Origin of the sequence: Streptomyces sp. NPDC048751, from assembly GCF_043198595.1 — a bacterium.
GTDB lineage: Bacteria > Actinomycetota > Actinomycetes > Streptomycetales > Streptomycetaceae > Streptomyces.
In genome coordinates this window covers 1-57,671 of sequence record NZ_JBICUX010000023.1, presented here as the reverse complement: position 1 = coordinate 57,671, position 57,671 = coordinate 1, and the positions used below count along the sequence as shown (strand labels likewise).

Annotated in this window: 42 protein-coding genes (1 of these 42 running past the window's edge); 26 read left to right on the top strand and 16 right to left on the bottom strand. The window is 71.0% G+C overall.

Features of this window, described 5'->3' with window-relative positions:
- The 9 genes from ACGFNV_RS42840 to ACGFNV_RS42800 all read left to right on the top strand — a co-directional run.
- Positions 1-888, top strand: partial view of an FHA domain-containing protein gene (locus tag ACGFNV_RS42840; protein ID WP_393630642.1) — the final stretch only. It extends 2,868 nt beyond the left edge of the window; 888 of the gene's 3,756 nt are visible here — the last part of the coding sequence; its start codon lies off the left edge, out of view; the stop codon is at positions 886-888.
- Between the two features lie 181 nt (positions 889-1,069).
- Complete coding sequence (locus ACGFNV_RS42835; protein ID WP_393630709.1) at positions 1,070-2,455, top strand: ABC transporter substrate-binding protein; 1,386 nt, start codon at positions 1,070-1,072, stop codon at positions 2,453-2,455.
- A 70-nt stretch (positions 2,456-2,525) separates the two neighbouring features.
- Positions 2,526-3,806, top strand: a complete 1,281-nt coding sequence (locus ACGFNV_RS42830) for a carbohydrate ABC transporter permease (RefSeq protein WP_393630641.1) — start codon at positions 2,526-2,528, stop codon at positions 3,804-3,806.
- Positions 3,803-4,645 carry a carbohydrate ABC transporter permease gene (locus tag ACGFNV_RS42825; protein ID WP_393630639.1) on the top strand — a complete coding sequence of 281 codons (843 nt, stop codon included), beginning with the start codon at positions 3,803-3,805 and terminating at the stop codon, positions 4,643-4,645. The genes ACGFNV_RS42830 and ACGFNV_RS42825 overlap by 4 nt, the downstream gene beginning before the upstream one ends.
- 150 nt (positions 4,646-4,795) lie before the next feature.
- A complete protein-coding gene (locus ACGFNV_RS42820; RefSeq protein WP_393630637.1) occupies positions 4,796-7,051 on the top strand; it encodes a CDP-glycerol glycerophosphotransferase family protein in 2,256 nt (751 codons plus the stop codon).
- Positions 7,052-7,168: 117 nt separating this feature from the next.
- Positions 7,169-9,373: a CDP-glycerol glycerophosphotransferase family protein gene (locus ACGFNV_RS42815; RefSeq protein ID WP_393630635.1), complete on the top strand. Its 2,205-nt coding sequence runs from the start codon at positions 7,169-7,171 to the stop codon at positions 9,371-9,373.
- 8 nt (positions 9,374-9,381) lie between these two features.
- Positions 9,382-11,604: a CDP-glycerol glycerophosphotransferase family protein gene (locus ACGFNV_RS42810; protein WP_393630634.1), complete on the top strand. Its 2,223-nt coding sequence runs from the start codon at positions 9,382-9,384 to the stop codon at positions 11,602-11,604.
- Positions 11,601-12,866, top strand: a complete 1,266-nt coding sequence (locus ACGFNV_RS42805) for a hypothetical protein (protein WP_393630632.1) — start codon at positions 11,601-11,603, stop codon at positions 12,864-12,866. Before ACGFNV_RS42810 ends, ACGFNV_RS42805 begins: the two co-directional genes overlap by 4 nt.
- Positions 12,867-12,938: 72 nt before the next feature.
- Positions 12,939-14,492, top strand: a complete 1,554-nt coding sequence (locus tag ACGFNV_RS42800; RefSeq protein ID WP_393630630.1) for a hypothetical protein — start codon at positions 12,939-12,941, stop codon at positions 14,490-14,492.
- A gap of 91 nt (positions 14,493-14,583) precedes the next feature.
- Here the strand turns inward: ACGFNV_RS42800 and ACGFNV_RS42795 are convergent, their stop codons facing one another.
- Positions 14,584-14,997 carry an organic hydroperoxide resistance protein gene (locus ACGFNV_RS42795; RefSeq protein WP_393630628.1) on the bottom strand — a complete coding sequence of 138 codons (414 nt, stop codon included), beginning with the start codon at positions 14,995-14,997 and terminating at the stop codon, positions 14,584-14,586.
- Positions 14,998-15,117: 120 nt separating this feature from the next.
- On the opposite strand from ACGFNV_RS42795, the gene ACGFNV_RS42790 reads away from it, so the two are divergent.
- The 3 genes from ACGFNV_RS42790 to ACGFNV_RS42780 all read left to right on the top strand — a co-directional run bounded on the left by ACGFNV_RS42790 (position 15,118) and on the right by ACGFNV_RS42780 (position 17,632).
- Positions 15,118-15,606: a MarR family winged helix-turn-helix transcriptional regulator gene (locus ACGFNV_RS42790; protein ID WP_393630627.1), complete on the top strand. Its 489-nt coding sequence runs from the start codon at positions 15,118-15,120 to the stop codon at positions 15,604-15,606.
- An 84-nt stretch (positions 15,607-15,690) separates the two neighbouring features.
- Positions 15,691-16,671 carry a UDP-glucose 4-epimerase GalE gene (gene galE / locus ACGFNV_RS42785; protein WP_393630625.1) on the top strand — a complete coding sequence of 327 codons (981 nt, stop codon included), beginning with the start codon at positions 15,691-15,693 and terminating at the stop codon, positions 16,669-16,671.
- A 22-nt stretch (positions 16,672-16,693) separates the two neighbouring features.
- The gene (locus ACGFNV_RS42780; RefSeq protein WP_393630624.1) at positions 16,694-17,632 is read left to right on the top strand and encodes an ADP-ribosylglycohydrolase family protein; all 939 of its coding nucleotides are present in this window, start codon (positions 16,694-16,696) and stop codon (positions 17,630-17,632) included.
- A 36-nt stretch (positions 17,633-17,668) separates the two neighbouring features.
- Here ACGFNV_RS42780 and ACGFNV_RS42775 read toward each other — a convergent pair whose 3' ends face one another.
- Both ACGFNV_RS42775 and ACGFNV_RS42770 read right to left on the bottom strand, forming a co-directional pair.
- Positions 17,669-18,313: a response regulator gene (locus tag ACGFNV_RS42775; RefSeq protein ID WP_393630623.1), complete on the bottom strand. Its 645-nt coding sequence runs from the start codon at positions 18,311-18,313 to the stop codon at positions 17,669-17,671.
- Positions 18,314-18,416: 103 nt separating this feature from the next.
- Positions 18,417-19,055, bottom strand: a complete 639-nt coding sequence (locus ACGFNV_RS42770; protein ID WP_393630621.1) for a TetR/AcrR family transcriptional regulator — start codon at positions 19,053-19,055, stop codon at positions 18,417-18,419.
- Between the two features lie 196 nt (positions 19,056-19,251).
- On the opposite strand from ACGFNV_RS42770, the gene ACGFNV_RS42765 reads away from it, so the two are divergent.
- The 4 genes from ACGFNV_RS42765 to ACGFNV_RS42750 all read left to right on the top strand — a co-directional run bounded on the left by ACGFNV_RS42765 (position 19,252) and on the right by ACGFNV_RS42750 (position 25,009).
- Positions 19,252-20,163: an ABC transporter permease gene (locus ACGFNV_RS42765; protein ID WP_393630619.1), complete on the top strand. Its 912-nt coding sequence runs from the start codon at positions 19,252-19,254 to the stop codon at positions 20,161-20,163.
- Positions 20,156-20,965, top strand: a complete 810-nt coding sequence (locus ACGFNV_RS42760) for an ABC transporter ATP-binding protein (RefSeq protein ID WP_393630617.1) — start codon at positions 20,156-20,158, stop codon at positions 20,963-20,965. The genes ACGFNV_RS42765 and ACGFNV_RS42760 overlap by 8 nt, the downstream gene beginning before the upstream one ends.
- A 154-nt stretch (positions 20,966-21,119) precedes the next feature.
- Positions 21,120-23,327 (top strand): CDP-glycerol glycerophosphotransferase family protein, encoded by a 2,208-nt coding sequence (locus ACGFNV_RS42755; RefSeq protein WP_393630615.1) that lies wholly within the window; start codon positions 21,120-21,122, stop codon positions 23,325-23,327.
- Positions 23,324-25,009 carry a glycosyltransferase family 2 protein gene (locus ACGFNV_RS42750; RefSeq protein WP_393630613.1) on the top strand — a complete coding sequence of 562 codons (1,686 nt, stop codon included), beginning with the start codon at positions 23,324-23,326 and terminating at the stop codon, positions 25,007-25,009. The genes ACGFNV_RS42755 and ACGFNV_RS42750 overlap by 4 nt, the downstream gene beginning before the upstream one ends.
- Before the next feature lie 25 nt (positions 25,010-25,034).
- On the opposite strand, the gene ACGFNV_RS42745 is transcribed toward ACGFNV_RS42750, so the two are convergent.
- The 3 genes from ACGFNV_RS42745 to ACGFNV_RS42735 form a co-directional block, all read right to left on the bottom strand.
- Positions 25,035-25,754 (bottom strand): HAD family hydrolase, encoded by a 720-nt coding sequence (locus ACGFNV_RS42745; protein ID WP_393630611.1) that lies wholly within the window; start codon positions 25,752-25,754, stop codon positions 25,035-25,037.
- Between the two features lie 404 nt (positions 25,755-26,158).
- The gene (locus ACGFNV_RS42740; protein ID WP_393630707.1) at positions 26,159-27,616 is read right to left on the bottom strand and encodes a hypothetical protein; all 1,458 of its coding nucleotides are present in this window, start codon (positions 27,614-27,616) and stop codon (positions 26,159-26,161) included.
- Positions 27,617-27,748: 132 nt separating this feature from the next.
- Positions 27,749-32,689 (bottom strand): NAD-glutamate dehydrogenase, encoded by a 4,941-nt coding sequence (locus tag ACGFNV_RS42735; RefSeq protein WP_393630609.1) that lies wholly within the window; start codon positions 32,687-32,689, stop codon positions 27,749-27,751.
- A gap of 577 nt (positions 32,690-33,266) precedes the next feature.
- On the opposite strand from ACGFNV_RS42735, the gene ACGFNV_RS42730 reads away from it, so the two are divergent.
- Positions 33,267-33,833 carry a DJ-1/PfpI family protein gene (locus ACGFNV_RS42730; RefSeq protein WP_133931444.1) on the top strand — a complete coding sequence of 189 codons (567 nt, stop codon included), beginning with the start codon at positions 33,267-33,269 and terminating at the stop codon, positions 33,831-33,833.
- Between the two features lie 43 nt (positions 33,834-33,876).
- Here the strand turns inward: ACGFNV_RS42730 and ACGFNV_RS42725 are convergent, their stop codons facing one another.
- Complete coding sequence (locus ACGFNV_RS42725; protein WP_393630607.1) at positions 33,877-34,542, bottom strand: HAD family hydrolase; 666 nt, start codon at positions 34,540-34,542, stop codon at positions 33,877-33,879.
- A gap of 373 nt (positions 34,543-34,915) precedes the next feature.
- Positions 34,916-35,431 (bottom strand): DUF6912 family protein, encoded by a 516-nt coding sequence (locus ACGFNV_RS42720; RefSeq protein WP_393630606.1) that lies wholly within the window; start codon positions 35,429-35,431, stop codon positions 34,916-34,918.
- Positions 35,432-35,759: 328 nt separating this feature from the next.
- Between ACGFNV_RS42720 and ACGFNV_RS42715 the strand changes: the two genes are divergently transcribed.
- On the top strand, positions 35,760-36,512 hold the full coding sequence (locus ACGFNV_RS42715; RefSeq protein WP_393630604.1) for an Rv3235 family protein: 753 nt from the start codon (positions 35,760-35,762) through the stop codon (positions 36,510-36,512).
- A 131-nt stretch (positions 36,513-36,643) separates the two neighbouring features.
- Here ACGFNV_RS42715 and secA read toward each other — a convergent pair whose 3' ends face one another.
- On the bottom strand, positions 36,644-39,457 hold the full coding sequence (gene secA / locus ACGFNV_RS42710) for a preprotein translocase subunit SecA (protein WP_393630603.1): 2,814 nt from the start codon (positions 39,455-39,457) through the stop codon (positions 36,644-36,646).
- 243 nt (positions 39,458-39,700) lie between these two features.
- Here secA and ACGFNV_RS42705 point away from each other — a divergent pair, with 243 nt between their 5' ends.
- Together ACGFNV_RS42705 and ACGFNV_RS42700 are read left to right on the top strand one after the other, a co-directional pair.
- The gene (locus tag ACGFNV_RS42705; protein WP_393630601.1) at positions 39,701-40,276 is read left to right on the top strand and encodes a GNAT family N-acetyltransferase; all 576 of its coding nucleotides are present in this window, start codon (positions 39,701-39,703) and stop codon (positions 40,274-40,276) included.
- A 99-nt stretch (positions 40,277-40,375) separates the two neighbouring features.
- Complete coding sequence (locus ACGFNV_RS42700; protein ID WP_393630599.1) at positions 40,376-41,575, top strand: winged helix-turn-helix domain-containing protein; 1,200 nt, start codon at positions 40,376-40,378, stop codon at positions 41,573-41,575.
- Positions 41,576-41,609: 34 nt separating this feature from the next.
- Here ACGFNV_RS42700 and ACGFNV_RS42695 read toward each other — a convergent pair whose 3' ends face one another.
- The 6 genes from ACGFNV_RS42695 to mtrA form a co-directional block, all read right to left on the bottom strand.
- Positions 41,610-42,356: a response regulator transcription factor gene (locus tag ACGFNV_RS42695; RefSeq protein WP_133931451.1), complete on the bottom strand. Its 747-nt coding sequence runs from the start codon at positions 42,354-42,356 to the stop codon at positions 41,610-41,612.
- A 201-nt stretch (positions 42,357-42,557) separates the two neighbouring features.
- A complete protein-coding gene (gene hpf / locus ACGFNV_RS42690; protein WP_037675250.1) occupies positions 42,558-43,250 on the bottom strand; it encodes a ribosome hibernation-promoting factor, HPF/YfiA family in 693 nt (230 codons plus the stop codon).
- Positions 43,251-43,567: 317 nt separating this feature from the next.
- Positions 43,568-44,479 (bottom strand): ComF family protein, encoded by a 912-nt coding sequence (locus ACGFNV_RS42685; protein ID WP_393630705.1) that lies wholly within the window; start codon positions 44,477-44,479, stop codon positions 43,568-43,570.
- Between the two features lie 177 nt (positions 44,480-44,656).
- A complete protein-coding gene (locus tag ACGFNV_RS42680) occupies positions 44,657-46,489 on the bottom strand; it encodes an LpqB family beta-propeller domain-containing protein (RefSeq protein WP_393630597.1) in 1,833 nt (610 codons plus the stop codon).
- Positions 46,479-48,557, bottom strand: coding sequence for an MtrAB system histidine kinase MtrB (mtrB, locus tag ACGFNV_RS42675; RefSeq protein ID WP_393630595.1), 2,079 nt, complete (start codon positions 48,555-48,557; stop codon positions 46,479-46,481). Before mtrB ends, ACGFNV_RS42680 begins: the two co-directional genes overlap by 11 nt.
- Before the next feature lies 1 nt (position 48,558).
- Positions 48,559-49,248 (bottom strand): two-component system response regulator MtrA, encoded by a 690-nt coding sequence (mtrA, locus tag ACGFNV_RS42670; protein ID WP_187281934.1) that lies wholly within the window; start codon positions 49,246-49,248, stop codon positions 48,559-48,561.
- A 283-nt stretch (positions 49,249-49,531) separates the two neighbouring features.
- Here mtrA and ACGFNV_RS42665 point away from each other — a divergent pair, with 283 nt between their 5' ends.
- Entirely contained in the window at positions 49,532-50,479 is a 948-nt protein-coding gene (locus tag ACGFNV_RS42665; RefSeq protein WP_393630593.1) for an MIP/aquaporin family protein, read from the top strand.
- Between the two features lie 116 nt (positions 50,480-50,595).
- Here the strand turns inward: ACGFNV_RS42665 and mtnA are convergent, their stop codons facing one another.
- Positions 50,596-51,738 carry an S-methyl-5-thioribose-1-phosphate isomerase gene (mtnA, locus tag ACGFNV_RS42660; protein ID WP_393630592.1) on the bottom strand — a complete coding sequence of 381 codons (1,143 nt, stop codon included), beginning with the start codon at positions 51,736-51,738 and terminating at the stop codon, positions 50,596-50,598.
- Between the two features lie 140 nt (positions 51,739-51,878).
- On the opposite strand from mtnA, the gene ACGFNV_RS42655 reads away from it, so the two are divergent.
- Genes ACGFNV_RS42655 through ACGFNV_RS42635 form a run of 5 tightly spaced genes read left to right on the top strand, consistent with a single transcriptional unit; the run spans position 51,879 to position 57,552 of the window.
- On the top strand, positions 51,879-53,270 hold the full coding sequence (locus tag ACGFNV_RS42655) for a hypothetical protein (protein ID WP_393630590.1): 1,392 nt from the start codon (positions 51,879-51,881) through the stop codon (positions 53,268-53,270).
- A gap of 4 nt (positions 53,271-53,274) precedes the next feature.
- Positions 53,275-54,060, top strand: a complete 786-nt coding sequence (locus ACGFNV_RS42650; RefSeq protein WP_393630588.1) for a DUF4129 domain-containing protein — start codon at positions 53,275-53,277, stop codon at positions 54,058-54,060.
- Positions 54,057-55,253, top strand: coding sequence for a DUF4350 domain-containing protein (locus tag ACGFNV_RS42645; RefSeq protein WP_393630587.1), 1,197 nt, complete (start codon positions 54,057-54,059; stop codon positions 55,251-55,253). The genes ACGFNV_RS42650 and ACGFNV_RS42645 overlap by 4 nt, the downstream gene beginning before the upstream one ends.
- Entirely contained in the window at positions 55,250-56,242 is a 993-nt protein-coding gene (locus ACGFNV_RS42640) for an AAA family ATPase (protein WP_393630586.1), read from the top strand. Before ACGFNV_RS42645 ends, ACGFNV_RS42640 begins: the two co-directional genes overlap by 4 nt.
- A complete protein-coding gene (locus ACGFNV_RS42635; protein WP_393630584.1) occupies positions 56,242-57,552 on the top strand; it encodes a DUF58 domain-containing protein in 1,311 nt (436 codons plus the stop codon). The genes ACGFNV_RS42640 and ACGFNV_RS42635 overlap by 1 nt, the downstream gene beginning before the upstream one ends.
- The last annotated feature ends 119 nt before the right edge of the window (positions 57,553-57,671 follow it).

The window sequence follows — 57,671 nt, the reverse complement described above, 5'->3', positions numbered from 1 at the left end:
CGGCTCGGCATCGTCCTCGTCGACGGCCGGGACACCGTGAGCACGGGCGGCACCGGTCACGGCGAGGGCTTGCGCGTCTGTACGGACGTACCGCACGTCACCACGCATCTCACCGCGAACGACCCGGTCCGCATGCGGGAGTTCGCGCAGTCGCTGAGCGCCGAGCTGAAGCGGCGGGCCGAGTTGCTCGGGCGGTCCGACTTCGCCGAGTGGCACACCCACCGTGAGGTGTCGGGCCGGATCGTCGCCCAACGCGGCGCCGCGCGCGGCACAGCCCCGGCGGGGTCCGGTGCCGGGGATCTCGACACCCCGCCGAGTTCCACGCTGCGGCTGCGCCCCTCCGCGGCCGCGCGCCGGCAGGCGGAGGCTGCGCCGCCGCTGCCCCGGCTGGTGGTGGTCGTCGACGACCTGGACGCGCTGGTCTCGCCTCCGCTCGGATCGCCCGGGCGGCCCGCGGCCGGGTCCGTGGTGCGGGCGTTGGAGTCGGTGGCCCGGGACGGCGAGCGGCTCGGCGTGCACCTGGTGGCGGCGGCCGCGCTGGGAGGCCGTACGACCGAGTCGGAGACCGCCCGGCGGGCCTCGCTGCGGATCACCCTCGACGCGCCCGGGGCGGGCCCTGACGATCCGTCAGCGGGTCGCGGGCGCCTGGCCCACGGGGACGGGGGGCTCACACCGTTCCAGGGCGGTCGTGTCACGGGACGCATCCCGCGCACGGCGACCCTGCGCCCCACCGTGGTGCCCCTGGACTGGCAGCGCATGGGAGACCCGCCGACCCGGCGGCCCGTGCGGGAACTGGGCAACGGCCCCACCGACCTCGCCCTGCTGGCCAGCGCGTTGGAGCGGGCGGCCCGGCAGGTCTCGGCGGCGGAGGTGCCGTCGCTGCTCTGACCGGACCTGACGAACCGTCCGTCGTCGGCCGAACCGTGGGAACCGCCCGAAACACAGTCACGAGGCGGTCACGATCCCCCGGTTGACAAGGTAGGCGCTCTTGCCGACCCCTGGCTCCCGGCGTAGACCAGTGCCACGGGACACGCTCGAACGTTCGACGAGGACGAAGAACGGGGCAGTGATGGTCAGCAGGAGCAGCACTCACCGGACACGCAGGGCCGCGAAGACGGCAGCCGCGCTCCTCGCGGGAGCCCTCGCGCTCTCGCTCACCGCGTGCGGCGGCAGCGACGACGACAAGAGCAGCGACAAACCCTCGGGCAGCACCAGCAAGGAACCCGGCACCTCCCTCTCCCTCCCCAAGCTGGACGGCACGACCCTGGAGGTCGCCGCCGTGTGGACCGGAGCGGAGCAGAAGAACTTCAAGGCGGTCCTCGCCGAGTTCGAGAAACGCACCGGCGCGAAGATCACCTTTGTGCCCGCGCAGGACCCGATCATCAACTTCCTCGGCTCGAAGATCGCGGGCGGTAAGCCGCCGGACATCGCGATGCTTCCGCAGCCCGGCGCCATCAAGCAGGCCGTGGACAAGAACTGGGCCAAGCCGCTCGGCGCCGAGGCGCAGGCCGAGCTCGCCAAGAACTATTCGCAGGGCTGGCAGGACATCGGCAAGGTCGGCGGCAAGCAGTACGGCGTCTACTACAAGGCCGCCAACAAGTCGCTGATCTGGTACAACGCCAAGGTCTTCGAGAACGCGGGGGCGAGCGAGCCCAAGACGTGGAAGGACCTCGTCAGCACCGCGCAGAGCGTCTACGACTCGGGTGTGACGCCGTTCTCCATAGGCGGCGCGGACGGCTGGACGCTCACCGACTGGTTCGAGAACGTCTACCTCTCGCAGGCCGGTCCTGAGAAGTACGACCAGCTCGCCCAGCACAAGATCAAGTGGACGGACCCCTCCGTGAAGGAGGCGCTGACCACGCTGGCGCAGATCTGGGGCAAGAAGGACTTCATCGCGGGCGGCGCGAAGGGCGCGCTGCAGACGGAGTTCCCGGCCTCGGTGACGCAGACCTTCACCGGCGGCGACCAGCCGAAGGCGGGCATGGTCTTCGAGGGCGACTTCGTGCAGGTCAACATCGGTGAGACCAAGGCCAAGGTGGGCACGGACGCCAAGGTGTTCCCGTTCCCGGCGGTGGGCGACTCCGCGCCGGTGGTGTCCGGTGGTGACGCGGCCGTCATCCTGAAGGACTCCAAGGGCGCCCAGGCCCTGGCCACCTTCCTGGCGTCGCCGGACGCGGCCACCATCCAGGCCAAGCTGGGCGGCTATCTCTCACCCAACAAGAGCGTCGACCCGTCCTCGTACCCGAACGAGGTGCAGAAGAAGATGGCCGAGGCGCTGATCGCGGCCGGTGACGACTTCCGCTTCGACATGTCCGACCAGGCGCCGCAGGCCTTCGGTGGCACGCCCGGCAAGGGCGAGTGGAAGGATCTCCAGGACTTCCTGAAGAACCCGACGGATGTCGCGGGCACGCAGAAGAAGCTGGAGCAGGACGCGGCACAGGCGTACGGAAGCTGATCCGGCGATGACATCGCCACCGGCGGCAGGGGTCACCACGGCCCCTGCCGCTCCACGCAGTCGCAAGAGCGTGACCGGCACCCGCAGGACCGTGGCAGCCCTGTTCCTGCTGCCCGCCCTGGTGCTGCTGGGCGCGCTCGTGGTCTACCCGATCGGGTACTCGGTCGTCCGCAGCTTCTACGACCAGTCCGGCGACGGCTTCGCCGGTTTCGACAACTACGAGGCCCTGTTCACCGACGACGGCATCCGCACCGCGCTGAAGAACAACATCATCTGGGTGGTGTTCGCGCCGACCGTCGCGACCGCCCTCGGTCTGATCTTCGCGGTGCTGACCGAACGGGTGCGCTGGGGCACGGCGTTCAAGCTGGTCGTCTTCATGCCGATGGCGATCTCGATGCTGGCGGCCGGCATCATCTTCCGTCTCGTCTACGACCAGGACCCGGACAAGGGCGTCGCCAACGCCGTCTGGGTGGGTGTGCACGACACCTTCGCCCAGTCGTCGGCGTTCCCGAAGGCGCACCCCGGGCGGGACTCGCCGCTGCAGGCGCGGAGCGGCGGATTCCTCACCAAGGCCCCCGTCCGCGCCGGTGACACGGTCCTGCTCCCCCTGGTCGGCGTCGCCCCCGACCAGATGCCCGACAGCGCGAAGAAGGCCGTGGCGCCGAAGGCCGAGCCGGGGAAGATCACCGGAACGACCTGGCAGGACTTCACCCGCGGCAAGGGCGTCGGCACCCTCGGCAAGCCCGACCCCGCGGAACTGGGCTATGCGGGAATGCGGATCGAGGCCGTCAAGGACGGCAAGGTGGTCGCGTCGACGAAGGCATCCGACGACGGCACCTTCACCCTTCCGGACACGGCCGACGGGGCTCAGCTGCGGCTGCCCGCGAGCAACTTCGAGGAGCCGTACAACGGACTGGACTGGCTCGGCCCGTCGCTGGTCACCCCGGCGATCATCGGGTCGTACATCTGGATGTGGGCGGGCTTCGCGATGGTGCTGATCGCGGCGGGGCTCGCGGGGATGCCGCGGGAGCTGCTGGAGGCGGCCCGGGTCGACGGAGCGAGCGAGTGGCAGGTGTTCCGCAGGGTCACCGTGCCGCTCCTGGCGCCGGTCCTCGCGGTCGTCACCGTCACCCTGATGATCAACGTGCTGAAGGTCTTCGACCTGGTCTTCATCATCGCGCCGGGCTCCTCGCAGGACGACGCGAACGTGCTCGCCCTGGAGCTGTACCGGAAGGGCTTCTCCGAGGACCAGCCGGGCATTGCGAGCGCCATCGCGGTGTTCCTGCTGCTGCTCGTGATCCCGGTGATGTGGTTCAACGTCCGGCGGCTCAGGCGGGAGGTGCGGCGATGACGAAGTGGCTCGTGCAGAAGGTCAACGGTGGCCTGGTGCGCGTCTTCCTGCTCCTCGTCGGCCTGTTCTGGCTCGTGCCGACCTTCGGTCTGCTGCTGTCGTCGCTGCGCACCCCGCAGGACATGGCGGCGAGCGGCTGGTGGACGGTCTTCTCCAAGCCGTCCCAGCTCACCTTCGACGCCTACGACAAGCTCCTGCAGAACAGCGACATCACCGACTCCCTGGTCAACACCATGCTGATCACGGTCCCGGCGACGGTCCTGGTCGTGGTGATCGGCTCGCTCGCCGGCTACGCGTTCGCGTGGATGGAGTTCCCGGGCCGGGACTGGTGGTTCCTGGGCGTGGTGGGACTGCTGGTGGTGCCGGTGCAGGTGGCGCTGATCCCGATCGCCGAACTGTTCGGCAAGATCGGTCTGTTCGGTTCCGTCCTCGGGGTGGTCCTCTTCCATGTGGGCTTCGGTCTGCCCTTCGCGGTGTTCCTGCTGCGGAACTTCTTCGCGGAGATCCCGAAGGAGCTGCTGGAGGCGGCCCGCCTGGACGGCGCCGGTGAACTGCGTCTGTTCGCGCGCGTGGTGATGCCGCTCGGCGGGCCCGCGATCGCGAGCCTGGGCATCTTCCAGTTCCTGTGGGTGTGGAACGACATGCTGGTCGCGCTGGTGTTCACCGACTCCGGCAGCCAGCCGATCACGGTCGCCCTGCAGACGCAGGTACGGCAGTTCGGCAACAACATCGACGTCCTGGCGCCCGGCGCGTTCATCTCGATGGTGATCCCGCTGGCCGTGTTCTTCGCCTTCCAGCGGCAGTTCGTGTCCGGTGTGATGGCGGGCGCTGTCAAGTAGCCGCACACAGGGCGTTTCCCAGGGGCGGGCCGCCATCGGCCCGCCCCTTCGCGTTCACCCACGGTCCCCCGTATGCCGTACCGAACCGTAACCAATTCACTCCATTGGCCGTTCCCGGGCAGAACGCCCGCGCCGACCCATGGATGTCCCTTGCCCAGGTTCAGTGTCATCGTCCCCGCGTACAAGGTTCAGGCGTACCTGCACGAGTGCCTCGAATCGGTGCTCTCCCAGTCGTTCCCCGATCTGGAACTGATCGCGGTCGACGACTGCTCGCCGGACGCCTGCGGCGAGATCATCGACGAGTTCGCCGCCCGCGACCCGCGGGTGAAGGCGCTGCACCTGCCGGAGAACCGGGGCCTGGGCCGTGCCCGCAACGCCGGGATGGAGCAGGCGAGGGGCGACTACCTGCTCTTCCTGGACTCCGACGACACCCTCACCCCCGACGCGCTGTTCGCCATCTCCGACCGGCTGAAGGAGACCGGCGAACCGGACGTCCTGCTCTTCGACTACGCGCGCACGTATTGCTCCGGCGAGACGGTCCGCAACAAGGTCGCCCGGCAGCTCACCGAGGAGGGTCCGGCCCCGTTCCGTCTGGAGGACCGCCCGGGTCTGCTGCGGGTGCTGATGGTGGCCTGGAACAAGGCGTACCGGCGGGACTTCGTCGAGCGCGAGGGCCTCACCTTCCCGCCCGGCTACTACGAGGACACGCCCTGGACGTACCCGGCCCTGATGGCCGCGGAGTCCCTCGCCACCCTGGACCGGGTCTGCGTGCACTACCGCCAGCGCCGGCAGGGCAACATCCTCGGCACCACCAGCCGTCGGCACTTCGACGTGTTCGAGCAGTACGACCGGGTCTTCGCGTTCGTCGCCGAGCGCCCCGAACTCGCCCGCTGGCGGCCGGTGCTGTTCCGCCGGATGGTCGACCACTTCACGACGATCTTCACCCGGCGGGACCGGCTCCCGCGCGGCACCCGCGCCGAGTTCCTGCGCAAGGCCCGCGCCCACTACCGCCGTTACCGCGTCCCGGGCGCCCCCGTCCCCCTGCGCGCCCGGCTGCGCCACACCCTGGTCCGCCTGGGCCTGCACCGCACGTACCGCGCCCTGCAACTGGCCCTTGCGCTGCGCCGCCGCACCCGCCGGCGCGCCGCCGGGCTCGCCCGGTCCCTGAAGGCGGCCCTCCTCCAGCTCCACTACCGACTCCAGCTCCGCCTTCCCGTGCGCGCCGACCGCGCCGTCTTCGCCGCCTACTGGGGCCGCGGCCACGGCTGCAACCCGGGCGCCCTGGAGCAGGCACTGCGCATCCACGCCCCGCAGGTGCGCACGGCGTGGATCGCGCGTCCCGAGTACCAGGACACGGTCCCCGAGGGCACCCGCCGGCTGACCCCGGGCTCGGCCGCGTATTGGACGGCGCTCGCCCGCTCCAAGTACCTGGTGAACAACGTCAACTTCGACCGCAGGCTGGTCAAGCGCCCCGGCCAGGTCTTCGTCCAGACCCAGCACGGCACACCCCTCAAGCACATGGGTCTGGACCTGCGCGAACACCCGGCGGCCGCCCGTGACATGGACTTCGCGGAGCTGCTGCGGGGCGTCGACAAGTGGGACTACGTCCTGTCCGCCAACCGCCACACCACCCTGACCTGGGAGCGCGTCTATCCCGGCGGCTACACCACGCTCCCCTACGGCTGCCCGCGCAACGACGTCTTCCAGCGGGCCACCTCTGCGGACGTGACCCGGCTGCGCGCGTCGCTCGGCATCCCGCCGGACGCGATCGCGATCCTGTACGCGCCGACCCACCGCGACTACCGCCGCACCCAGCGCAGCCCCCTCGACCCGGAGCGGATCCTGCGCCGCCTCGGCCCGCGCTTCGTGATCCTGGCCCGCGCCCACTACTGGCACGGCGGCCCCCTCGGCCCGAGCGACCGCGTCATCGACGTCACCGACCACCCGAGCGTCGAGTCGCTCTGCCTGGCCTCGGACGCCCTGGTCACCGACTACTCGTCGATCATGTTCGACTACGCCAACCTCGACCGGCCGATCGTCCTGCACACCGAGGACTGGGAGGCGTACGACGCGGCCCGCGGCACCTACTTCGACCCGCGCTCCTTCCCGCCGGGCGCGATCGCGCGCAGCGAGGACGAGCTGATCGACATCTTCGCCACCGGTCACTGGCGCGGCTCCCGCTCGGCCCAGCTGCGGGCCGCGTTCCGGGAGCGGTTCTGCCCGTACGACGACGGACGCGCCGCCGAGCGGGTCGTACGGCGTGTCGTGCTGGGCGAGACGGAGGTGCTGCCCGTCGTGCCGCTCGCCGAGCGCCACCCGGTGCCGTCGGCGGCGGCCGCTGCCGCCTCCCGGCCCGCCGCCGTGCCGCAACCCGCGGGCTCCGTGCCCGTCACCGACCGCCGCTGAACGCCGTTCTCCCTCGGGGGAGTTCACCCCTCACGGCCTTCCGGGTGTGCACCCCCACCGGCCTGAGAGCACCGCACCCGGCCCGGGCGACACCGGGCCGACAACAGAAAGAGCAGAATGCCCCGCTTCAGCATCATCGTCCCGTCCCACGGGGTGGCAGGTCGGCTGTCCCTGGCGCTGGACTCCGTCCTCGCCCAGTCCTTCGGCGACTTCGAGCTGATCCCGGTGTGCGACGCGCCCGACTCCCCCGCGGCCGGCGTCGCCTCCGGGTGCGCGGAGCGGGACTCACGGGTGGCGCCGGTGCACTCACCGCCGTCGGCCGGTCTCGCCGGGGCGCGCAACACCGGGATGCGGGCGGCGACCGGTGCGTACCTGCTGTTCCTCGACGGCGACGACGTCCTCGCGCCGGGCGCGCTCGCGGCGCTGGACGCACGGCTGAGAGAGACCGACGGCGTGGACGTCCTGTACTTCGAGCACGAGCGCACCCCCTGGTGGGAGGGCGACCCCACCAACCCGGCCGCACCCCTGCTGGCCAAGGCGCCGAAGGACGCCTTCGCCCCCGACCGGGCCCCGCAGATCACCGGCGTGCGGCTCCCGGCCTGGAGCGCGGCCTACCGCAGGACGTTCCTCGCCGAGCGCGGACTGGTCTTCCCCGACGGGCACTTCACGGACGTCGGCTTCGGCGGCCTGGTCACCGTCGCGGCCGAGCGGGTGGCGGTGCTGCGCCGGGTCGTCGTACGGCATCTGCTGCGCAGGCAGGGCAGTCGGCTGAACCTGCCCGGCGAGCACCACGCGGAACTGCTCGACCAGATCGAGCTGGTGCTCACCAGCGCCGCCGAGGAGGGGCTGTCGGTGGAGCGCCTCGGCCCGCTGTTCGAGCAGCTGTTCGCCGCCGTGCTCAAGACGGCCGCCCACCCCCGGCGGCTGCCGCCGCGCCACCGCCGCGCCTTCTTCCGCCGGGCGGGCAAGCTGTACCGGCGTCACCGCCCCGCCGGTTTCCGGGCGCCCGGCGGCAGCCTGCGGGTGCAGCACCAGCTGCTGTCGACGGGGGCGTACGCGGCGTTCCGCGCGCTGCGCGGCGCCAACCAGGCGGCGACGCTGGCTGTCGAGCGGGTGCCCCGACCCCATCTGCTGCGCACCCGTCTGCACTACCGGCGCCACCTCGGCCGCCGCCTCGACGCGAACCTCGCCGTGTACTGCGCCTACTGGGGCCGCGGCTACGCCTGCAACCCGGCCGCGATCCACGCCAAGGCCCGCGAACTCGCCCCGCACATCCGCTCGGTGTTCCTGGTCGAGCCCGACCAGGCGCACACCGTGCCGAAGGACGTCGACCACGCGGTGATCGGCAGCCGCCGCTACTGGGAGGTCCTGGCCCGCGCCACGTACCTGGTGAACAACGCCAACTTCGCGGAGGGCGTGGTCAAGCGCGAGGGCAGCGTCCATGTGCAGACCCAGCACGGCACCCCGTTGAAGAAGATGGGCGTCGACCAGTCGACGTACCCGGTGGTGGCGGCCGCGACCGGCAGCTTCGCCAAGCTGCTCGGCCGGGTGGACCGCTGGGACTACAACCTCTCCTCCAACAGCCACTCCTCCCGCATGTGGGAGCGCGCCTTCCCCGGCTCCTACGAGCAGCTGGAGTACGGCTATCCACGCAACGACGTCTACTACACGGCGACCGCCGACGACGTGGCCCGCGTCCGCGAGGAGCTGGGCGTCCCCGAGGGCAAGACCGCCGTCCTGTACGCGCCCACCCACCGCGACCACCTCACCGGCTTCGACTCCGGCCTCGACCTGGAGGCGTTCTGCGAGGCGGCCGGCGAGGACGTCGTCGTCCTGCTGCGCGCCCACTACTTCTACGACCGGGGCGGCAGCACGAGCAGCGGCCGGGTCATCGACGTCACCGGGCACCGCTCGTCGGAGGACGTCTGCCTGGCCGCCGACGCGCTGGTCACCGACTACTCGTCGATCATGTTCGACTACGCCAACCTCGACCGGCCGATCGTCGTGTACGCCGACGACTGGGAGGTCTACCAGGAGACCCGGGGCGTCTACTTCGACCTCCTCCAGGCACCGCCGGGCCCGGTGGCCCGCACGCCCCAGGAGCTGGCCCGGGTGTTCCGCGACGGCTCGTACGCGGGGCCGGAGTCGGCATGCCTGCGGGCCGCGTTCCGTGAGCGGTTCTGCCAGTTCGACGACGGCCGGGCCGCCGAGCGCGTCGTGCGCCGGGTGCTGCTCGGCGAGCCGCCCGAGGCGATCGAGCCCGTGCTCCCGCTCGCGGAGCGCGTCCCGGCCCCCGCCGCCTGTCCCCTCGTAAGGAGCTGACGTCCGCAGTGCCCCGCTTCAGCATCATCGTCCCCTGTTTCAAGGTCCAGGGCTTCCTGGCCGAGTGCCTCGACTCGGTCCTGGAGCAGTCGTACCGGGACATCGAGGTGATCGCCGTCGACGACTGCTCGCCGGACGGCTGCGGCGCGATCCTCGACGAGTACGCGGCCCGCGACCCGCGCGTGAAGGCGCTGCACCTGCCGGAGAACGCCGGCCTCGGCCGCGCCCGCAACGCCGGGATGCCGCACGCGACCGGCGACTACCTCTTCTTCCTCGACAGCGACGACACCCTCACGCCGGGCGCGCTGCGCGCGATGGCCGACCGTCTCGACGAGACCTCGGACCCGGACGTGCTGGTCTTCGACTACGCGCGCACCTACTGGTGGGGCGGCACCCGGCGCAACGTGCTCGCACACGTGCTGGCCCAGGCCGGGGACGGCACCTTCACGGTGGACGAGCACCCCGAGATCCTCGACCTGCTGATGGTGGTGTGGAACAAGGTCTACCGCCGCGAGTTCGTGCGGGAGGGCGGCTTCGAGTTCCCGCCGGGCTACTACGAGGACACGCCCTGGACGTTCCCGGTCATGCTCAGTGCCGGGCGGATCGCGGCCCTGGACCGGATCTGCCTGAACTACCGGCAGCGCCGCCAGGGCAACATCCTGTCCACCACCAGCCGCAAGCACTTCGACATCCACGACCAGTACGAGCGGGTCTTCGCGTTCGTCGACTCCCGCCCGGAGCTGGCGAGCTGGCGGCCCTACCTGCACCGCAAGATGGGCGAGCACTGTCTCGACATCCTCGCCAAGCCGGACCGGCTGCCCCCGAAGGACAAGGGCGAGTTCTTCCGCCGTACGGCCGAGATGTTCCGCACCCACAAGCCGGCCGACGCGACCGTGGACGGCGAACTGCGACTGTTGGAGGGCGGTTACCCGGCCTATGTGCTGAGGCGGCAGGCCGGACGGGCCGCCGGGGAGGCGGAGCGCCGGGCGCTGCTGGTGCGCAAGGCGGCGGCCGGACGGGTCAAGCGCGGCTACGCGGCCGCGCACGCCCGCCGCTCCCTCGACCCGGACCTCGCCGTGTACTCGGCGTTCTCGCACCGCGGAGTGCTCGGCGATCCCGCGGCCGTCTACCGCAAGGCGCGGGAGATCGCGCCGCACCTCCGCGGGGTGTGGGTGGTCCGGAGCGAGGAGGAGGCGGCCGAGCTGCCCGACGGGGTCGAATACGTGCTCCTCGACTCGCTGCCCTACCGCCGGGTCACCGCGCGGGCCACGTTCTTCGTCAACAACGTCAACTGGCCGGGCACCCTGGTCAAGCGCCCCGGCAGTGTCCACATCCACACCCACCAGGGCACCCCGCTGAAGTACATGGCGGCCGACCTGCTGGCCAAGCCCGGCGCCCGGCACGGTGTCGACGTGCCGCAGATGCTGCGCCGCGCCGACCGCTGGGACTACAGCCTGGTCGCCAACCGCCACTCCGAGCTGGTGTGGGAGCGGGCCTACCCGTGCCACTTCACGTCCGCGCGGACCGGCAGCCCCCGCAACGACGTCCTGGTGGGCGCCCGCCCGGAGGACGGCGCCGCGTTCCGGGAGCGGCACGGCATCCCGGCGGACCACACGGTCGTGCTGTACGCGCCGACCCGCCGTGAGTACCGGCGCGGCGGTCATGTCGACCGCGTCGACCTGGCCCGGTTCGCGGCGGACCTCGGCGAGGACCACACCCTCGTCGTGCGTCTGCACCCCTCGCTCGCCACCGGCCCGGCGCGCGGCCTCGGGCTCGCCGATCTGCACCGGCGCGGGGTGCTGGTCGACGCGACGGACGAACTGCACGTCGAGGACGTCATGCTCGCCTCCGACGTGCTGGTCACCGACTACTCGGCCCTGATGTTCGACTACGCCAACCTGGACCGGCCGATCGTGGTCCACGCCGACGACTGGCCGGCGTACACGGCGAGCCGGGGCGCCTACTTCGACGTCACCGCCGAGCCGCCCGGCCATGTCTCCCGCTCCTACCGGGAGCTGGCGTGGCTGCTGGCCTCCGGGAGCTGGTGTGACGAGGAGTCGACGCGGCTGCGGGCCTCCTTCCGGACGCGGTTCTGCGAGTTCGACGACGGCCGGGCCGCCGAGCGGGTCGTACGGACGCTGATGCTGGGCGAGTCCATGCCGTCGCCGGCGCCCGTGGTGAGGGTGCCCGGCCCCGCCACCGGTCACGACGTGCTCACACGCTCGTCGTGAGACCCCGCGCCTGGGTGCTCGTCCTGGCCGGTGTGTTCGCGCTGCTCCAGCTCGCGAACGTCACCGGCCGGGACACTCCCGACACCAAGAACTACCTGTCGTACGCCCTCAGCCTGCGCGGCGAGAGCAAGCGGGAGGCGGCCGCCGCCACCATCGACTACGCCTGCGCGGGCAAGGCGGCGATCGCGGCCCGCAACCAGACAGTGGACGTGGTGCGTTTCCACCGTCCCGACCCCACCGAGCGGGTCATGGCGGAGTGCCGGGCCGCGGAGTGGCGGAACGTGCAGGCGCGGCTGCGGGCCGGGCAGACCGGCGGGCACACCGTGCCGTTCATGTCGGAGCGGTTCATGCGGATCTTCGAGGCGCGGCCGGGCTATCCGGTGTTCCTCGTGCCGTTCGTCACCATGTTCGGTGTGACGTGGGGGGTGTGGGCGGCGAGCGTGGTGGTCACGGTCGCGGGCGGGGTGCTGGCGTTCCTGGTGCTGCGCACCCTGCGGGCACCGCTGCCCCTGGCGCTGACCGGGCAGGCCCTGTTCTACGTCCTGCCGTGCGGGACGACCGCCATGCGCCCGATGACCGAGGGCCTGCTGCTGACGCTGACCCTGGCGGCGGTGTGGGGCTGTGCGCTGGCCCTGGACGGCCGGGTGCGGGTGGGGGTCTGGCTGGTGGGCGGCTCGCTGGCGGCGCTGTTCACCGTCAAGCACTCGCAGGCGCTGTTCCTCGGGGCGTGCCTGGCGGTGGCGGGCGCGGCGGTCGCCGTCCACCGGAGGCGGCGGTCCGCTGCCTGCCCCGGAGCGGTCGCGGTCGCGGTCTCGGGGTGCTGCGGCGTCCTCGGGACGCTGCTCCTGGCGAGGGCGCTGCACTACCCGTCCGAGTCGGAGAGCCTCCAGGACCTGCTCACCGCCCACTTCGCCCGCCCGGACCGATCCCGGCCGTGGCCTGAGTTCCTGCACCTCCAGGCCGACTTCTGGGTGGAGTGGCTGCGGCGGCAGGCGTGGGAGCCGCTGTTCGCCGCCCTGCTGGCGGCGGGGGGCTGGGGGGCGCTCAGGCGGCGGGCGTTCGGCGCGTTCCTGCTCGCGGCGGCGTTCACGGGGATCCTCACCCAGGCCGGGCACCCCGACATCAACATCTGGGGCGGGCGGCTGATCGTGCTGGCGTGGCTGCTGCCGGTGCTGGGGGTGCCGCTGCTGCTGGAGCCGGCGGTGGGCGGGCGGGTGCCGCTGCCGTCGCAGGACTCCGGGCGGGCTCACTCGATGAGGTGATGCGCGACAGAGCCGTTGACCCCGAGGGGATATACGGCCAATGCCCCCTACGCGCGCTTCTGTGCTCCTCCGATGAGCACCGGCGTCCTGACCCCACGGCCGGTGCGCGGTGCCACGGCGCTGCGCGGCGGGCGTGTCTGGCGTCCGACCCCGTACCAGATCGCCGGTTTCCTGTTCTGGCTGGTGCTGTCGCTGGCGTACTGGCGGGTGCCGCTGTGCTGCGACGCCGGCCAGCACGCGGCGGTCGTGGAGCGCCTCAAGGCGCATCTGCTCCGTCCGCGCCATCCGATGGCCGACCTGCCGGGCGCGGGCAGCCCGTACTACTCGCCGTACGCCGTCGCGCAGGGCGCGTTCGCCCGGCTGACCGGTCTGTCGGGCTGGGAGGTGGTGCGGCTCTCCGGTCCTTGCAACCTGCTGGTGCTGCTGACCGGCGTCAACCGTTTCGTGCGGGTGCTGACGCCCCGGCCGTGGGCGCCCGTCCTCGCACTGGCCGCGATGACGCTGCTGTGGGGCACCGAGCGGGCCTGGTGGAGCGGCTACCTCGGGCTGATGTCGATGACCGGCAACCTCGCCTACCCGTCGACCTTCGCGATCGGACTCGCCTTCTGGGCCTGGGCACTGACGGGGTCCCGGGCGCGGGACACGCGCCGGGTGCGGTACGTGGGACCGAGCGGCCTGCGTGGTCTCACCGGGTACGGGGTGCTGGGCGGCCTGTACGGGGTGGTGCTGCTGATCCACCCGATCACGGCGGTGGCGGCGGCGCTGGGCGGTGCGGCCTTCGTCGCCGGATGGCAGCGGGGGTGGTGCCCGGCACTGGTGGGCCGGTGGGCGCTGGCGGGGGCGGCGGCGCTGGCGGTCGCGTGGAGCTGGCCGTACTTCGACGTGTTCGAACTCGCCGGGGACGGCAGCGTCGACGCGATGCACCGGCGGCTGTACCGGGACCTCGCCGGGCACTTCTGGCTGGCGCTGCTCGGCCTGCCGGCGCTGTGGCTGCGGTGGCGCCGCGCGTCCCGCGACCCACTGGTGCTGATGTTCACCCTGGACTGCCTGGTCGTGGGGTACGGCTGGGTCAGCGGCCACTACACCTACGGCAGGATCCTCGGACTGACCCTGGTGCCGCCGCAGTTCGCGCTGGCCGTGGAGCTGGCGGCGCCCCGCCCCTGGGGGCTGGGCCGGAAGGCCCTGTGCGCGGTCGCGGCGGCGGGGGCCTGCCTGGGCTTCCTCACCGTGCAGGCGGGGGCGGTCGTACCGCGTTCACTCGATCCCGTCGGCTTCGAGCAGCCGCCGCGCTGGCCGACGTACGACTGGGCCGCGCGGTACATCGGGCCCGGCGAGGCCGTGATCACCGACGGCTACTACGCCGTCCACGCGATCGCGGGCCACGGCATCGACCTCGCCGCGCCCGCCTGGCCCGACCCGGCCCTGGACGAGCGGGAGCGGCTACGACGCCTCAAGGACGTCCGCGCCTACCTCTCCCCGGAGTCGACCCGCGCCGAGCGCACGGCCGTCGCCCGCCGCTACCACGTGCGCTGGCTGTTGCTGACGCGCTGGCATCCGGTGCCCGAGGAGGCGGTGGTGGTGGCGTGGAGCGGACGGACGGGGGAGGTGCTGGCGCGGGTCGGGTGAAGACCGGTGATCGTCCCTGGGGCTGACTGGTGATCGCCCCTGGGGTCGACCGGTGATCGTTCCTGGGGTCGACCGGGTTTCGCTTCTGGGGTTACTCGACGACGAGGTCGACCTCGATGTTGCCGCGGGTGGCGTTGGAGTAGGGGCAGACCTGGTGGGCCTGCTCGACCAGCTTGCGGCCGGTCTCCTGGTCCAGGGTGTCGGGCAGCTCGACGCGGAGGGTGACCTTGAGGCCGAAGCCCTCGCCCTGCTTGCCTATGCCGACCTCGGCGGTGACGGCGGCGTCGCTGACGTCGACCTTGGCCTGACGGCCGACGAGGCCGAGGGCGCTGCCGAAACAGGCGGCGTAACCGGCGGCGAACAGCTGCTCCGGGTTGGTGCCCTGCCCGTTGCCGCCGAGCTCCACCGGCATGGCCAGCGCGAGGTCGATCTTGCCGTCGGAGGAAACGGCACGGCCCTCACGGCCGTGGGTGGCGGTGGCGACAGCGGTGTAGAGCGCGTCCATGGAAAACCATCCCTCTCAGGTCACGTTCCGGCGGCCCGGTCCGGCCGCCGCACGACGACAAGTAGAGCACACAATTCAATTGGGTACAACTAAATGGCCCACTGGAGCTATCCTGGAGGCATGACATCGACGACACCGACACCCACCGCCGAGGAGAACTGGCTCCGACTCGACCGCCAGATCTGCTTCTCCCTGCACGCCGCCTCGCGCGCCTTCAACGGTGTCTACCGGGTGATCCTCAAGGACCTCGGGCTGACCTATCCGCAGTACCTCGTGATGCTCGTCCTCTGGGAGCAGGACAACCTGCCCGTCAAGAAGCTCGGCGAACATCTGCGCCTCGACTCCGGCACGCTCTCCCCGCTGCTCAAGCGCCTGGAGGCGGCCGGCCTCGTACGCCGCGAGCGCAGCGCCCGCGACGAGCGCTCCGTGGAGGTACGGCTGACCGAGGAGGGCGCCGCCCTGCGCGAGCGCGCGCTCCAGGTACCGCGCCGCATCCTCGCCGCGACCGGCTTCGAGTTCGACGAGATCCGCGAACTGCGCGAGCGGCTCGACCAGCTCACGGGGGCCCTGGACTCGGCGGCACTGGAGGAGACACCCGGCTGCTCGTAGTTACCCGGGCGATCGGTGACCGCCTGCTTCACTGGTGACTCAACCCGCACATTCGCGGGCGAACCGACGAGGGGACGGTCGCACATGACCTGGCTCATCACCGGCGGCGCCGGATACATCGGGGCGCATGTCGTCCGCGCGATGACCGAGGCGGGCGAGCGGGTGGTGGTGTACGACGACCTGTCGACGGGGGTCGCCGAGCGGGTGCCGGAGGGCGTGCCGCTGGTGGTGGGCTCGACGCTCGACGGGGAGCGAGTGGCCGGCGCGCTCGCCGCGCACACCGTCACCGGCGTCGTCCATCTGGCGGCGAAGAAGCAGGTCGGGGAGTCGGTGGAACGGCCCCTGCACTACTACCGGGAGAACGTGGAGGGCCTGCGCGTCCTGCTCGACGCGGTCACGGCGGCCGGGGTCCCGTCCTTCGTGTTCTCCTCGTCCGCGGCGGTCTACGGCATGCCGGACGTCGACCTCGTCACGGAGGAGACACCGTGCGAGCCGATGTCGCCCTACGGCGAGACCAAGCTGGCCGGTGAATGGCTGGTCCGGGCGACCGGACGGGCCACCGGCCTGTCCACGGCCTGCCTGCGCTACTTCAACGTGGCGGGCGCGGCGACGCCGGAGCTGGCGGACACCGGCGTCTACAACCTCATTCCCATGATCTTCGAGCGGCTGACCCAGGACACTCCCCCGCGCATCTTCGGCGACGACTACCCCACCCCCGACGGCACCTGCGTCCGCGACTACATCCACGTCGTCGACCTGGCCGAGGCCCACGTGGCCACCGCCCGCGCCCTCCGGACCTCCCCCGGCCAGGACCTCACCCTCAACATCGGCCGCGGGGAGGGCGTCTCGGTCCGCGAGATGCTCGACCTCATCAACGCCATCACCGGCTACGACCTCCCCCCGACCATCACCCCACGCCGCCCCGGCGACCCGCCCCGCGTGGTCGCCTCCGCCGACCGCATCACCACCCACCTCGACTGGAAACCCAGACACGACGTCCAGGACATGATCACCTCGGCGTGGGAGGGCTGGGTACGACTGCATCCGGAGGCGGCGCGGTCGTAGGTCCCTCTCGTAGGCTGCGGAGGTGACCGCCCCCTCCCGCCTCTCACGCGCCATCGGCACCGTCGTCGGCTCCGCCGTGGGCGACGCTCTGGGCGCGCCCTTCGAGTTCGGTCCCGAGGGCGCCTTCTCGGCCCGCTTCCCGCACCCCGGCCACGGCGACGAGATGTGCGGGGGCGGCGGCTGGGACCCGGGTGAGGCGACCGACGACACGCAGATGGCCGTACTCGTGGGAGAGTCCCTGCTGGCGTGCGACGGCCTGGTACCGCCGGACGTGTTCCGCCGGTTCCGACGCTGGGCCGCCGCCGACCCGAAGGACATCGGCCTGCAGACGGAGGCGGTGCTGGGCAGCGGGGACCCGTGGGACATGGCCGCGTCCCTGCATTTCCAGACCAGCGGGCGGGCGGCGGGCAACGGGTCGTTGATGCGGGCCGCGACCTCCGCCGTGTATTTCGCGCGCCGGGGGCGGGAGGTCACGATGGACGCGGCCCGCCGTATCGCCGCGCTGACGCACGGGGACCGGGCGGCCTGGGAGGGCACCGCGGTCCTCCACGAACTGGTGCGCGTCGCCCTGGACGGCGTCGACCCGCTGACCGCGGTCCAGGAGACGCTGGCCGAGGTCCACCCCGGCCACCGGGAACGGTACGCGGTCGTCCTCGCCCCCGACTGGCACCCCGACCTGGCGACGGAGTTCAACGGCGCGATCTGGCCCTGCCTCGGCTCCGCCGTCTGGGCCGTACGCACCACGTCCACCTACGAGGACGCCGTCCGCGCCGCCGTCGACCTCGGCGGCGACACCGACACCGTCGCCGCCGTCACCGGCGCCCTCGCCGGCGCCGTACATGGCATCGACGCCCTACCGCCGCGCTGGACCGACCCCCTGCACGTGCCGTTGCCCGGTTTCGGCGGGCGGGTGTTGCGGGTGGCGGAGCTGGTCGGGCTGGCCGAGCAGTTGAACGGCTGAGACAGGTTCGCCTGGCTCGCGCCGGGACGGGAGTGGCTACGTGTTGCTCAGGTACGCCAGCACGGCGAGCACACGGCGGTGGCCGGTGTCGCCGGGGGGCAGTCCCAGTTTCAGGAAGATGTTGCCGATGTGTTTGCTGACGGCGCGTTCGGTGACGACGAGGGCCTTGGCGATGGTGGTGTTGTCGTGGCCCTCGGCCATCAGCGCCAGCACCTCCCGCTCGCGCGGGGTCAGCGAGTCCAGTGGTGAGTCGCGGCGGCGCGTCATCAGCTCGGTGACGACCTCCGGGTCGAGGGCGGTGCCGCCGGAGGCGACCCGGTCCAGGGCGTCGAGGAACTCGTCGACCCGGCCGACGCGGTCCTTGAGCAGGTAGCCGACTCCGCTCGCCCCGCCGCCGAGCAGCTCCGCGGCGTACGACTCCTCCACGTACTGCGAGAGCACGAGCACCGGCAGCCCCGGCAGCCGCTCGCGTGCGGCGAGTGCGGCACGCAGTCCCTCGTCGCGGAAGCCCGGTGGCATCCGTACGTCGAGCACGGCGGCGTCGGGCCGGTGCTCCACAAGCGCGGGGAGGATCTCGGGGCCGCTGCCGGCGGCGGCCACGACCTGGTGCCCCGCCGATGTCAGCAGCAGGACCAGGCCCTCTCTGAGCAGGGCGTTGTCCTCGGCGATCACAACTCTCACGACGCTGCCACCTCGACTCCGGTCACCATGCTCACGCCACTGCCGCGCGGCGGACGCGGCCCAACCGTCTCACGGCACCCCGAGCCCGGCTCACGGGCACGGCTCACAGCGCCTTGATCGCCCCCGCCGTCGCCCGCGCCAGCGCGCCCAGGTACTCCTTCGGCAGCTTCGGGCTGCGGATCACCACCGACCGCCAGTAGAGCGGCCCCGAGATCAGGTCGAGGGCCAGCTCCCGGTCGAGGCCCGCGCGGACCTCGCCCCGCTGCTCCGCCGCCACCACGATGCTGCTCGCGACACCGTCCTGCCCCTGCCGCAGAGCCTTCTGCACGGCCTCGTGGATCTCGGGGTTGCGGGCCGCCTCGGCCTGGAGGTCGGGGAGGATCTGCGACGCCACCGGATGGCGCAGCGCGCGTGACGTCACCTCGTACAGCAGCCGCAGGTCGCCCTCCAGCGAGCCCGTGTCCGGCGCGGGCAGCCCCTGCACGGCGAGCGCCGAGACGACGTCGAGGACGAGGTGCAGCTTGGAGCGCCAGCGCCGGTACACCGCGGTCTTGCCGACGCCGGCGCGGCGGGCGATGCCCTCGATGGACATCCGGGCGTAGCCGACGGCCGCGAGCTCCTCGAAGACGGCCGCGCGGATGGCTTCCGTCACGTCCTCGCGCAGGACGGCCGCCCCGGCGGGGGCCCGGCGGCGGGGACGCGTCTGGGGCCCGTCGGCGTTCGTCGTCATGCGCACCAGCATAGAGCGTTGCGACGATACGGACCCGTCGCTTCGTGGTGCACGTCACGACGAAACGGTTGCGTTCCGACGCCCGATCGGCCTACGCTCACGTTGCGACGATACGGTCCCGTCCCGACGTAAGAAAACGTAAAGAGAAGCGTAAGAAAACGCCGGGCGACCGCCCCCGCACCCCTCCCCCCGAGCGAAAGCAGCGGATGTGAGCCAGGTTCTCGACACACCGCCCCTGACACCGCCCCCGGCCGGCGACCTCTCGGCCCTGGCCGCCCGCCACGGCCTGACGGTCAGCGGCGCCCGCCCCTCCCTGCGCGAGTACGTCCGCCAGCTGTGGGCCCGGCGCCACTTCATCGGCGCGTTCGCCACCGCCAAGCTCACCGCCCAGTACAGCCAGGCGAAGCTGGGCCAGGTCTGGCAGGTGATGACCCCCCTGCTGAACGCGGCCGTGTACTACTTCATCTTCGGCGTGCTGCTGGGCACCAAGCACGGGGTGCCGGACTACATCCCGTTCCTGGTGACGGGCGTGTTCATCTGGACGTTCACGCAGAGCTCGATCATGGCGGGCACCCGCGCCATCTCCGGCAACCTGGGCCTGGTCCGGGCGCTGCACTTCCCCCGGGCCGCACTGCCGATCTCCTTCTGCCTCCAGCAGCTCCAGCAGCTGCTGTTCTCGATGGCCGCCCTGATCGTCATCCTGCTCTGCTTCGGCGTGCCGGTGAGTGTGTCCTGGGTGCTGGCGCTGCCCGCGCTGGTGCTGCAGTTCACCTTCAACGCGGGCGTCTCGATGATCATGGCGCGCTGGGGTGCGAAGACCCCCGACATCGCCCAGCTGATGCCGTTCGTCCTGCGCACCTGGATGTACGTGTCGGGCGTCATGTGGAGCATCGACAAGCTGACCGCCAAGGACCACCTGCCGCACGTGGTGTCGGTCCTGCTGTCGGCCAACCCGGCCGCCGTCTACATCGACCTGATGCGCTTCTCGCTCATCGACAGCTTCCACGCGAGCCAGCTGCCGCCCCACGTGTGGCCGGTCGCGACCGGCTGGGCGCTGCTCGCCGGCGTCGGCGGCTTCATCTACTTCTGGAAGGCTGAGGAGACGTACGGCCGTGGCTGACATCGCAAGCTCCACCGTCCCCACCGTCGTCGTGGACGGCGTCGACATCGTCTACCGGGTCAACGGCACCGGCGCGGGGCGCGGCTCCGCGACCGCCGCCCTCAACCGCATGCTGCGCCGCGAGAAAGCGGAGAAGGCGGCGGGCGTGCGCAAGGTGCACGCCGTCAAGAACGTCTCCTTCGTCGCGTACAGGGGCGAGGCCATCGGCCTGATCGGCACCAACGGCTCCGGCAAGTCGACCCTGCTGAAGGCGGTCGCCGGGCTGCTCCCCGTGGAGAACGGCAGGATCTACACCGACGGCCAGCCCTCCCTCCTCGGCGTGAACGCCGCCCTGATGAGCGACCTGACCGGCGAGCGCAACGTCTACCTCGGCGGCCTGGCCATGGGGATGTCCCGCGAGCAGGTCAAGGAGCGCTACCAGGGCATCGTCGACTTCTCCGGCATCAACGAGAAGGGCGACTTCATCACGCTGCCGATGCGGACGTACTCCTCCGGCATGGCCGCCCGCCTGCGCTTCTCCATCGCCGCCGCCAAGGACCACGACGTCCTGCTCATCGACGAGGCCCTGGCCACCGGCGACCGCTCCTTCCAGAAGCGCTCGGAGGAACGCATCCGCGAGCTGCGCCAGCACGCGGGCACGGTGTTCCTGGTGAGCCACAACAACAAGTCGATCCGCGACACCTGCGACCGCGTCCTGTGGCTGGAACGCGGCGAGCTGCGCATGGACGGGCCGACGGAGGACGTCCTGGAGGAGTACGAGGCGTTCACGGGGGCCACGGACAAGAGGCCGAAGGCGGCGTAGGGCCCGGAACACGGCGTAAGGCGACACGCAGCCCGGCCGGCCCAACCATACTTATCCGTTTCGCCCCCTTGATGCCACCATGTCCAGAAGGGTGCGCTCGAAAGATCGCACCCCAGGATGCCCCGGCGGCCACGAGGCGAAGGAGTCCCCCACGATGCCCGAGCTCAGCGTCATCGTCCACGGACCCAACACCCAGGGGCATCTGACCGGTCTGCTCGACTCGCTGGCCGCCCAGCCCCTCCCGGGCGTCGAGGTGATCGTGGCCGCGGTCGGCGACTGGGCGCGGGAGACCGCGCAGCGGCACACCCCCGAGATGCTGGTGCTGCCCCTGCCGGACGGCACGACCGCGGCCGAGTCCCGGGCGGCGGGCGCCGCGCGCGCGACCGGCCGCTGGCTGCACTTCGTCCACTCCAAGGACGGACTGCCCGCGGGCGCCCCGCACGCGGTCGCCGAACGTGCCGCGGAACTCCCGGACACCGTGGACGTCCTGCTGTTCGACCACGTCCGCTCCACCTGGGAGACCACCGCGGCCCCCTCCCCCGACGGCCGTCTCCTCGCCCGCGCGGGCCGCACCGACCGCACTCTCGCCGACACCCCGCACCTGCTCCGCCTGACCCCGCTCCTCGGCAACCGGGCCGTACGCGCCGAGTTCTGGCGGGCCCACCAGGAGGAACTCAGCACGGACGACGAGGCGTTCGCCGCCCACGCCGTCCTCCTGCGCGCCGACCGGATCGGCTGCCTCGACCAGGTCGCCCACGAACACCGCCGGCTGCGCCCCGAGAGCCTCCCCCCGGCCGCCCCCGAGGACCACTACGCCCTCGTCGACCGCTACGAGACCCTGCTCCCCCTGGCCAAGGACCGCCCCGCCGCCCACGGCGTCCTCTACGACGTGATGGTCCAGGACTGCCTGCGCACCTTCGCCCGCACACCGCTGCCCGAGACGGTGGCGCGGGAGTTCTTCCGCCGGTCGTCCGTGGCGGCCCTGCGCCACCGCCCGGAGAACCACCGCCGCCCGGCCGGCCTGGAGGGCGTACGGCGTGCACTGCTGGAAGAGGACGCCTACACCAAGTACCGGGCCTTCCAGGCCGCCAACCGCACCCGCCGCGCCGCCCGGGCCGCCGTACGGACCCGTAAGCGGCAGGTCCGCACGAAGGTCCGCGCGCACCAGTACCGCAGGGCGCTCGACCGCCCGGTCAACCCGCACCTGGCGGTCTTCGCCGCCTACTGGAACCGCGGAGTCGCCTGCAACCCGGCCGCGATCGCCGACAAGCTCACCGAACTGGCCCCGTGGATCCACCCGGTGTGGGTGGTGACCTCGCAGAACGCGGCGCTCCTGCCGCCCGGCACGGACCATGTCGTCCCCGGCACGCGCCGCTACTGGGAGGTCCTGGCCACCGCGAAGTACCTGGTCAACAACGTCAACTTCGCCAACGCCGTGGTGAAACGCCCGGACGCCGTCCACGTCCAGACCCACCACGGCACCCCGCTCAAGCGCATGGGCCTGGACCAGATGCACTTCCCGGCCGCCGCCCAGGGCCTGGACTTCGACGCCCTGCTGGCACGCATCGACAAGTGGGACTACAGCGTCTCCGCCAACAGCCACTCCACCCGCATGTGGGAGCGCGCCTACCCGTCCCGGTTCGTCTCCCTCGACCACGGCTATCCGCGCAACGACGCCTACTACACCGCGACCGCCGCCGACGTCCTCGCGGTCCGCGCCCGCCTGGGCATCCCCCCGGGCCGCCGCGCCCTCCTCTACGCGCCCACCCACCGCGACTACGAGGCCGGCTGGACCCCACGCCTCGACCTCGCCGCACTCGCCGACCGCCTGGGCGAGGACACGGTCCTCCTGGTCCGCGGCCACTACTTCTACGGCGCCACCGCCTCCCCCCTCGCCGGCCTGCGCCGCACCGGCCGGGTCGTCGACGTGTCGTCGTACACGCCGGTCGAGGAGCTCGCCCTCGCCGCGGACGCGCTGATCACGGACTACTCGTCCATCATGTTCGACTACGCCAACCTCGACCGCCCGATCGTCGTCTACGCCGACGACTGGGAGACGTACGCCACCACCCGCGGCGTCTACTTCGACCTCCCGGCCGAACCGCCGGGCCAGGTCGCCCGCACCCAGGAGGAGCTGACGGAGATCCTCACCTCCGGCGCCTGGCGGGACGAGAGCGCGGGCAAGGCGCGGGCGGCGTTCCGCCGGCGCTTCTGCGAGTACGACGACGGACGCGCCGCCGAACGGGTCGTGCGCCGGGTCTTCCTCGGCACGCCCGAGGAGTCACTGCCCCCGGTGCTCCCCCTCGACGAGCGCACCCCGGCACCCAGCCCGGAGGAGGCGGAAGGGGCGAGCGGCGCATGAACACTCCCGACACGACTCCCGGCACGAAGCCCGACGTGACGGTCACGGTGATCGCCTACAACGACGCCGAGCGCCTCCCGAGGGCCGTCGCCTCCGTGCGCCGCCAGACGCACCGCAACATCGAGATCATCATCAGCGACGACCACTCGACCGACGACACCCCGCTGGTGGCACGGCGGTTGGCGGCCCAGGACCCCCGTGTCCGCCACCTCCGCCTGCCGCACAACAGCGGCGGCTGCGGCGCCCCGCGCAACCGCGCGCTGGAGTCCGCCCGGGCGCCGTACCTGATGTTCCTCGACAGCGACGACGAACTGACGGACAACGCGGTGGAGTTACTGCTGGCCGCCCACCGCGAGCGGGAGATCGACTTCGCGATGGGCGCGGTGCAGCACATCCGCGAGGACACCGGCAACCGCTCGACCTGGATGCCCCACCTGGTCGCCGAGCGCCGCACCCTCGACGGCATCGAGGCCGACCCCCGCCTGCTCTTCGAGCACCTGGCGACGAGCAAGATGTACACACGCGCCTTCCTCGACCGCCACGACCTGCGCTTTCCCGAGGACATCCACTACGAGGACCAGCTGTTCAGCGCGCGGGCGTACTGCCTGGCGAAGTCGTTCACGATCGTCCCGGAGCCGGTGTACCGCTGGTACACCACCCCGTACGCGGCCTCCGAAGCGACGTCCATCTCCAACTCGCGCCACAAGCTGACGAACGTCCGCGACCGTGTCCACGTGCAACGGCTCATCGACGCCTTCCTCGCCGAGAGCGGGCACGAGTCGCTGCGCGAGGACAAGGACTACAAGTTCCTCAAGCACGACTTCCGCATGTACGCGGGGGACCTGCCGCACCGCGACGAGGAGTGGCTGGCCGCGTTCGCCGAGATCGTGACCCCGTATCTGGCGACACTCGCTCCGGGCGCGTACGCCCGCCTGCCGCGCGCGGAACGCGTCGTCCTCCAACTGGTCCGCGACAACCGTCTGTCCGAGGCCCGCCTGGCGGCCCGCGGTATCGCCCACGGCGCGGCCCCGAGGCAGATCACGACCGACGCCGAGGGCCACGCGTACTGGGGCGACCGCGTCCCGGAGTCCGACTGGTCCCGCCGCGAGCTCGACCTGTCCGACCTGGCCCTGTACACCTGCCCCTTCCCCCGGACCCGCTTCCGCCACGAGATCACCGACATCACCCGCGGCCCGGGCGCCTCGGTCGACCTCACCATCCGCACCTACGACCCCGCCCTGCGCCTCCCCGTGGGCCCGCAGCGCGCCTCCCTCCTCCTCTCCCCCGGCCGGCGCCGCCTCACCGTCCCCTTCTGCCTCTCACCGGTCCGCCCCGGCCTCTTCGAGGGCCACGTCCACCTCGACCTGGCAGCGGCCCCCTTGCCCTTGCACGGCTTCCACGGCACCCGCCACCCCGTCGTACGCGTCCACCACCAGGGCCTGTCCCACACCGCCCTCCTCCTGGCCCCCCTGACCTTCCCGGCGTTCACCGCCCGCGTCGACTACCGCAACGGCGCGGCTCCCCACCGCCTCACCGTCGAACCCGAACCCCGAGGCCCCGGCCGCCTCCAGATCCGCTGGCAGCCCATCGGCCTGACGGCCCTGATCCGCCCGTTGGTACGCAGGGCGGCCCGCCCCAGGGTGAGACGCGCGGTGCGGCTGGTGTCGAGCGTGCTGAGGTGAATGCCAGTCCGGCCGCCGGTGGAGTTCAGTGGGCGAGGGCGTCTGGGAGTTCGTCGAGGGAGTGGATGACGCGGATGCCGTGGTTGGTGGCTTTGCCGGAGCCGGCGTTCGCCCGGTCGAGCCAGTAGGCGTGCAGCCCTGCGTCGTGGGCCCCCACGGCGTCGAGTGCGTACTTGTCTCCGACGTAGGCCACTTCGTGTGGTGGAAGGCCGAGGGATGTGCAGCCTGCGAGGAAGATGCTCGGTGCGGGCTTTGCTGCGCCGTGCTGGTCGGAGCAGATCAGCGTGTTGTCGAAGTATGGCAGCAGGCCGATGGCGTGGAGTTTGTCGCGTTGGTGGTCGGTGGATGAGTTGGAGACGATCCCGAGGCGGTAGTCGGGTGCGAGTTCTCTGATGACGGGCTCGGCGTCGGGGAAGGCTGCCCAGGCGGCGTTGCGGTGGACCTCGTATGCGGCGAACCAGGCGGAGGCTTCGTGGTCCGCCATGGCGGAGGTGTCCTGTCCGATGTGGGAGAGGAATTGGCGGGTGCGTTCGCGCCGCTGCTCAGTGAAGGTGAGCTCTCCGTCGAGGAAGCGTGCGTACTGTGTCTCCATGATCTTCCGCCAGAGTGCGAGTGCCGTGGCGGGGTCGGGGAACTTGTCGAGCAGCCGTTGCGCCTGCAAGTGGGCGAGCACTCCGGCTTCCTCTGAGGTCGAGTAGTCGAACAGGGTGTCGTCCACGTCGAAAAGCACACCCTGGACCGGCATGAGATCGTCCCTTCTGGCCTGGCGGGAACTGCTTTCGGCATGGGCGAGCATCCCACGAGTGTCGCGGCGGTGGAGTCAGTCGCCGACCACCAGCATCCGGATGGATTCCAGCTGTTCGTAGGACATCAGGTGGGCCTCGACCACGACCAGGACGGGAGTGCGTCCGCCTCCTCGCGTTCGGACAGCAGGCCCTGCCGGTCCGGACGGTCAGCCGCGAGCCCAGGTGGGCCGGGGGCTGCCCGAAGGCGTTCACGATCTGCTCGTGGATGCCGCGGACCCCGATCACCGGGTTCGGGATCAGCCCGTCCGGCGTGAGGACGAGGCCCGTTCAGGGCCGAAGCGGGGGCCCGGGGGCGGCAGCCCCCGGGATGGGACGGGAAGGGGCGGCGGGGGCGTACAACACCTCACCGCACCACCGCGTAGAGCACCTGCCCCCCGGGCCCCCGGGCCACCACCCGCAACCCCGGATCCCCTCTCCCCACCCCCCGATCGACAACCCACCGCACCCCATAAGCCCGCACGATCTCCCTCCGCTCCCCCTCCGACGTCCCCGCCGCGAAATACCTCCGCACCACCGCCGCCCTCCTCCCCTCGTCCGGCAGGAAGAAGGCGGGATACCCAGGCGCCACGGTGTACGCCCCGTACGCCGGAATCTGCCGCTCCGGCCGCCCGCCCCGCGCCATCACCACATCCCCGTACCGCACCCACGGCGTGATCCAGTGGTACCCCGCCCACGGCTCCCGGTACTTCTCCGCGACCGCCTCCGGCAGCCACCCCCGCCGCACGACATACCCCAGCGTCCCGACCTGCGTCCAAGCCCCCACCGCCAACGCCCCGGCCAGCACACACGCCCACGCCACCCGCACCCCTCTCCGCCCCACCCCCACCACCTCCAGCGCCACCGCGACCTGCGCCGGAATCAACACCGCGGGCAGGGCCCGCCCCCACGCGTAGTGCCCACTCGCCCACCCCGCCCCGACCACCACCACCCCCATCGCGAAGAACAGCACCAACGGATCGAACCGATCCCGCCACCACCGCACCCCCAGCGCCACCACCCCCACCGACACCAGCCCGAACCTGCCGACCAGGTCCTCGTACAGCACCCGGTGCAGCGCCTCCAGCCCGTCCCCCGCCGCCCCGAACAACGCGAAGAAGTCGTAGTACGGCCACACCCACAGCACCGCCACCCCCACCAGCACACCCACCCCCAGCCGCCCCCACACCACCCTCCCGGGCCGCGCCGCGACCACCGTGGCGACCGCACCCAACGACGCGACGACCCCGGAGAACTGGTGGCACAGCAGGATCACCGCCCACAGCACCCCCAGCCCGCACCACACCCCCCACCCCCGCTCCGCCCGCCCCACCGCCCGGCTGAGCCATGCCCAGAAATGAAAGGCGAGCCCCAGCGCCAGCACGCTCGGGTAGGACACCGTCAGCGCCAGGGAGTTCAGCCCGAGGAACCCGCTCCAGTTGAACAGCTCCGTCCCCCACAGGAACAGCACGCACAGCAATGCGAGCGCGGGCGCCGCACGGTGCGCGCTCAGCGTCCGGACGTACCGCCACACGCCCGTCACCAGCAGCCCCAGCCCCACGAGCGCCCCCACCCGCAGCACCACGAACGCCGAGAGCCCGGTCACCCGTGCGAGGCACCCGAGCAGCAGCGTCCACGGCGAGTAGTAGGGGCTCGGCGTGTCCGCGTCGACCAGCGGGTTCCCGGGGTCGGTGAGGCTGTGCCGCAGCCGTTCGACGGTCGCCGCGTGCATGCCGAGGTCACCGGCCCAGGGAAGCCGGACGACGACCAGCAGCATCAGAACGAGAACGAGGGCGACGGCCGCCCTGGGCACCATGACGCGCATCCCGCTCGGAGTCACGCGGTCACTTTATAATGCATGCCCACATAAGCCCGAAATGCCCCACCGGGAGCGGGCGGCCAGAAACACAGGGCGCCCCGAGCCTCCCGGCCCGGGGCGCCCTCACCGACGTATCCCCTACGAATGCGACCGCAGCAGCGTCCGCATCGTCCGCATCGCCACCGACAGGTTGGCCAGATCGAACGAGTCCGAGCTCTGGATCTCGTCCAGAGTCGTCCGCGCCCGGCCGAGGAGCGCCGCGTTCTTCTCCTGCCACGCCGTGAAGCGCTGCTCGGGAGTTGACGTGCCGTTGCCGACGGCCAGAACCTCCGCCGTCAGCGCCGCGTGGGCCGCGTACAGGTCCTCGCGGATGGAGGCGCGGGCCATGGACTGCCAGCGGTCGGCGCGGGGCAGCTCGATGATGCGGTCCATGAGCTGGGTGATGTGCAGCCGGTCGGCGAGGTCGTAGTACACCTCGGCGACGTCCAGCGGCTCCCGGCCCATACGGTCGGCCACCGACACGATGTCGAGCGCCGGGAAGGCGGAGGAGAACCCGGCCACGCGGGTGGCCAGTTCGTCCGGGACGCCGGCGCCCGTCAGCTCGTCGTGGATCTTCTGCCACCACTCCTGGTCCGCGCCACGCAGCAGCTTCGGCAGCTGCGACCACACCTGCTCGACGCGCTCGGCGAAGAAGTCGACGGTCTCGGCGAGCTGAAGCGGCTGCGGCCGGTTGTTGAGCAGCCAGCGCGTGCCGCGCTCCACCAGTCGGCGCGAGTGCAGACGGATGCGGGTCTGGACGTCGGCCTCGACCTTGTTGTCGAGCGCCTCGACCGCGTCCCACACCTCGGAGGAGCGGAAGGTCTCGCGGGCCACGGTCTGCGCCCTGACGATCTCCTCCAGGGAGGCACCGGTCTCCTCGCGCAGGCGGTGCAGGTAGGTCGTACCACCCGTGTTGACCGTGTCGTTGACCAGCACGGTCGTGGTGATCTCACGGCGCAGCGGGTGGCCCTCGACCCGCTCGGCGAACTGCTCGCGCAGCGCGGTCGGGAAGTAGCAGTGCAGCAGACCGCTCAGGTAGGGGTCGTCCGGCAGCGAGGTGTGCAGCAGTTCCTCGGCGACCGTGATCTTCGTGTACGCCAGCAGGACGGCGGTCTCCGGGCCGGTCAGGCCCTGGCCCTGGCCGAGGCGCTCGCGGATCTGACGGTCGGTCGGCAGGAACTCCAGGGCCCGGTCGAGGTGGCCCTCGCGCACCAGGTGGCGGATGAAGCGCTGCTGGGCGTGGAGCATGTCCTTGGACTGGGCGAGGGCGTTGGCGATCGCGGTGTTCTGCGCGTAGTTGTTGCGCAGGACCAGCGCGCCGACCTCGTCGGTCATCTCGGCGAGCAGCTTGTTGCGCTGCTTGACGGTCATGTCGCCGTCCGTGACCAGGCCGTTCAGCAGGATCTTGATGTTCACCTCGTGGTCGGAGGTGTCCACGCCCGCGCTGTTGTCGATGGCGTCCGTGTTGATCCTGCCGCCGCGCAGCGCGAACTCGATCCGGCCGAGCTGGGTGAGCCCCAGGTTGCCGCCCTCGCCGACGACCTGGACCCGCAGGTCCCCGCCGTCGACGCGGATCGGGTCGTTGGCCTTGTCGCCGACGTCCGCGTGGGTCTCGGTGGACGCCTTGACGTACGTACCGATGCCGCCGTTCCACAGCAGGTCCACCGGCGCCTTGAGGATGGCCCTCATCAGGTCGGCCGGCGTCATCTTGGTGACGCGCTCCTCGATGCCGAGGGCCTCGCGGATGTGCGCGTTGACGGGGATCGACTTCGCCGTACGGGGGAAGATCCCGCCGCCGGCCGACAGCAGCTCGGTGTTGTAGTCGGCCCAGCTGGAGCGGGGCAGCTCGAACAGGCGACGGCGCTCGGCGTAGGAGGTGTCCGCGACCGGGTGCGGGTCGATGAAGATGTGCCGGTGGTCGAAGGCGGCGACCAGGCGGATGTGCTCGGAGAGCAGCATGCCGTTGCCGAACACGTCACCGGACATGTCGCCGATGCCGACGACCGTGAAGTCCTCGGCCTGCGTGTTCACGCCCAGCTCGCGGAAGTGCCGCTTGACGGACTCCCAGGCGCCGCGGGCGGTGATGCCCATGCCCTTGTGGTCGTAGCCGGCCGAGCCGCCGGAGGCGAAGGCGTCCCCGAGCCAGAAGTTGTACGACTCGGCGACCTCGTTGGCGATGTCGGAGAACGTCGCCGTGCCCTTGTCGGCCGCGACCACGAGGTACGTGTCGTCCTCGTCGTGGCGGACGACGTCCGGCGGCGGGACGACCTCGCCGGCGACCATGTTGTCGGTGATGTCGAGCAGGGCCGAGATGAACGTCTTGTAGCTGGCGATGCCCTCGGCCAGCCAGGCGTCCCGGTCGACGCTCGGGTCCGGCAGCTGCTTGGCGACGAAGCCGCCCTTGGCGCCGACGGGCACGATGACGGTGTTCTTCACCATCTGCGCCTTGACCAGGCCCAGGATCTCGGTCCGGAAGTCCTCGCGCCGGTCGGACCAGCGCAGACCACCGCGCGCGACCTTCCCGAACCTGAGGTGCACGCCCTCGACACGCGGCGAGTACACCCAGATCTCGAACGCCGGGCGCGGGGCCGGCAGGTCCGGGATGGCCTGCGGGTCGAACTTCATGGAGACGTACGCGTGCGGCTTGCCGCCCGCCGCCTCCTGGAAGAAGTTGGTGCGCAGCGTCGCCTTGATCACGGTGAGGAAGGACCGCAGGATCCTGTCCTCGTCGAGGCTCGCCACCTGGTCGAGGGCGGCGTCCAGCTCCTCCAGGAGCGCGTCGACGATCTCCATCCCGGCGCGCTGGCGCTCGGGGGACATCCGCGCCTCGAAGAGGGAGACCAGCAGGCGGGTGGTGTGGACGTTGGTGCGGAGGGTGTCCTCCATGTAGTCCTGGCTGAACGTCGACCCGGCCTGCCGCAGGTACTTGGCGTACGCCCGCAGCACCATCGCCTGCCGCCAGGTCAGCCCGGCACCCAGCACGAGGGCGTTGAAGCCGTCGTTCTCCGCCTGGCCGGTCCAGGTGGCGGCGAAGGCCTCCTGGAAACGCTCGCGGCCGTCGTCGCCGAGGTAGTCGCCGTTGCCGCCGGCCAGCGCCTTGGGGATGCGCAGACCGAAGTCGTAGATCCAGGCGACGCTCCGGTCCGAGCAGCGCAGTTCGTAGGGCCGCTCGTCCATCACCTCGACGCCGAGCCGGTTGAGGACCGGCAGCACCGCGGACAGGGAGACCGACTCACCCTTGCGGTAGATCTTGAACCGGCGCTCGTCGGGTGCGGCGCCGACCGGCTCGTACAGGCTGAGGGCGAAGTCGTTGCCCTCCTCCTCGCTGAGCCGTTCCAGGTTGCACAGGTCGGCGACGGCCGCGCGCGGTGAGTGGTCGGCCTTGTAGCCCTCGGGGAAGGCGTTGTTGTAGCTGCGCAGCAGTTCGGCGGCGCGCTCCTCGCCGAGTTCGGCGTTCAGCGCGTCCGAGAACCCGTCGACCCAGGAGCGGGCGGCCTCGACGAGCCGCGCCTCGATGCGGTCCTTGTCGGCGTCGCTGAGCTGCTCCAGTTCGGTGCCCTGCGGGACGCGGACGACGAAGTGCAGCCGGGAGAGGATCGACTCGGTGTTCCAGGCGGTGAAGTCGACGCTGATGCCGCCGAGCTCCTCCTTGAGGATGTCGATGATCCGCAGCCGGACACCGGTGGTGTAGCGGTCGCGGGGGAGGTAGACGAGGGCGGAGTAGTAGCGCCCGTACTCGTCCTGGCGGAGGTAGAGCCTGAGGCGCCGGCGCTCCTGGAGGTAGAGCACGGAGGTGACGATGGCCTGCAGCTCGTCGACCGGGGTCTGGAAGAGCTCGTCGCGCGGGTACGTCTCCAGGATCTGCAGCAGGTCGCGCCCGTCGTGGCTGTTGGGCGAGAACCCGGCGCGCTCCAGCACCTCGTCGACCTTGCGCCGGATCACCGGGACCCGGCGCACGGACTCGGTGTACGCGGCGGAGGAGAACAGGCCGAGGAAGCGGCGCTCACCGACGACGTTGCCCTGATCGTCGAACTTCTTGACGCCGATGTAGTCCAGATACGACGGCCGGTGCACGGTGGCACGGCTGTTCGCCTTGGTCAGGACGAGCAGGTTGTGCTCGCGGGCCTTGGCGCGGGCGTCCGCGGGCAGCCGCTCGAAGGACGGGCTGACCGGGTGGCTCTCGTCGCCGGAGTGGTGCGGGTCGGAGCGCAGGATGCCGAGGCCGGTGCCGGGCACGGCGGCGAGGGAGTCGTCGTCGCGCAGCTGATACTCGCGGTAGCCGAGGAACGTGAAGTGGTCGGCGGCCAGCCAGCGCAGCAGCTCACGGGCCTCCTCGATCTCCAGCTCGCGCAGGTCGGAGGCGACGGGCTCCTTCGGCAGCTCGTCGGCCATGCGCAGCGCCGCGTCCCGCATCTTGTCCCAGTCCTCGACGGCCTCACGGACGTCGGACAGGACACGCAGCAGATCGGCGGTGATCTGCTTGAGGTCGCCGCGGTCGGTCTCCCGGTCGATCTCCACGTGGATCCAGGACTCGATGTGCACGTCGTGCGGGAGGTCCTCCTCGCGCGATGCGCCGAGCACCTCGATGAGCCTGCCGGTGACGTCGCGGCGGACCACGATCTGCGGGTGGATGACGACGTGGATGCCGCGGCCCTGGCGGGTCAGCTCGTTCGTCACCGAGTCCACGAGGAAGGGCATGTCGTCGGTGACGACCTCGACGACGGAGTGGCTGCACGTCCAGCCGTTCTCCTCGACGGTCGGGGTGTGGACCCGGACGTTGGCGGTGCCCTGCGGGCGGTTCTCGGCCAGCCGGTAGTGCGAGAAAGCGGCTCCGAAGACGTCGACCGGGTCGCGGTCGCCCAGGTCCTCCGGGGCGGTGTGCAGGTAGTAACGCCGGAGGAACGCGAGCGCGGTGTCCCGGTCCGGGGTGCCCTCGTCCGTGGTCCCGGTGGGAAAGTGCCCCCCGACCGGGCTGTTCTCAGCGACCCGAGCAGCCCTCTCCAGCAACTCGGCCTTGGCTTCGTCCAGCTTGGTCTGCATTGTCCTCTGGCTCCTGTCGCGCGCCGTTGCGTGACGTAGAAGGAAGTACGGTCTCCGCCCTTCCGACGTACCGCCGCGACGCGGGGTGTCCGGTCTGCTTCGACGCTATGCCGCAAGGGGAGATGAGCGGGGAGATATGAGCCATTTTTGAGCTGCCCCACGAGTGTGACGCTGCTCTCTGCGACGCATCGTCCCCTGGGGCGCTCGGCGTCCTGGGAGCTCTCGAGGCCCCGTCCCGCCCGCGACGACCAGCGACCGCCACCCGGTCACGGAGATGATCCGTGCTCACCGGGCGCAGGGCAGGGGCAACAGCGCCCCCGCGAGCTATCGCGCTGATCACGCCACCCAGGCTATCGCTCCTCACGGGGGGCCCGTCATGAGCCGTATGTGTACAAAAGCAGGGGTGGAAGTTTGACGTTCTGCACAGGGACGGGGCCGGTGCCCTCGTGCAGGGGGTGTGAAAACTCGACGCCGGTGTCCGCGCCGGGGCACCCTGAAAGTGACCGGGCCTCTTGGCAGGGTCGCCCCCGAGAGGCACGTTGTCGGCAGGCCACGGTCCTGAGGGGAGCGCACCGACATGACAGCGAAAATCCTCATCGTCACCGGCGACGCGGCGGAATCCCTGGAAGTCCTGTACCCCTACCAGCGCCTCCGCGAAGAAGGCTACGACGTCCACATCGCAGCCCCCGCCCGCAAGAAGCTCCAGTTCGTGGTCCACGACTTCGAACCCGGCTTCGACACGTACACCGAGAAGCCCGGCTACACCTGGCCCGCCGACCTCGCCTTCTCCGAGGTGGACCCCGGTCAGTACGCGGCCGTCGTCGTCCCCGGGGGCCGCGCCCCCGAGTACCTCCGCAACGATCCCGAGCTCCGCAAGATCCTCAAGTCCTTCTTCGACGCGGACAAGCCGGTCGCCCAGATCTGCCACGGCCCCCTCCTCACCGCCGCGATCGACAGCCTCAGCGGGCGCCGCGTCACGGCGTACCCCGCGCTCGAACTCGACATGCAGACCGCCGGCGCCACCTTCCAGGACGCGGAGGCGGTCGTCGACGGCACCCTCGTCTCCTCCCGCGCCTGGCCGGACCATCCCGGCTGGATGCGCGAGTTCCTGAAGGTGCTACGGGTGAAGGCGCCGGTGAACTGACCCGAGACGCCCTCGCGCCGCCGGCGCCTCGCTGCGCGCATGCTCACGCCGCCAGTCGCTCGGCCTCCGCCACGGCTTCCTCCAGTGTGTCCACGACGGGGGCGCCCACCCCTTCGAGGCTGGCCCGGCTGTGCGAGCCCCCGGTGTACAGCACGGCCTGCGCCCCTGCGTGGCGTGCGGCGACCGCGTCGTCGGCGGCGTCCCCGATCACCACCGTGCGTCTCGCCTCCACCCCCGTGAGGGACCCGAGGTGGCGCACCATGTGCTCGGCCTTGCTGCCCCCGGACGGCCCGGTCCGTCCGTCGACCCGTATGAAGTGCTGCTCGATCCCGAACCCCCGCACCAACGGGACGAGCTCGTCGTGCACGTACATGCTGAGGATCGACTGACTCCGGCCGGCCGACCGCCACCCCATGAGCAGCTCCACCGCGCCGGTGGCGAGCGAGCACGCCACCCGGTGCTCGGCGTAGTACCGGTGGAAGACGTCGTCCATGGCCTCCCACTCGGCGTCGGTCGGCAGTCGCCCGATCAGCCGCTCGTAGAACTTCGGCACCGGTACGCAGTACAGCGCCCGGTACTGCTCCAGCGTGATGGGCTCGATGCCCAGCTCGGCGAACGCGGCGTTCGTCGCGCCGATGATCGCCTCGTTGTCGTGGAACAGCGTCCCGTTCCAGTCCCAGACAATGTGTGCCGCTCCGTGCTTCCCCATGCCCAAAAACGTACCCCCCACCACTGACAACCAGGAGGACGCAACGTCACACCACGGATGCGAGCTGCGACACCCGGGGTACACCGGGGCGCATTCCCAGGGGCTCACCGGGGCACAGCGGAGCACGCCGCGGGGGCTCGGCTCGGCCTCGACATCCGGCGGAGCTCGACCTGGGCACCCGGCGGGTGCGGCCTCGGCACCCGAGGAGGCTCGGCCTCGACACCCGACGGCTCAACCTCCGCGACCGGCCTCTGCACGCGACGAGGCTCGAGCCCCACAACCGGCGGGCTCGACCTTCGCGGTGGGCGCGGCCGACCTCCACCACCGCTCCACTCAGCCCATGGCCTCCGGGCTCACCCCCACAACGGTCGGCTCAGTCCCCCAGTCCCACCAGGTTCGGGATCTCCTGCGTCGCGTACCAGAGCAGTTCGTGGTCCTCGGCTCCGTCCACGACGAACTGTGCGTCGTCGTCACCGCCGTCCGCCGCTTCCAGCGCCCGCGCCGCCGCGGCGACGTCCGTTTCCGCGTCCCCCGCGTCCACGTGCACGGCGGCAGCCTTCGCCAGTGGCACGGCCCCGGCGACCCGTACCTCGCCGAGCGCGGCCGGGTCCAGCGCCCGGTCGGGGTCGGAGGTGGCGGCGCGGTCGGGTACGTCGACGGCGACGACGACACGCCGACGGGCCGCCGCCGGGTCCGCGGCGAGCAGCCGCAGCGAGGCCAGCGCGGCCCGGTTCAGTGCCGCGTACTCGAGCTCCTCCAGGTCGTCGGAGACGTACCACTCGCGCAGCGCCGGCGTGACGGCGTACGCCACGAGCGGCGCGGCCCCCAGCTCACCCGTCTTGTACGCCTCGGCGAGACCGGGAAGGGTCAGGGGGACGTAGACACGCATGGCTGCCGCTTTCGTGGTCGAGGGCTCCGCTTCAGGCCCCTGGGAGATCGGCGGACGCCTCCCGGAGGGCCTTCAGGATACGTGCGGACGTCCCCTTTCGAGTTCCAGCCCACCCCCTCCCAGGCGTCCACTCCGCACCCCGGAACTCACCCGCCCCGCCCCCGCCACGACAGGCTTCCGGCCACCGCGATCACCCTGATAGGTGAACTTCCCGGCCCCCCGCGCCACGCCCTTGCTTCCTTGCCGCCGCCCCGTCCGGCCCCGTAACAAGATCCCCACCAGCAAGTTACTGCCCGGTACATCCCGGGCCCACCGAACGGGATCCCCCATGAACAAGGTCATGACCAGGGCACAACACCCCCGGGCGAGCACCCCCGACACCACAGCGCCCCGCGCACCGGGCACCACCGCGCCCCGCACCCCGAGCGCCACCTCAACCCCCGCCGCCGTCCCTCCCCGCACCCCGGGCGGCGGCAGGCCCCGCACGGCACCCGGCGGTGGCCGCCCACCAGGCCCCTCGAAGGCGGCCGGCCGCGCCCGTACGCGCCCCGCGGACACCCGCCCCGCCTCCGGCCCGGGCCGAAGCGCGGCGACCGCCAAAACGGCCGTGAACGCCGGAAGGACCGTGAACGCCGCAGGCACCATCGCTGCCACCACGGCCGACGCCGACCAGTACGGCCCTGCCGCCGACACCGGACCGCGCGTCCCCGCCCCCTCCCCCCGCCGGCCCCTCACCCAGCTCCGCCCCACCGACGTCTTCGCCGACCGCCTCCTCGCCGTCCTCAGCGGCCAGCGCCCCGTCCACTACATGCTCGGCCTCACCGCGGGCCGCGCCTACGACGAACTCGCCTGGCTCGCCGAACGCGGCCCGCTGCGCACCACCCGAGGCTCCCGCCCCGTCATCCGGGACATCGGCTACGAGAGCCCCCGCCCCGGCGCCATCGAGGCCTTCGCCCGCATCGGCGCAGGCGACCGGCTGCGTGCCATGGCCTTCCGCCTGGAACTGGGCCGGGACCGCCGCTGGCGCTGCACGGCAGTGGAACTGGGCGGCCCACGCAGGCCCAGCCCGGACGACGACTGACGGCGAAAGGCTGACGGCTGACCCGGTGACTGGTGACCTGGTGACGGGTGACGGGTGACGGCTGACGCCGAAGGGCCGGGCACCCTCAGGTGACCCGGCCCTTCAACAGCTACGGCCCAGCGGCCGCACCGTCACTTCTTGCGGCGACGCCCGCCCTTGGCCTGCTTGCGCCGCTCCGCGCGCGTGAGGCCATCGGCCTCGGAGCGCACCGGCTCCTCGTCGTCGGCGAAGTCACCTTCGACGACACCGCCCTCACCGTCCACGGTCGGCGCCGAGAAGTGCAGCTCCCGCCGCTGCGGGGCGTCGAGGCCCTTCGCACGGATCTCGGGACGGGAACCCGCCTGCGCCGGAACCGCGTCCTTCGGCCCCTCGGCCGCCGGCTTGGCATCCTCGACCGGAACTTCCTCGACCTGCTGCTCGACCTGGACCTCCAGGTTGAACAGGTAGCCGACGGACTCCTCCTTGATGCCGTCCATCATCGCGGAGAACATGTCGAAGCCCTCGCGCTGGTACTCGACCAGCGGGTCCTTCTGGGCCATCGCGCGCAGGCCGATGCCCTCCTGGAGGTAGTCCATCTCGTAGAGGTGCTCGCGCCACTTGCGGTCCAGGACCGACAGCACGACCCGGCGCTCCAGCTCACGCATGATCTCGGAGCCCAGCTGCGCCTCACGCGCGTCGTACTGCTGGCGGATGTCGTCCTTGATGGACTCGCTGATGAACTCGGCCGTCAGCCCGGCCCGGTCGCCGGCCGCGTCCTCCAGCTCCTCGACGGTGACCTTCACCGGGTAGAGCTGCTTGAAGGCGCCCCACAGCCGGTCCAGGTCCCACTCCTCGGCGAAGCCCTCGGCCGTCTCGGCGGCGACGTACGCGTCGATCGTGTCGTCCATGAAGTGGTGGACCTGCTCCTGGAGGTCCTCGCCCTCCAGGACACGGCGCCGCTCGCCGTAGATGACCTCGCGCTGACGGTTGAGGACCTCGTCGTACTTGAGGACGTTCTTACGGGTCTCGAAGTTCTGCTGCTCGACCTGCGACTGCGCGGACGCGATCGCGCGCGTGACCATCTTGTTCTCGATCGGCACGTCGTCCGGGACGTTCGCCATCGACATCACGCGCTCGACCATCTGCGCCTTGAACAGACGCATCAGGTCGTCGCCGAGCGACAGGTAGAAGCGGGACTCGCCGGGGTCGCCCTGACGGCCGGAACGACCGCGCAGCTGGTTGTCGATACGACGCGACTCGTGCCGCTCGGTGCCCAGCACGTAGAGACCGCCGAGCTCCTCGACCTCTTCCTTCTCGGCCTTGACGGCCTGCTCGGCCTTCTCCAGGGCCGCGGGCAGGGCGTGCGCCCACTCCTCGATGTGCTCCTCGGGGTCGAGGCCGCGCTGGCGCAGCTCCGCCTCGGCGAGGTCCTCGGGGTTGCCGCCGAGCTTGATGTCCGTACCACGACCGGCCATGTTGGTGGCCACGGTCACGGCGCCCTTGCGGCCGGCCTGGGCGACGATCGACGCCTCACGCTCGTGGTGCTTGGCGTTCAGCACCTCGTGCTGGATGCCGCGCTTGCTGAGCTGCTGAGAGAGATACTCGGACTTCTCGACCGACGTCGTACCGACGAGGATCGGCTGGCCCTTCTCGTGCTTCTCGGCGATGTCGTCGACGACCGCCTCGAACTTCGCGACCTCGGTGCGGTAGATGAGGTCCGACTGGTCCTTGCGGACCATCGGCTTGTTCGTCGGGATCGGGACCACACCGAGCTTGTAGATCTGATGGAACTCGGCGGCCTCGGTCATCGCCGTACCGGTCATGCCGGAGAGCTTGCTGTAGAGGCGGAAGAAGTTCTGCAGGGTGATCGTGGCGAGCGTCTGGTTCTCGTCCTTGATGTCCACCCCTTCCTTCGCCTCGATCGCCTGGTGCATGCCCTCGTTGTAGCGGCGGCCGGCGAGGATACGTCCGGTGTGCTCGTCGACGATCATGACTTCGCCGTCGATGACGACGTAGTCCTTGTCCTTCTTGAAGAGTTCCTTGGCCTTGATGGCGTTGTTCAGGTAACCCACGAGCGGGGTGTTCACCGACTCGTAGAGGTTGTCGATGCCCAGCCAGTCTTCGACCTTGCTGACACCCGCCTCGTGGATGGCGACCGTGCGCTTCTTCTCGTCGACGTCGTAGTCGCCGGTCTCCTCGAGGCCCTTGAGGGGGTTGCCCGCCTCGCCCTTCTTCAGGCGCGTGACCAGCTTGGCGAAGTCGCCGTACCACTTGGTGGCCTGGTCGGCCGGACCGGAGATGATCAGCGGCGTACGGGCCTCGTCGACCAGGATGGAGTCGACCTCGTCGACGATGGCGAAGTTGTGGCCGCGCTGGACGAGCTCGTCCTTGGACCACGCCATGTTGTCGCGGAGGTAGTCGAAGCCGAACTCGTTGTTCGTGCCGTAGGTGATGTCGCAGTTGTACTGCTCACGGCGCTGGGCCGGCGTCATGTTGGAGAGGATGCAGCCGACCGTGAGGCCGAGGAACCGGTGGACGCGGCCCATCATCTCGGAGTCGCGCTCTGCCAGGTAGTCGTTGACCGTGATGAGGTGGACGCCGTCTCCGGAGAGGGCGTTCAGATACGCGGGCAGCGTGCCGACCAGGGTCTTGCCCTCACCGGTCTTCATCTCGGCCACGTAGCCCATGTGCAGGGCGGCGCCGCCCATCATCTGGACGTCGTAGTGCCGCTGGCCGAGGACGCGCTTGGCGGCCTCGCGGACCGTGGCGAAGGCCTCGGGGAGCAGGTCGTCGAGGCTCTCTCCGTCGGCGTACCGCTGCTTGTACTCATCGGTGAGGGCTCGCAGCTCGGCGTCGGAGAGGTCGACGAAGTCCTCTTCGATGGAGTTGACCTGGTCCGCGATGCGGTGCAGCTTGCGCAGGATCTTGCCTTCGCCTGCACGCATGATCTTCGAGAGGACGGACACGGGGGTTGGTCTCCTTGCCGGTCGGGCCTGGGACGGTCGGTTTCCATTTGACTTACTGAGCAACGGCCATCGTATGCGAGGACCCCACCGCGCCGGGAGGCCCGCACATCCGCTTCAAAGGGCACAACGGCCGGGGCCCGCGGATGGTGCCGCGCACCGCCGACGAATCACACGAACTGTGATCGCACGCTCACCCAGCGCAAAAAGATGGCGGCGCGGCGCACCCCCGAGCAGAATCGGCCGATGGAACCCGTGACGCTCACCACCGACCGTCTCCTCCTGCGCACGGTCGGTCCCCAGGACACCGACGCCGTGTACGCCGCCGCCCAGGACCCCGACATCCAGCGGTGGACCACCCTTCCCTCCCCGTACCACCGTGAACACGCCGAGAGCTTCACGGAACAACTGGTCCCGGACGGCTGGGCCGACTCCTCGATGTTCACGTTCGGCGTCTTCCTCCCCGAAGGGGAGCTGGTGGGCATGCTCAGCCTCACCATGCGTTCCCTGGGCTCCGCCGAGATCGGCTTCTGGGCCGCCAAGGAGCACCGCGGCAACGGCTACACCACCGAGGCCGCTCTCACCGCCTCCCGCTGGGCCTTCACACAGCTCGCCGTGGACCGCGTCGAATGGCGTGCCGAAGTCGGCAACACCGCCTCCCGCGCGGTGGCCGAACACACCGGCTTCACCATCGAGGGCACCCTCCGCTCCGCCGTCAGCAACAAGGGCGTCCGCCGGGACTGCTGGGTGGGCTCCCTCCTCCCCTCGGACCTGAACCTCCCCTCAACGGCCCCCTACCTGCCGGCCCGCTCATCCCCCTGACCCACCCCCGCCCGGCCCGGTACCGGGTGCCCGCACAGTCCGGCCCGGGAACACCTCGCGCCCCCCCCACTGTCAGACCCACCCCCTATCGTGCGACTCATGACGACCCCGCGCCCCACAACCACCCTCTCGGCGGACGAGGCCCGCCGCATCGCCCTGAGAGCCCAAGGCTTCCTCGGCGCCCCCGACCGCCGCTCCGGCGTCCGCGGCGTCCTCCGCCATCTGGGCGCGGTCCAGCTGGACACCATCTCCGTCCTCGCCCGCTCCCATGAACTCATCCCCTACGCCCGCCTGGGCGCGGTGGGCCGCAGCACAGTCGAGAACGCCTACTGGCAGCCCCAGCCGGACGGCGCGCCTCCGGCACGACCACACGCCTTCGAGTACTGGTCGCACGCCGCCTGCATCCTCCCCATCGAGGAGTGGCCCCACTTCGCCTTCCGCCGCCGCGCCTACCGCAACCGCCCGCACTGGAACCACGAGCTCCCCGACGGCACCTACGACCAGGTCGTCAAGCAGCTCCGCTCCGAAGGCCCCCTCACCGCCACGGAGTTGGGCGGTGCGAAGAAGACCAGCGAGTGGTGGGACTGGTCGGGCACGAAGGTCGCCGTCGAACGCGCCCTGATGTACGGCGAAGTGGTCTGCGTCGAACGCCGTGGCTGGAAGCGCGTCTACGACCTCGCCGAGCGCGCCGTCCCCGAAGCCCTGCTGCACGACGAGCTGGACGACACCGAGTGCCTGCGCCGCCTGGTGCGCCTCGCCGGCCAGTCCCTCGGCGTCGGCACCCGCGCGGACATCGCCGACTACCACCGCCTCAAGGGCGACCAGGTCGACCAGGTGATCGCCGACTCGGGTCTGGTCCCGGTGACGGTCGAAGGCTGGGGCAAGCCCGCCTGGGCCGACCCTGCGGCCCTGGAGACACCCCCGCGCGGCCGGCACCGCACCACACTGCTGTCCCCGTTCGACTCCCTGATCTGGGAACGGGCCCGCACGGAACGCCTCTTCGGCTTCACCCACCGTCTGGAGGCCTACGTCCCCAAGCCGAAGCGTGTCCACGGCTACTTCGCGATGCCGGTCCTCGCCGGCGGCCACCTCGTCGGCCGCGTGGACCCGGCCCGCGAGGGCCGCACCCTGGTCGCCAAGCAGATCACCCTGGACGGCCCGAACACGGTCCCGGCGGTGGCGCAGGCCCTGGCCGAGGCGGCGAGCTGGGTGGACTGCACGGACGTACGCGTGGAACGCGTGGCCGCCCCCGAGCTGCGCGAGCCCCTCACCAGGGAGCTCACCCGCATACTCGCCTGAGCCTGAGCCTCAGCTTCAGCCTGAGCTCGCAGGCTCACCGGATCTCGAGGATCTTCTCCCGCATCGCGTAGACCACCGCCTCCATCCTGGAGTGCAGCTGCAGCTTCTCCAGGATGTTGCGCACATGGTTCTTCACGGTGTTCTCGGAGATGAACAACTCCTTGGCGATGTCCCGGTTGTTCATTCCGGTGGCCACGAGCTTGAGGACCTCCAGCTCACGGTCCGTCAGTCGCGGCGCGGGCACCAGTCGGCGCTCGTCCGTCCGCTGGATCATCGACTTGAACTCGGTGAGCAGCTTCGACGCCATGGAGGGGCTGATCTGCGACTGTCCGTCGGCCACCGCGCGAATGGCGGTGGCCACCTCGTCCGTGGAGATCTCCTTGAGGAGATAGCCGGTCGCACCGGCCTTGATCGCGTCGTAGAGGTCGGCTTCCTCGTCGCTGATCGTCAACATGATGATCTTCGCGCTGGGAGCCACCTCCTTGATGGAGGTGCACGCCTCGATACCGCCGCGCTTCGGCATCCGTACGTCCATCAGGATGATGTCGGGCAGCAGGTCGGCGGCCTTGTCGACGGCCTCGGCGCCGTCGCCCGCCTCCCCGACGACCTGGATGTCCTCCTCGGCCGCGAGCACGATCTCCAGGCCACGGCGGAACAGAGCATGGTCGTCCACCACCAGGACTCTGATCGGCTCCTTGCGTGGAGTGCCCGCGTCCGGGCCCATGCCGACGACACCCTCGTCGGTATCTCCGTCACGCATCGGTCCGAAGCTGTCCGCCATCGTTCCTCCCCCTGAGGCTGTGGCCGTGGTGCTGTGCCATCGCCAACCCAAGGCAACGACCCACCCGTTGAGTCGATGCGGCCATGATTCCATGCCCGGACGACAACACGGTGACAAGCGGTACGCGTAACGGGCGCACACGGGTGCCCCTGGGGGCGCACACGCGCTCCAGGGGCACCGCCTCAGCTGTCATCAGGAAGGTCAGCCACCCAGCGCGCCGCCCGCCTCGGGCGAGTGTGCGTGGGTGACCATCGTGTCCGTCCTCAGATGGATCACGCCGTAGTCGTACGCGTGCCGCCGGTAGACGACAGCGGGTTCCTTCGTCTCGGAGTCGACGAACAGGTAGAAGTCGTGCCCGACCAGCTCCATCTCGTAGAGAGCCTGGTCGAGGGTCATCGGCGCGGCGACGTGGGTCTTCTCGCGCACCACGAGGGGTCCGTCGCCCTGCACTTCGAGCGAGCCGATCTTCTTCGTCGGCACACTTTCCGTCTCTTCCGCCGGGACGGGGTGGCCGTTGCCGTTGAGCGTCGCCACTCCCGGAACATGGTCGGCGACCTCTGCCGCCGTGAGCCGGCGTGCCCCCCTGCGCGTGTAACGCTTGTCGTGCTGCTTGCGCAGCCGGGCGTCCAGTTTCTCCGCCGCCAGGTCGAGTGCCGCGTAGGGATCGCTGGCTGCCGCCTCCGCCCGGATCACCGGACCGCGGGAGCGGAGCGTGATCTCCACTCGGTCGCAACGGTCGGCCTGTCGGGGGTTCGGCTCCTTGGACACCTCGACATCGAGGCTGATCACCTTGGCATCAAGCCTCTGGATCTTCTCCAGCTTCAGCTTCTCGGCCACGTGCTTGCGGAACCGCTCGGGCACCTCGGTCTTGCGGCCCTTGACGACGATGTCCACGCAGAACTCCGTTCCCGGATCGCTCCGCTTCGTTGACGGAGCATCTCCCTTTTGCACCAGGCTCCGGTGATCCCCGGAACCTCAGGACTCGGTGACGTACACCTCCTGCTCCCCCATGGGCAAGATCTCCACCCCATGTGCTGTGGGCGGGTTACGGAAAACCCCAGCACGGCATTCGGATAGAAGAGGTGTGGCCTGCGGCTTTCCCTCTCAACCGAACATATCTCGCCCGGACGGATGTCGTCACCCTCTACTGCGGCGTACCTCCGTTCAGGTGAATTGGCCTTCTCATTACCTGCAACGATGCAAGTTCGCAGTCAGTTCCGGTTCATTTCGAAGGAATCTGACATGGCCGCGACCACAGCAGCACGGATCACCTCATCACCGCCGTTCACTCCTGCCATTCCGGGCTCGGCACCCGCCCGGTCCTTGCTCCCTTCCGCGACTTCCGCCATCTGTTCCCTTCTGCTTTCCCAAGCCACACCCGCATACACAGGCCTCACCCCATCAAGACCGGCCGAGTTCGCCTCCCGTCCATACGCTCTCGGCCGCGGCCCCGTCTCAGCACGGCTTCGAACCGTTGCCGCCCGCACGGCACGCGCCGCCTCCGTCAGCGAAGCCCCCGTCGTCATCAGGTCGTCGACGAGCACGACCCGACCACCGGAGAGCAACCGGGCCCCACCGGGCACCACGGCCAGCGCGCCCGCGAGATTGTCCAGCCGCTGCCGCGAGTTGAGCCCCGACTGGTCGGCCACGACCCGCCGCTGTCGCAACACCGCCAGCACCCGGGCCGGTGTCCCGCCCCGTCGCAACTCGCCCGCCGCCGCGAGCGCGATCCGCCGTGCCGCATCCTGCCCCCGGGCCCGCACCGCCGCACGCGCGGACGGAACGGGCACGAGCAGCACTCCCGCTCCCGGTGCCGTCAGCGCCCGCGCCTCCGCGAGCCCGGCCCGCACCGCTCCCGCCAGCGCCGTGCCGAGCGGCCCCGCGAGCGACAGCGCACCCCGTTCCTTGTGAGCCAGCAGCACGGCCCGCACCGCGTCCCCGTACCGGGCGGCCGCGTGCACCACCGGCAGCCCGGGCGGCTCCGGCGCCGGTCGCACCCGGCGCGGTGCGGCCCCGCTCAGGGCTGCACGGCACTCAGGGCAGAGCACCGTGCGAGGCCTTCCGCAGCCCCCGCACTCGGCCGGCAGCACCAGGTCGGTGAGGTCCTGCCACAACCGCCGCATGCCCTCCACTGTGCCAACGCCCGCGCCCACCGGCCACCCCTGTGGAAAACCCCTTGTGGAAAACTCCACGTATTGCCCACCCAACGCTCACCCACACGAGTGCGACGCACAAAAAAACGGCCGCCTCCGCCCAAACCCCCGGACAGAAACGGCCGTCTCCTCGGCACTCCTCGGCACTCACCCCGGATAGACCGGCCCCGACCCCGCCTTGACGACCTTCTGCCACTGCTCCCCGGACGGCAGCCGTACGATCCCGTCCAGCGAGTACGCCACCAGCGGCACCCGGGCGTCGTCGGACGCGGCGATCTCGCGCACCCCGGTCAGCGCGGCGGGCGCCGGCCCCTCCGGTGTGGAGCCGTCGACCTGGACGTACCGCATCTGCTGCACGCCCCCCTGCTCCTGCCCGACCACCACGAGCTGGCTGTCACCGGCCCACGACATGGTCGTGACCTCTTCCAACTCCGGCGCGACCGACCTCAGTTCGAGGACCGAGATCACCGGTCGCTCCGTGTCCTTGTCGTCGCGCTCGATCCGCCCGATGAGCAGGGACTGCTTGGCGCCCTTCTCCACGACGAGCGCGATCCGCACCCCGTCCGCGGCCAGCCGCACGGCCTTGATCCGCCCGTCCAGCCCAGGAGTGCGCACCTCCAGTGGTTCACCGGCGCCGTGGCGCAGCACCACCAGCCGCGGGTGCTCGGGGTCCCGGTCGGCCACCCACAGATCGCCCTGCGCGTCCCAGCTGGGCGCCGTCAGCCGGTCGGCCTCGGTCCTGCCCTGGCTGCGCAGCACCGGCTCCTCGTCCGAGGAACCACCCGACACCGTCGCGCCCACGTACAGCGCCTTGCCGTCGAGTCCGACCCCGGCGGCGGACTGCTCGTCCCGCGACACCGCCACCGACCGCAGCGCCTTGTCGCCCTCGCCCAGCGCGCCCGGCACCCGTTCCGCCTTCGTGCCGCTGCTGGCGCTCGCGATCCGCACGAAGCGGTGCTCACCGTCGAGGAAGTACAGGTACACCGGGCGTTGCGCCGACCCGCGCGCGGCGAAGTCCGCGGCCTGGCCCTCGGCGAGGGAGCACAGCTGCTTGTCGCCGGCCCGCAGCGCCACGTCGTCCACGGCCGGGGTGAGGTTCTGCAGCGTGAACAGGAGCTGGGCGGCCATCTCGTTGCACTGGCCCTCGCCGATCCCGGCGGCCTTCCCGTTCAGCGGCACGGTCAGCTTGCCCTGGTCGTCGGGCGTCAGCGAGGCGCCCTTCTTCAGCTGCGTCCCGGTGGGGAAGCTCGACCGGACGACGTGCCTGAGCCAGCTGGTGGGCCCCTTGATCAGGGAGGCCACGGCCTGGGTCATGGGGTCGACACGACGCCGTACGAAGACCGGATCGGCGACGGCCGTCGGCTCCGCGGAGGACGCGACCGTGGTGTTCGAGGCGAAGTAGTACTTGTTCACGGACACGTAGTTCCGCTGGAAGTCCGACTTGCCCATGACCACGCCCGGGGGCAGGGCGTCGATGCGCCACTGCCTGGTCTTCTTGTCCTTGGTGAGGTGCACCGGCTGGTTGTAGGGCCCGGAGGCGGGCGCGTACGCCTGCTGGGCGTCGACCGCGGCCACCTTGGTGCCGGTCAGCGTGAACGAGTATTCGTTGCCGTCCTCCCGGCCCCCCGAACGGTCGGCCTCGGTGCCGGGCCCGTCCGCGAGCACGGTCGTCGACTGCTCCGGTCGCCAGACCTTCGCGGCCTGCCCGGTCAGATACTGGCGGGCCGTCGCATACGTCGGATCGTCGCTGGTCAGCGCCTCGAGGAAGCCCTGGACGATCGCTGAGGGAGGCGCGTCCTTCGAGGGTGGCATCGCGAAGACCCGCAGTTGGGTGTCCTGCCGCGGCGTGGACTCGACGTCCCGCAGATCCCCGCTGTCGGGCATCGAGGCACACCCTGCCAGCAGTACGACCCCGCAGGCCGCGTACGCCAGCGCGCGCCCCGGCGTACGCCGGGAGCCCCCCTCGCGGTCAGCGCCCACGAAATGCCTCCCCATGCTGGTTCGAGCCCTCCGGCCCGGTGTCCGCGCGGCCCGGGTTCGCGCCGCGTTCGGTGTCCGTGGCGGACCGGTCGTCCTGCCGTCGTGTGCCTCCGCCGGGCCGCGGCACCACGCGTGCGCCGTTGCCGGGCAGCGCAGTCGGGTCCGCCGTCGGTGTGACGGTGGCCAGCCGCGGCGCGATCGGGTCCCGCGAGGTGATCGGCGAAGACTTGTCGCCCGCCGACTGCGCCGGCACGGTGGCCGACTTCTCGCCGCCCCCGCGCGGCAGACCGGCGTCGTCGAGTCCGCGGTTACGCCGCGAGTCCTTGGGCTCCAGCGGTATGGGCGAGCCCCGCAGCGGCTCGTCCGCGGTCCGAGGCAGCGTCAGCCGGAACTGCGAGCCCCCGCCCGGCTCACCCCAGGCCTGCAGCCAGCCTCCGTGCAGCCGCGCGTCCTCCAGGGCGATCGACAGTCCGAGTCCCGTGCCGCCGGTGGTACGCGCGCGTGCCGGGTCGGCCCGCCAGAAGCGGCTGAAGACCCGGGTGGCCTCGCCGGGCTTGAGCCCGACGCCGTAGTCACGCACGGCGACCGCGACCGCCCCGCCCGCAGAGGCGAGCTTGACGACGACGTCCCTGCCCTCGCCGTGCTCCACGGCGTTGACGACGAGATTGCGCAGCACACGCTCCACGCGCCGGGCGTCGGCCTCGGCGACGACGGGCTGCTGGTCGCCCAGGACCCGTATCGTCGTCCCCTTGCGGTCGGCGAGCGGCTCGGCGCCGCTGACGACCCTGCGGACGACCTCCCTGAGGTCTATCGGCTCGGCCTCCAGCGCCGCGGCTCCCGCGTCGAAGCGGCTGATCTCCAGCAGGTCCGCGAGCAGCGACTCGAACCGGTCGAGCTGGTCGGCGAGCAGTTCCGCCGACCGCGCGGTCACCGGATCGAAGTCCTCGCGCGCGTCATGAATGACGTCGGCGGCCATCCGCACGGTCGTCAACGGCGTCCGCAACTCGTGCGACACGTCCGACACGAACCGCCGCTGCATCCTCGACAGGTCCTCCAGCTGCTGGATCTTCAGCTGCAGGTTCTGCGCCATCTTGTTGAACGCCTCGCCGAGCCGCGCGATGTCGTCCTCGCCGGTGACCTTCATCCGTTCCTGCAGACGACCCGCGGAGAGCCGCTCGGCGATCCCCGCGGCCATCCGCACCGGCGTGACGACCTGACGCACCACCAGCCATGCGATGGCCCCCAGCAGCACGACCACGAAGAGCCCGGCTGTCGCCAAGGTGCCCTTGACCAGACTGAGCGACTTCTCCTCCTGCGTGAGCGGGAAAAGGTAGTACAGCTCGTACGGATCACTGTTGGGGTCGTTGACCTGCTTGCCGATGACGAGCGCCGGCTGGGACTCCTTCTGGTTGCTGTAGATGATCCGGGTGTAGCTCTGGGCGGCCGTGGTGTTGTCGTTGATCCGCTCGCGCAGGGCTTCCGGCACGCTCTTGTTGGGGTCCACGTAACCCGACGCACGCGGCCCGGGTCCGCCGCCGCTGTCGTCACCGGAGGGCAGGGTCACCACGTCGAAGGCGCCCTGACCACCGCTGGAGAGCGACGACACGAGGTTGCTCATCCACTCGGTGAGGTTCGGCGAGGGCCGTCCGTCCACCGTCGAGGCGTCGCCGTCCGTCCCGGCGGCGGCCTCGTCGGCCTTCTGCTTGGCCACCGCGAACCCGCCGGTGGCCTGACTCTGCGATGCCTTCACCTTGGCGTCCAACAGCCCGTTGCGCACCTGCCCGATGACGACGAAGCCCAGCAGCAGAACGACGCCCAACGACATCAGCAGCGTCGTGACGACGACCTTGAGCTGGATGTTGCGCCGCCACAACCGCATGACGGGCAGCAGCGGCCTGCGCACCCAGCGCATGAAGAGGCGGAGAACCGGGCTGCCCTGGACTCCGCCCTGCAGCAGCCCGCCCGCCAAGAAGCGATCCCAGCGCGAACCCGCCGCCTTACGGCCGACAGGCCGCTCCGGACGGGCCCCGGACCGGCCGGGGGCCGAAGCGGCACTGTCTCCTGACATGTCAGCTCGGTCCTGCCTTGTATCCGACACCACGCACGGTCACCACGATCTCCGGCCGCTCCGGGTCCTTCTCGACCTTGGAACGCAGCCGCTGCACATGCACGTTCACCAGACGGGTGTCCGCGGCGTGCCGGTAGCCCCACACCTGCTCGAGCAGCACCTCACGCGTGAACACCTGCCACGGCTTGCGCGCGAGCGCGACCAGCAGATCGAACTCCAACGGCGTCAGCGCGATCGACTGCCCCTCGCGCTTCACCGAGTGACCGGCCACATCGATGACCAGGTCCCCGATGGCGAGCTGCTCGGGCGCCGGCTCCTCCGACCTCCGCAGCCGCGCCCGGATACGGGCCACGAGCTCCTTCGGCTTGAACGGCTTCACGATGTAGTCGTCGGCACCCGACTCCAGGCCCACGACGACATCCACGGTGTCGCTCTTGGCCGTGAGCATCACGATCGGCACGCCCGACTCCGCCCTGATCAGACGGCACACCTCGATACCGTCCCGCCCGGGCAGCATCAGATCCAGCAACACCAGATCCGGCTTCGCCTCCCGGAAAGCGGCCAGCGCCTTGTCGCCGTCAGCTACGAAAGACGGCTCAAAACCTTCACCACGCAGCACGATGCCGAGCATCTCGGCCAGTGCGGTGTCGTCGTCGACGACAAGGACTCGTCCCTTCATAAACGACATCATCCCATTCTCGTAACAGTGACCGGGGCGCTGGTGAGAGAGGTCACTGGCCTGTGACGATAGTCGTATGGGGCCGTCACTGTCTGCCCATGCCCAGCGCCGCCGATGTCAGCACTGATGTCACCCTGGCACCACTTGGACGCAGCGGGACGATCACCGCTGCCGTCCCACTGCACCACACAGGCGTGCCCTGTTTCCCCGAGCCGAGATCACAAACCGGGCGTAAGCTCTGTGTAAGGGGATCAAATGCGCTACGGCGCGACCGGACGAGAGTCTGGGAGGACCCATGGCCGTAGAAATACCGCCTCTCATCAAACCTTCTCGGCTCAGGCGCCGAGGCGGACTGTGGGGCGAATGCCTGTCAGAGTTCCTGGGGACGTTCGTCCTCATCTCTTTCGGAGTCGGTGTGGTCGCCATGGCGGTCGCGGCCCTGCCGGGGTCCGGTCGCACATCGGGACCCACCACGTTCTTCCTGGGAGCCGGGGACTGGCTGCTGATCACCTGGGGCTGGGGATTGGCCGTCGTCATGGGGGTGTACGTAGCCGGAGGAGTCAGCGGCGCCCACCTCAACCCGGCCGTGACCCTGGCGTTCGCGGTGCGCCGCAAGTTCGCCTGGATCAAGGTCGTTCCGTTCTGGGTGTCGCAGCTGGCCGGTGCGTTCGCCGGCGCCGCGCTGGTCTATGCCGTCTACCACAACGCGATCGACACCTTCGACGACGCCGTGAAGGGCCCGAAGACCAACGGTCACACCCTCGCGTCGTTCTCCATCTTCGCCACCTTCCCCGCGCCGTACTTCCATGGCGGTATCTGGGGGCCCCTGATCGACCAAATCGTCGGCACCATGTTCCTGGTGCTGCTGATCGTGGCGATCGTCGACCTGCGCAACACCGCCGTCAAAGCCAACCTCGGCCCCTTGATCGTCGGATTCGCCGTGGCCGCGATCGGCATGTCGTACGGAGCGAACGCCGGCTACGCCATCAACCCGGCCCGCGACCTGGGCCCGCGCCTGTTCACCTGGGCCGCAGGCTGGCGGGATCTGGCGATGCCAGGCAACTTGTCCGGCGCATTCAGCAGCTACTTCTGGATTCCCATCGTCGGGCCGCTGATCGGCGGAGTGATCGGAGTCCTGGTCTACGACCTGTTCATCGGCGACGTCCTGCACATTCGTGCTCAGGAAGGCGTCCCGGCGGAGGTCGGCCGCACGAAGCCCGAGAAGGGCACGGACGAGGAATGAGCACGCCGGGCCATAGTCACCAGCGGCACGGACCGCTCCGCTGCTGACCGCCCGCAGGTGACCTTCGCGGGCCCTTTCCCCGCGGCATACCGTGGGGAAAGGGCCGCCCTCGTCACTCAGCCCGTCGCTGCCTGGCGTGACCTGCTGCACAGCTCGGCAAGCGCCTCGGTGGTCACGGGCGAAATGGCACCCTCTTCGGTGACGATCGCCGTCACCAACTCGGGCGGCGTCACATCGAACGCCGGGTTGTACGCCTGGGTCCCCAACGGGGCCACCGGAATTCCGCCGCCCGCTCCCGCCACCTGCACCTGGGGCGCCGTGACCTCCGTGACCTCGAAGCCGGGGCGCTGCTCGACCTCGATGGACGCCCCGTCCGGGGTGTCCGGATCCACCGTCGTCACCGGCGCCACCACGATGAACGGCACGTGGTGGTACCGCGCAAGCACCGCGAGGGGATAGCTCCCCACCTTGTTCGCCACCGAACCGTCGGCCGTGATGCGGTCCGCCCCGATCAGGACCGCGTCCACCTCACCGGCCGCGAACAGCGAGCCCGCCGCGTTGTCCGTGAGCAAGGTGTACGCCATGCCACTGCGAGCCGCCTCGTACGCCGTCAGACGAGCACCCTGCAGCAGCGGACGCGTTTCGTCGACCCACAGCCGCCGCAGCCGCCCCGCCCGGTGCGCCGCGAGCGCCACGGCGAACGCCGTCCCCTCGCCGCCCGACACCAGCGAACCGGTGTTGCAGTGCGTCAGGATCCGCTGGCCGCCACCGGGCACCAACTCGTCCAACAGTGCCAGCCCGTGCTGGGCCATCCGGGCACTGGCCTCGGCGTCCTCCCGGTGCAGCGCTCGCGCCGCCTCCAGCGTGGCCAGGGCGGCCTGCCCCGGATCGCCGCTCCTGGCGATCTCTGCCTGATAGGCGGACTGGGCCCTGCGCACACCGACGGAGAGGTTCACCGCGGTGGGCCGGGCACCCGCAAGAGCCGCCGCGGCCTCCTCCACCTCGAAGCCGCGCGCGGCGGCGAGCGCGACCCCGTAGGCCCCCGCGATGCCGAGCAACGGTGCCCCGCGCACGGCGAGCGAACGGATCGCCTCCACCAGCGCCGACGGGTCCGTACAGACCAGGTCGACCTCCTCGGTCGGCAGCCTTGTCTGGTCGAGAAGGACCACCACGGGCCCTTCGGGCGGCTCTTCCCAGCGGATCGCCTGTATCTCGGTCGGCTTCGTGTCCTCACCGGATTGCGCGTACTGATCAGCCATGCGATCAGTCTGCCCGTAATCCGGCGGACAATTGAAGGTGCGCAGCCCCTACCTCGGCCGGTACCCCCACGACCACCCCATGGCACGATGGCTGCCAACCTGCCGCCGCGACCGCGGACGGGCACCGTGAAGGAGCGACGATGAACGACACTCCGGGCTGGGCCTCGCCCGGATCCGCCCCGTCCGGCGGGCAGGAACCCGGCGCGTCCGGCCCTGCCGAGCCCGCCGACCGCCCCGGCTCCACCCCGCCCGCAGGCGAACCGGGCGCACATCAGCAGGGCCCCCAGCAGCAGGGCGCGGGCCAACAGCCCAGCGGCGCGAAGTGGTCCTCGGACCAGCCGCCCCCCAGCCAGTGGTCCGCCCCGACCGGCCCTCCGAGCCCCGGCCAGGCTCCCCCACCGCCCCCTCCCGGCCCGGCATGGGGCCCTCAGCCTCCCGCAGGCCCCGGCGCGGGCTACGGCGGCTACGGCGGCGGCTACGGCGCCCCCGGCCCCGCCGGCTACCCGGGCTGGGGCACCGGCTGGGGCGGCCCGCCCCCCGCGGCCAAGCCCGGCGTCATCCCGCTCCGCCCGCTCGGCGTGGGCGAGATCCTCGACGGAGCGGTGTCCACCATGCGCACCCACTGGCGCACGGTGCTGGGCATCTCGCTGACCGTCGCCGTCGTCACGCAGGTCCTCGTCGTACTGCTCCGCGGCCTGGTCCTCGACAACCGCGTCGACACCGAAGCCCTCAACGACCCCAGCGCCACCCTCAGCGAACTGACCAGCGCCATGGGCTCGGCCATGCTGAGCTCCGCCGTCCTCTTCGTGGTCACCCTCATCGGCACCATCACGGCGACCGCCCTGCTCACCACGGTCACCAGCCGCGCGGTGCTCGGCAAGTCGGTCACCATCGGCGAGGCCTGGCGCGATGCCCGCCCCCGCGTGCCGAAACTGTTCGGACTGATCTTCCTGCTGGTGCTCATCGCGCTCGGCGTCGGTCTCGCAGGAGCCGTGCCCGGCATCCTCGTGGGCATCGCCGGAAACGGTGACGCGGGCGCCGCGCTCGCCGTCCTCGGCACGCTCGGCACCACCGTCGTCGCACTCTGGCTGATGATCCGCTTCTCCCTCGCCTCGCCCGCGCTGATGCTCGAGAAGCAGGGCGTCCTGAAGTCGATGAGCCGCTCCGCGAAGCTGGTCCGCGGCTCCTGGTGGCGCATCTTCGGCATCGAGCTGCTCGCCATGATCATCGCCTACATCCTGGCGGCGATCATCGTCCTCCCCTTCACCTTCCTCGGCGCCGCCCTGAGCGACTCCGGCATCAACGGCTTCGTCACCACCGGCGGCACCGGCCTCGGCTGGACCTACCTCGTCATCAGCGGCATCGGCGCGGTGATCGGCTCCATGATCACCTTCCCGATCTCGGCGGGCGTCGCCGTGCTCCTCTACATCGACCAACGCATCCGACGCGAGGCCCTCGACCTCGACCTGGCCCGCGCCGCCGGTGTCCAGTCCCACGGCTCCACCACCCCCGGCACCACCCTGGGGAGTTGAAGGAGTGAGTCTGGCGGGGGGAGTTCTCACCACACTGCCGGCAGCACTGCCACGCGCCGCCGAAACGGCCGTACGGTCCCTGCTGCGCGCCGGCGACACAGCCGTGCTCACCTCGGCGGCCTCCGACGAGGAGCCGCCGCTGACGATCCCGCGTGACCCCGCGCGGGAGGCGGCCCGACGCGAGCTGTCCAAGCGCATGTACCACGAGAACGACCCCAGCCTGCTCCAACGCGCCCTCAACGCCTTCTGGGACTGGATCGACGGGCTGTTCAACGCCGCCGCGGGAGCGACACCCGGCGGAACGGTAGGCCTCGTCGTCATCGTCCTCGCCGTCCTCGCGGTCCTGGGCGCACTCTGGTGGCGCCTCGGCACCCCACGCCGCCAACCCACCTCTGCCCCCGCCCTGTTCGACGACCGCCCCCGCAGCGCCGCCGAACACCGCGCGGCCGCCGAGGCGCACGCCGCCCAGGGCCACTGGAACCAGGCCGTCCAGGAACGCATGCGAGCCGTCGTCCGCGCCCTCGAGGAACGCGCCCTCCTCGACATCCGCCCGGGCCGCACCGCCGACGAGGCAGCCGCCGAGGCCGGCCGCGCCCTGCCCGCCCACAAGGACCGACTGCGCGCCGCCGCCGAGGAGTTCGACGACGTCACATACGGCGGCCGCAGCGCGAGCGAGCCGGCGTACCACCGCATCGCCGAACTCGACCGCGACGTGGAGCGCACCCGGCCACAGCTCACCAGCAGCACCCCCAGCACGGCCCACAACGCCCGCCAGGGAGCCGCCGAATGACCACCGAGGCCACGCTCCCCTCCACCTCGGCCTCCCCCACCGCCCGTCAGGTGTGGACGCGCACCCGAGGCATCGCCCTGGCCCTCGTCCTCCTCCTCGCGGGGGCCATCGCGATCGCCGTGGTCCGCTCCGACACCCGACACGGCTCCCTCGACCCGCGCTCCGTCGACCCCTACGGCAGCCGCGCCGTCGCTGCACTCCTCTCCGAACGCGGCGTGGACACGCGCGTGGTCACCACGCTGGACGAGGCGCGCGCCGCGGTCGGCCCGGACACCACCCTTCTGGTGGCTGTCCCCGACCTGTTGACACACCGTCAACAAAGCCGACTGCACTCGTCCACGGCCAACTCCGGCGGTCGTACCGTCCTCGTCGCCGCCGGCAGCCCGTCCGTCGGAAGGCTCGCTCCCGGCGTCGTCGCGGACCCGGCCACCAGCCTCGACTCGACGCTCTCCCCCCACTGCGGCCTGCCTGCCGCCCAGCGCGCGGGCACCGCCGACACGGGCGGCGTCCGCTACACCACCACCCACCTCGACGCCGACAAGTGCTACCCCAGCGAGCGTCTCGCCACCCTGGTCCGCGTCCCGGACAAGACCGGGAACGGTGACACCGTCGCCCTCGGCGCGCCCGACATCCTCTTCAACGATCGCCTCGACGAACAGGGCAACGCCTCGCTCGCCCTCCAACTCCTCGGCTCCCGCCCCCATCTGGTCTGGTACCTCCCCTCACTCTCCGACACCTCGGCCACCGAACCCGACGACGAACGCGGCTTCTTCGACCTGCTCCCCTCCGGCTGGCTCTGGGGCACCCTGCAACTCTTCGTCGCCGCAGCCCTGGCCGCCCTCTGGCGGGCACGCCGACTCGGCCCCCTCGTACCCGAACAACTCCCCGTGGCGATCCGCGCCTCCGAAACCGTCGAAGGTCGCGCCCGCCTCTACCGCAAGGCCAACGCCCGCGACCGTGCGGCCGCCGCTCTTCGCTCCACCACCCGCACCCGCCTCGCCCCCCTCGTAGGCATCCCCGCCTCCCAGGCCCACACGCCCGAGGCCCTGCTCCCCGCCCTGTCCGCACACCTCCACGGCGACGGACAGTCCCTGCACTCCCTCCTCTTCGGCCCGCCACCCAGCGACGACGCGGCCCTGATCGCACTCACCGACCAACTCGACGCCCTCGAAAGAGAGGTACGCCGTCCATGATGGCCCCGACCACTGACAACGCCGGGCCCACCGGGGACCCCGGCAGCGCCCGCACCTCCCTGGAGGCACTGCGCGCCGAGATCGCCAAGGCCGTGGTCGGCCAGGACCCCGCCGTGACCGGCCTCGTCGTCGCCCTCCTCTGCCGCGGACACGTTCTCCTTGAAGGAGTCCCCGGAGTCGCCAAAACGTTGCTCGTCCGCGCGCTCGCGTCCGCACTGGAACTCGACACCAAGCGTGTCCAGTTCACCCCCGACCTGATGCCGAGCGACGTCACCGGCTCCCTGGTCTACGACACCCGCGTCGCCGAGTTCTCCTTCCAGCCCGGCCCGGTCTTCACCAACCTCCTCCTCGCCGACGAGATCAACCGCACGCCCCCGAAGACCCAGTCGTCCCTCCTGGAAGCCATGGAGGAACGCCAGGTCACGGTCGACGGGACCCCTCGCCCCCTCCCCGACCCGTTCCTCGTCGTCGCGACCCAGAACCCCGTGGAGTACGAGGGCACGTACCCCCTCCCGGAAGCCCAGCTGGACCGGTTCCTCCTCAAGCTCACGATCCCACTCCCCTCCCGCCAGGACGAGATCGACGTCCTCACCCGCCACGCCGCGGGCTTCAACCCACGCGACCTGCGCGCCGCCGGCGTACGCCCCGTGGCGGGCCAAGCCCAGCTGGAAGCCGCCCGCGCCGCAGTCGGCAAGACGACGGTCTCCCCCGAGATCACCGCCTACGTGGTCGACATCTGCCGCGCCACACGCGAGTCCCCGTCCCTCACCCTCGGTGTCTCCCCGCGCGGCGCCACCGCCCTCCTCGCCACGGCACGCGCGTGGGCCTGGCTGACAGGCCGTGACTACGTCATCCCCGACGACGTCAAAGCCCTCGCCCTGCCCACCCTCCGCCACCGCGTACAGCTGCGCGCGGAAGCCGAGATGGAAGGCGTGACCGCCGACTCCGTCATCAACGCGGTCCTCGCCCACGTCCCCGTCCCCCGCTGATGGCACTCACCGGACGCACCGCGCTCCTCGCGGCCCTCGGCTCACTCCCCGTCGGCATCTGGGAACCCAGCTGGACGGGCATCCTCGCGATCAACGCCCCCCTGGCCGTCGCCTGCGCCTGCGACTTCGCCCTCGCCGCGCCTGTACGACACCTCGGCCTGACCCGCTCCGGCGACACCTCCGTACGCCTGGGCGAATCCGCCGACGTCACCCTCACGGTCACCAACCCGAGCCGCCGCCCCCTGCGCGCCCAGCTCCGTGACGCCTGGCCCCCCAGCGCCTGGCAGCCCGGCACGGAGACGACAGCCTCCCGCCACGACCTGACGGTTCCCCCCGGAGAACGCCGCCGCGTCACCACACGTCTACGACCGACCCGCCGCGGGGACCGCCAGGCCGACCGCGTGACGATCCGCTCGTACGGCCCCCTCGGCCTCTTCACCCGCCAAGGCACCCACAAGGTCCCCTGGACGGTACGCGCCCTGCCCCCGTTCAACAGCCGCAAGCACCTGCCCTCGAAACTCGCCCGTCTGCGCGAACTCGACGGCCGCACCAGCGTGCTCACCCGCGGCGAGGGCACGGAATTCGACAGCCTGCGCGAGTACGTTCCCGGTGACGACACCCGCTCCATCGACTGGCGTGCCACAGCCCGCCAGTCCTCGGTCGCCGTACGCACCTGGCGCCCCGAAAGAGACCGCCACATCGTCCTGGTCCTCGACACCGGCCGCACCTCTGCGGGCCGCGTCGGCGACGCCCCACGCCTCGATGCCTCCATGGACGCGGCCCTCCTTCTCGCCGCGCTGGCGTCCCGCGCGGGTGACCGTGTCGACCTGCTCGCCTACGACCGCCGGGTACGAGCCCTCGTCCAGGGCCGAGCCGCCCGCGATGTCCTACCGTCCCTCGTCAACGCGATGGCCACACTCGAACCCGAACTGGTCGAAACGGACGCCCGAGGTCTCACGGCCACCGCCATCCGCACGGCACCCCGTCGCTCCCTGATCGTCCTCCTCACGACGCTCGACACAGCCCCGGTCGAGGAAGGACTGCTCCCGGTGCTTCCGCAGCTCACCCAGCGCCACACGGTGCTGGTGGCGTCGGTGGCAGACCCTCGCATCGCCCGCATGGCAACGGCACGCGGTGACGCGGAGGCCATCTACGAGGCCGCGGCCGCGGCCCAGTCCCAATCCGAACGCCACCGCACGGCCGAGCAGCTCCGTCGACACGGCGTCACGGTCGTGGACGCGACCCCGGAGGAACTGGCGCCGGCGCTGGCGGATGCGTATCTGGCACTCAAGGCGGCGGGTCGGCTGTGAAGGGGCCGTCCCGAAAGGGACGCGTAAACGCAGAAAACCCCCGCACCGTGAGGTGCGGGGGTTTTCCCAATAATTGTTCGGCGGCGTCCTACTCTCCCACAGGGTCCCCCCTGCAGTAC

Bases quoted from the DNA above. Each gene is read 5' to 3' on its own strand.
- ACGFNV_RS42835 (WP_393630709.1), top strand. From the start codon at position 1,070: ATGGTCAGCAGGAGCAGCACTCACCGGACACGCAGGGCCGCGAAGACG.
- ACGFNV_RS42825 (WP_393630639.1), top strand. From the start codon at position 3,803: ATGACGAAGTGGCTCGTGCAGAAGGTCAACGGTGGCCTGGTGCGCGTC.
- ACGFNV_RS42815 (WP_393630635.1), top strand. From the start codon at position 7,169: ATGCCCCGCTTCAGCATCATCGTCCCGTCCCACGGGGTGGCAGGTCGG.
- ACGFNV_RS42800 (WP_393630630.1), top strand. From the start codon at position 12,939: ATGAGCACCGGCGTCCTGACCCCACGGCCGGTGCGCGGTGCCACGGCG.
- ACGFNV_RS42795 (WP_393630628.1), bottom strand. From the start codon at position 14,997: ATGGACGCGCTCTACACCGCTGTCGCCACCGCCACCCACGGCCGTGAG.
- ACGFNV_RS42790 (WP_393630627.1), top strand. From the start codon at position 15,118: ATGACATCGACGACACCGACACCCACCGCCGAGGAGAACTGGCTCCGA.
- galE (WP_393630625.1), top strand. From the start codon at position 15,691: ATGACCTGGCTCATCACCGGCGGCGCCGGATACATCGGGGCGCATGTC.
- ACGFNV_RS42770 (WP_393630621.1), bottom strand. From the start codon at position 19,055: ATGCTGGTGCGCATGACGACGAACGCCGACGGGCCCCAGACGCGTCCC.
- ACGFNV_RS42755 (WP_393630615.1), top strand. From the start codon at position 21,120: ATGCCCGAGCTCAGCGTCATCGTCCACGGACCCAACACCCAGGGGCAT.
- ACGFNV_RS42750 (WP_393630613.1), top strand. From the start codon at position 23,324: ATGAACACTCCCGACACGACTCCCGGCACGAAGCCCGACGTGACGGTC.
- ACGFNV_RS42745 (WP_393630611.1), bottom strand. From the start codon at position 25,754: ATGCCGGTCCAGGGTGTGCTTTTCGACGTGGACGACACCCTGTTCGAC.
- ACGFNV_RS42740 (WP_393630707.1), bottom strand. From the start codon at position 27,616: ATGCGCGTCATGGTGCCCAGGGCGGCCGTCGCCCTCGTTCTCGTTCTG.
- ACGFNV_RS42735 (WP_393630609.1), bottom strand. From the start codon at position 32,689: ATGCAGACCAAGCTGGACGAAGCCAAGGCCGAGTTGCTGGAGAGGGCT.
- ACGFNV_RS42730 (WP_133931444.1), top strand. From the start codon at position 33,267: ATGACAGCGAAAATCCTCATCGTCACCGGCGACGCGGCGGAATCCCTG.
- ACGFNV_RS42725 (WP_393630607.1), bottom strand. From the start codon at position 34,542: ATGGGGAAGCACGGAGCGGCACACATTGTCTGGGACTGGAACGGGACG.
- ACGFNV_RS42720 (WP_393630606.1), bottom strand. From the start codon at position 35,431: ATGCGTGTCTACGTCCCCCTGACCCTTCCCGGTCTCGCCGAGGCGTAC.
- ACGFNV_RS42715 (WP_393630604.1), top strand. From the start codon at position 35,760: ATGAACAAGGTCATGACCAGGGCACAACACCCCCGGGCGAGCACCCCC.
- ACGFNV_RS42705 (WP_393630601.1), top strand. From the start codon at position 39,701: ATGGAACCCGTGACGCTCACCACCGACCGTCTCCTCCTGCGCACGGTC.
- ACGFNV_RS42700 (WP_393630599.1), top strand. From the start codon at position 40,376: ATGACGACCCCGCGCCCCACAACCACCCTCTCGGCGGACGAGGCCCGC.
- ACGFNV_RS42695 (WP_133931451.1), bottom strand. From the start codon at position 42,356: ATGGCGGACAGCTTCGGACCGATGCGTGACGGAGATACCGACGAGGGT.
- ACGFNV_RS42685 (WP_393630705.1), bottom strand. From the start codon at position 44,479: ATGCGGCGGTTGTGGCAGGACCTCACCGACCTGGTGCTGCCGGCCGAG.
- mtrB (WP_393630595.1), bottom strand. From the start codon at position 48,557: ATGTCAGGAGACAGTGCCGCTTCGGCCCCCGGCCGGTCCGGGGCCCGT.
- mtrA (WP_187281934.1), bottom strand. From the start codon at position 49,248: ATGATGTCGTTTATGAAGGGACGAGTCCTTGTCGTCGACGACGACACC.
- ACGFNV_RS42665 (WP_393630593.1), top strand. From the start codon at position 49,532: ATGGCCGTAGAAATACCGCCTCTCATCAAACCTTCTCGGCTCAGGCGC.
- mtnA (WP_393630592.1), bottom strand. From the start codon at position 51,738: ATGGCTGATCAGTACGCGCAATCCGGTGAGGACACGAAGCCGACCGAG.
- ACGFNV_RS42655 (WP_393630590.1), top strand. From the start codon at position 51,879: ATGAACGACACTCCGGGCTGGGCCTCGCCCGGATCCGCCCCGTCCGGC.
- ACGFNV_RS42645 (WP_393630587.1), top strand. From the start codon at position 54,057: ATGACCACCGAGGCCACGCTCCCCTCCACCTCGGCCTCCCCCACCGCC.
- ACGFNV_RS42640 (WP_393630586.1), top strand. From the start codon at position 55,250: ATGATGGCCCCGACCACTGACAACGCCGGGCCCACCGGGGACCCCGGC.
- ACGFNV_RS42635 (WP_393630584.1), top strand. From the start codon at position 56,242: ATGGCACTCACCGGACGCACCGCGCTCCTCGCGGCCCTCGGCTCACTC.